Origin of the sequence: Rhizobium sp. UBA1881 (genome assembly GCF_002338015.1) — a bacterium.
Classification (GTDB): Bacteria; Pseudomonadota; Alphaproteobacteria; order Rhizobiales; family Rhizobiaceae; genus Rhizobium.
Window position 1 is genome coordinate 1 of sequence record NZ_DDHH01000168.1, and the last position, 56,889, is coordinate 56,889.

The following is a 56,889-nucleotide window of genomic DNA, read 5'->3' on the forward strand; positions in this document are numbered from 1 at the left end:
CGTATTTCTCGAGCGGCATGCGCTCGGACAGCATGCAGCGCCGTTTTCTCGAAGCGCACCGTCTCTGGTGGGCTGGCGATGGTGCGCCTGATGGCATGGTCGATCCCTCGCATCTCTTCGTCTGGTGCTGGGATGCGCGGCCGTTTCCGGCCTTCCCGCTGGCAACGGATATCTGGTCCGACGGCGGCAATTGGCGCACAGGCCACTGGCTGAATGGTCGGCTTGGCGCCGGCACCCTGGCCGATATCGTGGCGACGGTGCTGCGCGACCACGGCTTTGTTGATTTCGACGTCTCCGAGGTGAGCGGCGACCTGATCGGTTACGTCAAGGGAGAACTCGGCTCGGCCCGCGACCTGATCGAGCCGCTGCTGCAGGCGTTCCAGATCGATGCCTTCGAGGATGCCGGCCTCCTGCGCTTCCGCTCCCGCACACGCGCCAGCTTGCCTGCGATGCGGATCGAAACGCTCGTCGACAGCGAGAATGAACCGCTCTGGCAGGAGACCCGTGGCCATGACAGCGATTTCGCCGCCGAGGCGGTGTTGACCTTCTACAATCCCGATCTCGATTACGAGCAGGCAAGCGCCCGCTCGCACCGCGCCGGGCAGGCGACGAGCCGGCTGATCAAGCAGGATTTGCCGGCCGTGCTTGCCGAGGAAACGGCGCTTGATGCGGCCGAGGCGCTGCTGCGCGACGTCAGAATCGCCCGCCGCTCGCTGCGCTTCTCGCTGGCGCCGAGCCGGCTGGATGTGCAGCCTGGCGATGTCGTCTCGCTCAATGATGGTCCCGATGGCCGCTTCCTGGTCTCGCGCATCGAGGATGGTGATGCCCGCCGCATCGAGGCGCGGGCGTTTGCGCCATCCTCCGGCGGCGCTCCGCCTGCCTTGACCGACGGTCGCAATGGCGACGGCACCGCCTCGAACCTGTTCAAGCCGGTCGTCCATCTGATGGATCTGCCGCGCTTCGACGGCGAGGCGGCGGCGAGCTTCGCGCGCGGCGCGGTCTTCGCCAAGCCGTGGCGCACCGTCGGCCTGTCGTCATCGGCGACGACGGAGGGATATCGGGGCAGGGTGGTGCTCGACCGTCCGGCAACGATGGGGATGCTTGCCTCCGCATTGGCACCGGGTGTTACCGGCCGCTTTGACTGGTCCCAGGCGCTGATCGTCGATCTCGCTTATGGCGAACTGTCCTCGGCGACCGAGATAGCGGTGCTGAACGGCGCCAATCGGCTGGCCGTGCGCTCAGTGGGTGGCGTCTGGGAGATCCTGTCCTTCCTGCAGGCCGAAGAGATCGCGGCAGGCCGCTGGCTGCTCGGCGGTTTGCTGCGCGCGCTTGCGGGCACCGAGGATGCGATGGTCTCGGGCAGTCCCGAGGGGGCAGCGGTCGTGCTGCTTGACGACGCGGTCAAGCCGCTCGGGCTGCGTAGCGACGAGGCCGGCCTGTCGCTCAACTGGATCGCCGAGGCGGCCGGTTCGCTTGCGATGGCGGGGCCGTTCGTGTTTGCGGGCGGCTTGCGCGCAGAGACGCCGCTCGCCCCGGTTCACCTGCGCTGCCGGCGTACGGATGCCGGCGATGCGCTGATCTCCTGGACAAGGCGCGGACGCGACAATGCCGACAGCTTGACCGGCGCCGATATTCCGCTCGACGAACCCTTCGAACGTTACCGGGTCGAGGTGCTTGGCGGCGCCGACGTTGTGATCCGGGCCGTGGAGGTCCAGACGCCGGAATGGACCTATCCGCTCGCCGACGAGGTGCTCGATTTCGGCGAGCGGCAGACGAGCCTTGCGGTGACGATCCGTCAGCTTGGCGAGCGCGTGCCGCTGGGACTGCCTGCGCGGGCGATCTTTCAGATGTGACATTTCAACCGAAGGAGAAGGACGATGCCTGATTTGAAAAACTGGTACAGCTCGAAGACCATCTGGGGCGCGGTCGTTGCGATCCTCGCTTCGGCTTTGCACTTTACGGGTGTGGATATTGCATCCGGCGATCGCTCTGAGATCGTCGATGCGATCGTCAACATCGCCGGCGCGCTGGGTGGCTTGCTGGCGGTCTATGGCCGGGTGACGGCGAAGTCGGCGATCAAGCCCTGAGTCCGGGGGCGATAGCGGCACGGTGGCAGGGTTTCCCCCGCCAACCGTGCCTTTCCGGCCACAGCAGCGGCGTCGGGTGCCTTGCGGCGTGCTCTGAGGTACCCCCAAGCACCCGACATTACCTTGCATTCATTTGCCATTCAGGTCTCCTGAGTACATAGTCAGGTCAAGTTGGTATCCATTGAAAGCATAGCACATGGCCTCTCCTCTGAGCGTCGCAGCGTTGGCCGTTTGGCTGACGGTCCCGTCGCCCTCACCGGATAATACGCACAACCTTTTGGTGCGTGTAGCAGGCGATTGCAGTGAAGCCGCCCAGCAGGTTGTCGAGAAGACCGGGGGGCAACTGCTCTCCGTTCAGCCCTCCGGCGACAGCTGCATCATCACCGTGCTCGTCCAGGGCAACGGCCAGCGACCGCGTAAAGTAACCGTCAAGGTTCCGATGTAGGCAGAATCGCCCTATTTAGACATCGAAGACATAAAGCGGAGTAGAGCGGACCGATGCGCATCCTGGTAGTCGAAGACGACGTCAATCTGAATCGTCAGCTGAGCGAAACCCTGAAAGAGGCCGGCTACGTCGTCGATCAGGCGTTCGACGGCGAGGAGGGACACTTCCTCGGCGATACCGAACCCTATGACGCGATCATCCTCGATATCGGCCTGCCCGAACTCGACGGCGTCAGCGTTCTGGAAAAGTGGCGCGGCGCCGGTCGCGGCATGCCGGTGCTGATCCTGACCGCCCGCGACCGCTGGAGCGACAAGGTCGCCGGCATCGATGCGGGCGCCGACGATTACGTGACCAAGCCGTTCCACGTCGAAGAGGTTCTGGCCCGCATCCGCGCGCTCATCCGCCGCGCCGCCGGCCACTCTTCGTCCGAGATCGTCTGCGGCCCCGTTCGCCTCGACACGAAGACCTCCAAGGCGGTGGTCAACGGCGTGGCGTTGAAGCTGACCTCGCACGAATACCGGCTCTTGGCCTATCTCATGCATCACATGGGCGAGGTCGTGTCGCGCACCGAGCTGGTCGAGCACATGTACGACCAGGATTTCGACCGCGACAGCAACACGATCGAAGTCTTTGTCGGTCGCCTGCGCAAGAAGATGGGCGTCGATCTGATCGAAACGGTGCGCGGTCTCGGCTACCGCATCCAAGCGCCGACCAATGCGAATTAAGTCTCTTACCGCACGCGTCCTGCTTCTGACCACGATCTGGTCGACCGTGGCGCTTGTCGTAATCGGCCTGTTGATCTCGACGCTCTATCGCAAAAGCGCCGAGCGCGGCTTCCAGGATCTTCTGCGCGCGCAGCTCTATAACGTCATCAACTCGGTGGCGATCGGCGATCAGGGCGCGCTGTCGGGCAGCCCGCAGCTCGGCGACCTGCGCTTCGCCCAGCCGAAGACCGGCTGGTACTGGATGGTCGAGCCGCTTGGGACCTATACGGCCCCGCCGCTGGTCTCGCCCTCGCTCGGCGCCACGACCATCCCCGTTCCCTCCGTGCTGGAAGCGCCGTTCGACAAGAACTACGAGCGCTATTATCAGGTGACGGATACCTCGCAGAACCGCATCCAGGTCGCCGAGACCGAAGTGGTGCTCGACACCGATGGCCGCGCCGCGCGCTTTCGCGTCACCGGCAATGTCGATGTCGTCGAGGACGACGTCCGCAACTTCTCCCACAGCCTCTATCTCGCGCTTGCCGGCTTCGGCGTCGGCAGCCTGATCGTCAACGCGCTCGCCATTCTTTATGGCCTGAAGCCGCTCGACAAGGCGCGCGCCGCACTCGAGCGCATCCGCGCCGGCGAGAGCGAGCAGCTGAAGGGCGAGTTCCCGCGCGAAATCCTGCCGCTTGCCAACGAGGTCAACGCGCTGATCGACAGCAACCGCCGCATCGTCGAGCGCGCTCGCATGCAGGTCGGCAATCTCGCCCATTCGCTGAAGACGCCGATCGCCGTGCTGCTCAACGAGGCCCGCGTGCTGGAGCGCTCGCATGGCGAACTGGTCAAGAGCCAGGCCGAATCGATGCAGGGGCAGGTGCAATCCTATCTCAACCGCGCCCGCATTGCCGCCCAGCGCGAATCCGTGCTCGCGCGTACCGACGCCGAGCCGGCGCTGGAGCGGCTGGTACGCGTCATGCGCCGCCTGAACGTCGACAAGGAGTTCGACCTCCTCGTCAATCCGCCGCATCTGGCCGTGGCGCTGGAGCAGCAGGATCTGGAGGAGGTGGTCGGCAACCTGCTCGAAAACGCCTCGCGCTTTGCCGTGCACAAGGTCAGGCTGTCGGTCACCGAGGCCCCCGATGACGTCAAGGGCGGGGAGGGCAGCGCGCGCCGCCACTGGGTCGAGGTGATCGTCGAGGATGATGGCCCTGGCTTGGAGCCGGACCAGATCCGCGAGGCTTTGAAGCGCGGCCGCCGTCTCGACGAGAGCAAGCCCGGCACCGGCCTTGGCCTTTCGATCGTCACCGAGATCGCCAACGAGTATCAGGGCCGGCTGGAACTGTCGCGCGGCGAGTGGGGCGGGCTGAAGGCGCGCCTTATTCTTCCCGGTGTCACAAAGGATGTTGCGTGACGGGCGGCTTGATGCCAGAAAGACATTTGCATAGCATGCTTTACCTCGGCCTAAGGCGGGGTGGCTTGCACCTGTGACGCGTTTGACACCTGGTTCGGGTTCGACTGAATGATACCTAGCTCAAAAGGCATAATTGGTCTTTCTCTTGTGGCATGCATGGCTCTGACCGGCTGCCAGACGACGAAGAGCGGCGCCTCATCCGGCCTTTTCGGCGGCCGCAAGCCATCGGCTTCCGCCACCATCATCGAAGCCCTGCAGGGCGGCATCGTCGGCCGCACCGGCGTGACCTTGAGCGACAGCGACCGGCAGCGGGCGCTGGAAGCCGAGTACCGCGCGCTGGAAGGCGCAGCCGTCGGCCAGCCTGTCGTCTGGAGCGGCCGCAATGTCAGCGGCAAGGTCGTGGCCGCGGCTCCCTATCAGGTCGGCTCGCAGAATTGCCGCCAGTACACCCACACGCTCACCGTCGACGGCAAGGACACGCTGGCGCGCGGATCGGCCTGCCGTAACGAGAATGGCAGCTGGTCGCCATTGGGTTAGTCGATCCCGGTCGCTTCCTGTCTGCGACAGCTGCAAAATGCTTCAAATCATCGTCATCGTGGCTTTGCATATTGGAATGATCCCGCGCTTCGAGTAATTGGCGGTCATGACTTTCTGGATTCTCCTGGCCGTGATGACGGCATCCGTTGCCGCTCTTCTGCTTTATCCGCTTTTGCGGGGCTCGAAGGCGACCGGCGATAGCCGTGCCGGCGAAACCGCCGTGTACCGCGACCAGCTTGCCGAACTCGACCGCGACCGGGCCGGCGGCCTGATTTCCGCCGAGGAAGCAGAATACGCCCGCGCCGAAATCGGCCGCCGACTGCTTGCCGTATCGAGCGCCGAGACGTCTGCTGCTCCCAAGGCCGGACGCGGATACCGTCGCGCCGCCGAAGTCTTCGTGCTTATGCTGCTGCCGCTCACGGGGCTCTGTCTTTACATCATAATGGGCAGACCCGATCTGCCCTCGCAGCCTCTAGAGGCGCGCCTGGAGAATCCTGGCAACGACATGGCGATCCTTGTCGCCAAGGCCGAGCGGCATCTCGCCGAGAACCCGGATGACGGCAAGGGCTGGGACATCCTGGCGCCGATCTACTTCAACACCATGCGCATCGCCGACGCCGAGACCGCCTACCGCAACGCCATCCGCCTGCTCGGCGAAACGGCGGCCCGGCTCGACGGGCTGGCCGAAACGCTGATTGCCGCCTCGAGCGGCGTGATCACCGACGATGCGCGCGATGTGCTGACGCGGTCGCTGAAGCTGGAGCCGGAAAACCCGCGCGCCCGCTTCTACATCGCGCTCGGCCTCGAACAGGCGGGCAAGGCCGAAGAGGCTCGCGCCGGCTTCGAGGCGATCGCCAAGCAGTCCCCGCCCGATGCGCCATGGATGCCGCTGGTGAGCGAGCATATCGCAAAGAACGGCGGCACGCCGGCTGCGGGCAACGCTCCAACGGCAGCCGCAGCGCTCGGCGGACCGACGCAGGCTGATGTCGCGGCGGCCGATCAGATGAATAGCGGCGATCGTCAGCAGATGATCCGCGGCATGGTCGACAGCCTCGACGCGAAGCTCACCGAAAACCCCGACAATCTCGACGGATGGCTGCGGCTGGTCCGCTCCTATATGGTATTGAACGACAAGGACCGCGCGGCTGCGGCGCTGAAGCGCGGGCTGACGGCTTTCCCCGCTGATGGCGAGAAGGGCAAGCAGCTTGTGGCACTCGCCCATGAACTCGGTCTTCCCGCGGACGCAGCGGCGACACAAGGAACGATGCAATGACGCGCAAGCAGAAACGCCTTGCGGTAATCGGCGGCGGAATGAGCTTCATTGTCGCGGCCGTTCTGCTTGTGATGTTCGCCTTCAGCAATTCGGTCGCCTATTTCTACATGCCGGCCGATCTCGCCAGCAATCCGGTGCCGCCGGGAACCCGTATCCGCCTCGGCGGGCTGGTCGGCGAGGGCAGCGTCGTCAGGGGCGCTGGCTCAACGGTGCGTTTCGCGGTGACCGATGCCTCGGGCGATCTGGTTCACGTCCGCTTCACCGGCATCCTTCCCGATCTCTTCCGCGAAGGGCAGGGCGTGGTGAGCGAAGGCACCTTCGAGAGCGGCAGCGACGTCTTCACCGCCGATACCGTGCTTGCCAAGCATGACGAGAAATACATGCCCAAGGATGTCGCCGACAGGCTGAAGCAGCAAGGGCTCTGGAAAGACGAACAGGCGGCGAAATGATTATCGAAATCGGCCACTACGCTCTCATTCTGGCGCTCGCAACCGCGATCATCGTGTCTCTGGTGCCGCTGATCGGCGCCCGGCGCGTGGATCAGGCGATGATGGATGTCGGGCCGATCGGCTCTGTCGTCCTTTTCGCGCTGGTCGCCTTCTCCTTCGGCGTCTTGACCTATGCGCATGTCGTCTCCGATTTCTCGGTGAAGAATGTCTGGGAAAACTCGCACTCGCTGATGCCGCTGATCTACAAATACTCCGGCGTCTGGGGCAATCACGAGGGATCGATGATGCTCTGGCTCCTGATCCTGGCTCTCTTCAGCGCGCTGGTCGCCATCTTTGGCCGCAATCTTCCCGAGACGCTGAAGGCCAATGTGCTTTCGGTTCAGGCCTGGATCTCGGTGGCCTTCCTGCTCTTCATCCTGCTTACCTCCAATCCCTTCACGCGCCTTGATCCGGCGCCGGCCGAAGGCAAGGATCTGAACCCGATCCTGCAGGATATCGGCCTCGCCATCCATCCGCCGCTGCTCTACCTCGGCTATGTCGGCTTCTCCGTTTGCTTCTCCTTTGCCGTGGCGGCACTGATCGAAGGGCGCATCGACGCCGCATGGGCGCGCTGGGTGCGCCCCTGGGCGCTGGCCGCCTGGACTTTCCTCACGCTCGGCATCGCCATGGGCTCCTACTGGGCCTATTACGAACTCGGCTGGGGCGGCTGGTGGTTCTGGGATCCGGTCGAGAACGCCTCCTTCATGCCCTGGCTCGCCGGTACGGCGCTGCTGCACTCCGCGCTCGTCATGGAAAAGCGCGAGGCGCTGAAGATCTGGACCGTGCTGCTTGCCATCCTGACGTTCTCGCTGTCACTGATGGGCACCTTCCTGGTGCGCTCGGGCGTGCTGACCTCGGTTCACGCCTTCGCCAGCGACCCATCGCGCGGCGTCTTCATCCTCTGCATCCTGCTGCTCTTCATCGGCGGTGCGCTGTCGCTCTTCGCCTTCCGGGCGCCGAGACTGACGGCCGGCGGCCTGTTCGCGCCGATCTCGCGCGAAGGAGCGCTCGTCGTCAACAATCTGATCCTCACGGTCGCCTGCGGCACGGTGCTGACGGGCACGCTTTACCCGCTGGTTCTGGAAACCATCACCGGCGACAAGATCTCTGTCGGCCCGCCCTTCTTCAACATGACCTTCGGCCTGTTGATGGCACCGCTTCTGGTCATCGTGCCCTTCGGCCCGCTGCTCGCCTGGAAGCGCGGTGATCTGCTGGGCGCCCTGCAGCGGCTCTATGTGGTTGCCGCACTCGCCTTCGTCGCCGCCGTCCTGTTCTTCTATCTCCAGCATGGCGGCCCGGTCATGTCGGTTCTCGGGCTCGCGGCTGGCCTCTTCCTCGTCCTCGGCGCCGTGGCCGACCTCTGGTATCGCGCCGGCGTCGGCAAGCAGCCTCTTGGCATTGCGTGGCGCCGCCTCAAGGGCCTGCCGCGTTCGGCCTTCGGCACGGCGCTCGCCCATGCGGGCCTTGGCATTTCGGTGCTTGGCATCGTCGCCGTGTCCACCTTTCAGACCGAACACGTGCTGCAGATGAAGCAGGGCGAGGTGACTGATGCGGGCGGCTATACGCTGCGCTTCGACGGGATGCGCGAGGCAACCGGACCGAACTTCACCGAGGATCGCGGTCATTTCACCATCGCCAGGGGCGGCGTTGACGTGGCTGACGTCTGGTCGGCCAAACGCATCTACACCGCTGGCCAGATGCCGACAACGGAAGCCGGCATCCTGACCTTCGGCCCAAGCCAGCTCTACGTCTCGCTCGGCGATCCGACCGATGACGGCGGCATCGTCGTGCGCATCTGGTGGAAGCCCTATATTCTCTGCATCTGGGGCGGCGCTCTCGTCATGGCGTTTGGCGGCTTCGTCTCGCTCAGCGACCGGCGTCTGCGCGTCGGCGCGCCACGTCGCAAGGCAAAGCCGCTGCAGCCTGTCATGGAGCCGGCCGAATGATGCGTCGCTTCCTTCTGGCCCTCTTCCTGATCGCGTCCGCAGCACCAAGTTTCGCCGTCAACCCGGACGAGATGCTGAAAGATCCCGCTCTTGAGAGCAGGGCGCGCGCGATCTCGGCGGAATTGCGCTGCATGGTCTGCCAGAACCAGTCGATCGACGATTCCAACGCCGAACTGGCCAAGGACCTGCGTCTGCTGGTGCGAAAGCGCATTACCGATGGCGACAGCGACCAGCAGGTCATGAGCTACATCGTCTCCCGTTACGGCGAGTTCGTGCTGCTGAAGCCGCGTTTCGAGACAAAGACGCTGCTTCTGTGGGGGGCTCCGATCCTGCTCGCGTTGCTGGGCGGCCTGTCGCTCGTGGTCTTCGCCCGCCGCTATGCCGGCCAGCCGACCGGATCAACGCTGACGAGCGAAGAGCAGGCGCGTTTGAGCGAGCTACTGAAAAAGTAGGCTCCAGGCGGAAGAATTCGGACATTACGAATTTTTCATGCCTCGGACAGTTCGCAGTAAGGTGTGCCGTCCTATATCTTCATCCATCGACCGATCCGGTAACCGCCGGTCCCGTGGATTTAAATATAAGAAGGTGCGTCTATGCTGAAGACTATCAAAGCTCCGTCACTGTCGACCGTGCTCAAGGCCTCGACCGTTGCCGGTCTTGCCGCTGCCGTCCTGGCGACCGGTGTCCCCCTCGAAATCACGCGTTCCTATGCCGAAGCGGTCAAGGTCGAGGCACCATCCTTTCCGAGCTTTGCCAATGTCGTTGATGCCGTTTCGCCCGCCGTCGTTTCGGTTCGCGTCGAAAGCCGCGTCAAGCCGGCATCGGATGAGGATGGCAATGGCTTCTCCTTCGATTTCAACGGTCGTGGCTTCGATGATCTCCCCGACGCCCTGAAGCCGTTCTTCCGCCAGTTCGGCGAGCAGCAGGGCCGCCGTGGCCCTCCCGGCGCGCATCCTCCAGGCCCCGGCCAGCATGAGGGTCGTCTGCGCCCCGTCGCCCAGGGCTCCGGCTTCTTCATCTCCGAAGATGGCTATATCGTCACCAACAATCACGTCGTCTCCGATGGCGCGGCCTTCGTCGCCGTCATGAAGGACGGTACCGAGCTCGACGCCAAGCTGATCGGCAAGGACCCGCGCACTGACCTCGCCGTGCTGAAGGTCGACGGCAAGGGCAAGAAGTTCACCTACGTCAACTGGGCTGACGACAACAACGTCCGCGTCGGCGACTGGGTGGTTGCCGTCGGTAACCCGTTCGGCCTCGGCGGCACGGTGACGGCAGGTATCGTTTCTGCCCGCGGACGCGATATCGGCTCCGGCCCGTATGACGACTATCTCCAGGTTGACGCAGCCGTAAACCGCGGCAACTCCGGTGGTCCGACCTTCAACCTCAGTGGCCAGGTGGTCGGCATCAATACCGCCATCTTCTCGCCGTCGGGCGGCAGCGTCGGCATCGCATTCGCGATCCCCGCTTCAACAGCCAAGGACGTCGTCGCCGACCTGATGAAGGACGGCCAGGTGTCGCGCGGCTACCTCGGCGTGCAGATCCAGCCGGTCACCAAGGACATCGCCGACTCTCTCGGCCTGTCTGAGGCAAGCGGCGCGCTCGTCGTCAACGCTCAGGCCGGAACGCCGGGTGAAAAGGCCGGCCTCAAGGCTGGCGACGTCGTCACCGCCGTCAACGGCGAGACCGTCAAGGACGCCCGTGACCTCAGCCGCCGCATCGGCGCGATGACGCCGGGCAAGAAGGTAGAGCTGTCGGTATGGCGCTCGGGCAAGTCCCAGCCGGTGACGGTTGAGCTTGGCACGCTGCCGGCCGACCAGCAGCAGGCTTCGGCCGATGATGGCGATCAGGCACCGGAAGCACAGACCCCGGCATCCGAAAAGGCGCTCGCCGATCTCGGCCTGACGGTCGGTCCTGCCGATGACGGCAAGGGCCTGCAGATCACCGGCATCGACCCGAACTCCGACGCTGCCGACAAGGGCATCAAGGAAGGCGAGAAGATCACCTCGGTCAACAACCAGGAAGTCTCCACCGCCGACGACGTGGTCAAGGTGCTGAACCAGGCGAAGAAGGATGGCCGCACCCGCGCGCTGTTCCAGATCCAGTCCAAGGAAGGCAGCCGCTTCGTCGCCCTTCCGGTCGAAAACCAGGGCTAAACGCCCCGGGTTTCCGGATCGAAATCGAAGGGTCGCGCGCTCGCGCGGCTCTTCCTGTCAACCCATCGCAGGTGACGACAATGACCTTCCAGCAAGACGATCACGCTTTGAGCCTTGCCGAAACACAGCCGGCGGGTAATGTCGGCCGCATGAAGATTCTCATCATCGAAGACGATCTGGAAGCGGCGGCCTATCTCACGAAAGCCTTTCGTGAGGCGGGTATTGTCGCCGACCATGCAAGCGACGGCGAAAGCGGCCTCTTCATGGGGACCGAAAACACTTACGACGTGCTTGTGATCGACCGCATGCTGCCGCGCCGCGATGGCCTTTCGGTCATAGCCGAGCTGCGCCGCAAGGGCATCCACACCCCCGTTCTCATTCTCTCCGCCCTTGGCCAGGTCGACGACCGCGTGACCGGCCTGCGCGCCGGCGGCGACGACTATCTCCCCAAGCCCTACGCCTTCAGCGAGCTTCTGGCGCGCGTCGAGGTTCTCGGCCGCCGCAAGGGTACGCCCGACCAGGACGTCGTCTACCGCGTCGGCGATCTCGAGCTCGATCGGCTTGCCCACGAAGTGCGCCGCGGCGGCAAGGAAATTCCGCTGCAGCCGCGCGAATTCCGCCTGCTCGAATATCTGATGAAGAATGCCGGCCAGGTGGTCACACGCACCATGCTGCTCGAAAATGTCTGGGATTATCACTTCGATCCGCAGACCAACGTCATCGACGTGCACGTGTCGCGGCTGCGCTCCAAGATCGAGAAGGACTTCAGCCTGCCGCTGCTAAAGACCATTCGCGGCGCCGGCTACATGATCAAGGATGACGGATGAACCGCTTCTGGGTTCTCTTCAAGTCCACGGCAGTCCGCCTTTCGGCTCTCTACATCCTGCTCTTCGCCATCTGCGCCGCAACGCTCGTCTTCTACGTGACGGCGATGTCCGAGCGGCTGCTCACCAGCCAGATCCGAGAGGCAGTGCAGCAGGAGGTCGATCAGGTTCAGCGCGCCTATGACAATGGCGGCATGAACCTGCTGCTCAGGACCATGGAGCGCCGCGCCCGCCAGCCGGGCGCCAATCTCTACATCATCGCCGGTCCCTCGGGCGACATCCTCGCCGGCAACGTCGCTTCCGTCCAGCCGGGCGTGCTCGACGAGCAAGGCTGGACCAGTCTGCCGTTTCGCTATCAGCGCTATTCAGAGGGCGGGCAGGGCAAGCCGCACATGGCTGTCGCCAACATCAACGTGCTCGACAATGGCCTGCGCATCCTGATCGGCCGCGACCTTGGCGAGCCGGAGGCGTTCCGCGCGCTCGTCAGGCAGGCGCTGATGGTCGCGCTGGCGATCATGGGTCTCGGCGCCGTCATCATCTGGTTCGGCATTGGCCGCAACGCGCTGAAGCGCATCGACCGCATGTCGGCGGCGAGCAAGAAGATCATGGCCGGCGATCTCTCGCAGCGCCTGCCGGTCGGCGGCTCCGGCGACGAGTTCGATCGCCTTTCCGTGTCGCTGAACACCATGCTCGGCCGTATCGAGAAGCTGAACGAAGGGCTGCGCCAGGTCTCCGACAACATCGCCCACGACCTGAAGACGCCGCTGACACGCCTGCGCAACAAGGCTGCGGACGCGATCGATACGCCGGATGCCGATACGCGCCGCGTGGCGCTGGAAGGGATCATTTCAGAATCCGACCAGCTGATCCGCACCTTCAACGCGCTGCTGATGATCTCCCGCGTCGAGGCCGGCTCTGTGGCCGCCGAGATGTCGACGATCGATCTCTCTGCCATCGTCGCCGATAGCGCCGAACTCTACGAGCCGGTGGCCGACGAGGCGGGGCTTGCGATGACCACCGATATCGAGCCCGGTATCGAGGTGCAGGGCAACCGCGAACTGATCGGCCAGGCGATCTTCAACCTGATCGACAACGCCGTGAAGTATTCCGCGGGTGCGGAGGCGGGTGGCGAAGTTTCGCTGCGGCTGACACGCCGTCCCGATGCCATCTGCTTGCAGGTCGCCGATCATGGTCCCGGTATTCCCGCCGACAAGCGCGAGGACGTGCTCAAGCGCTTCGTGCGGCTGGACGAGAGCCGTTCGAAGCCCGGCACCGGCCTTGGCCTGTCGCTGGTCGAAGCGGTGATGGAATTGCACAGCGGCAAGCTGGAACTCAGCGATACCGACCCGGATGCGGCGACCAATCGTGGGCTCGCCGTCACGCTCGTCTTTCCCTTGAAGTAGGCGTTTCCCCGCTACCCCGAATTGTCTGTTGGCCATTTGCGTCTCAGACCCTAACTTAGCCTCAGGCGGCGAGCGGCTTTGATTCTGCTTCGACTTTCGCTGCCTGTTGCCAGGGAGGGCGCATGCTGACGAATTCGACGCACAGCCTGAGCGAGGTGGTCGACGGCCTGTTGAAGCCGTTGAGCAAGACCGAATTGAAGCTCGTGCTTGATGATCTGCAGAAGATCGGCGCCGACGAACCCGTCGTGGCCGATATACTGAAGGCCGAAGGCGCGCTTCGCGATTTCATCTCGGCTGCTCTCACGCTCTCGCCCTATCTGCGCGATATCGCCAACATCGATCCCGGCATCCTCACCATCGCCATCAGCGAGCCGCTCGAGCCGCGCCTGGAGGCGTTGATCGCGGAAGCGCGTGATGCCTGGATGCCGCGCGATGGCGCTTCACCGAGCGAGAGTGAGATCATGGGCCGTCTGCGGACGGTCAAGCGCCGTGTGGCCTTTCTGCTCGCGCTCGCCGATCTCGCCCGCGTCTTCGATGGCCGCACCACCACCGCATGGCTGAGCCGGCTTGCCGAGGCCACGGTTTCGGCCGCGATCGATCACCTGCTGCTCTCCTCGCACGAAGCCCGCAAGTTGCAGCTGAAGGATGTCGCGCGACCGAGCGAAGGATCGGGTCTCGTGGTGCTCGGCATGGGCAAGCTCGGCGCCTGCGAACTCAACTATTCCTCCGACATTGATCTGGTGGTCTTCTTCGATGAGCAGGCGGGCATCCTGTCCGATCCCGACGATGCGATCGATATCTTCCCGCGCCTGATGCGCAGGCTCGTGCGCATCATGCAGGAGCGCACCGGCGACGGCTATGTCTTCCGCACCGATCTTAGACTGCGCCCGGACCCCGGCGCCACGCCGCTGGCCGTCTCGATCGATGCCGCCATGGTCTATTACGAGGGCAGGGGGCAGAACTGGGAACGCGCGGCTTTCATCAAGGCCCGCCCGGTTGCGGGCGATATCGCGGCCGGCGACCGTTTCCTGCGCGACCTCACCCCTTTCGTCTTCCGCAAATATCTCGATTATGCGGCGATCTCCGACATTCACTCGATCAAGCGGCAGATCCACGCCCACAAGGGGCATGGCGCGATCGCGGTAAAGGGCCACAACGTCAAGCTCGGCCGTGGCGGCATCCGCGAGATCGAGTTCTTCGCCCAGACGCAGCAGTTGATCGCCGGCGGGCGCATGCCGGCGCTGCGCTCGCGCGCCACCGAGGAAACGCTCAACGAGCTCACCAAGGCCAAGTGGATCGACGAAGAGACCTGCGAGGAGCTGACGGAAGCCTACTGGTTCCTCCGCGACGTCGAGCACCGCATCCAGATGGTGCGCGACGAGCAGACCCACCTGCTGCCCGAGACAGAGGGCGAATTGAAGCGCATCGCCTATATGATGGGTTTCAGCGACACGCCGAGCTTTTCCGAGCGCCTTGTCGAGGTCTTCAGGACCGTCGAGCGCCGCTACGCCCGGCTGTTCGAACAGGAGACCAAGCTGTCGACGGAGACGGGCAACCTCGTCTTCACCGGCCAGAACGACGATCCTGACACGCTGGTGACGCTGCGCAAACTCGGCTTCGAACGTCCTTCCGACATTTCGCGGGTTATCCGCACCTGGCACTACGGGCGCTACAAGGCGACGCAGTCGGTCGAGGCCCGCGAACGGCTGACCGAACTGACGCCGGAGCTGTTGCGCGTGTTCGGCGAAAGCAAGCGCGCCGACGAGGCGATCCTCAGGTTCGACAGCTTCATCTCGGGCCTGCCCGCAGGTATCCAGCTGTTCTCGCTGCTCGGCAGCAATCCGGCGCTGCTCTCGCTGATCGTATACATCATGTCGGCGGCGCCGAAGCTTGCCGAGGTCATCGCCGCCAGGCCGCACGTCTTCGACGGCATGCTCGATCCGGGCCTGATGGCCGAGCTTCCGACGCGCGATTATCTGGCGGGACGCCTCAAGGGCTCGCTGCAGCAGGCGCGGTATTATGAAGAGGTGCTGGACCGGCTGCGCATCTTCGCCGCCGAACAGCGCTTCCTGATCGGCATTCGCCTGCTGACGGGCTCCATCAATGGCGCGATGGCCGGACGCGCGTTTACGCACCTTGCCGATCTGATTGTCGAGGCAGCGCTGAACGCCGTGCTCGCGGAGATCGAGGCGGCGCACGGCAAGTTCCCCGGCGGCCGCGTCGCCGTCGCTGGAATGGGCAAGCTCGGCAGCTTCGAGCTGACCGCAGGCTCCGACATCGATCTCATCTTGCTTTATGACTACGAAGATGCGGCCGAGGAATCCGACGGCGCCAAGCCGCTGGATGCGGTGCGCTATTTCACCCGCATCACCCAGCGGTTGATCGCCGCCTTGTCGGCGCCGACGGCCGAAGGCGTGCTCTACGAGGTCGACATGCGCCTGCGCCCTTCGGGCAACAAGGGACCCGTCGCCACGCGCATCAGCTCCTTTGCGAAATACCAGCGCGAGGAAGCCTGGACCTGGGAGCATATGGCGCTCAGCCGCGCGCGTCTGATCTGCGGCGATGCCAGCCTGATCGGTGACGTCGAGCGCGTGATCGAGGAGGTGCTGTCGACCCGGCGGGACGTGCGCAAGGTGGCCAAGGATGTGGCCGAGATGCGCGCGTTGATCGAACAGGAAAAGCCCCCGGCCAACATGTGGGACCTGAAGCTTATCCCCGGCGGTGTCGTCGATATCGAGTTCATCGCGCAATATCTGGCGCTGATCGCCCCCGCGAAGGATGTCGTCGTCAAGGTCAATGGCATCAGCACTGGCGAAGCGCTGAAGCAGCTGGGCGCGCCGCTGATGGCATCGGCCGATGTCGATAGCTGCAGCGAGGCGTTCGGGCTCTACACCGAGCTGTCTCAGCTCATCCGGCTCTGCATCGATGGTCCCTTCGATCCCAAGGATGCGCCGGCGGGTCTCATCGATCTCGTCTGCCGGGCCGGCGATTGCCCCGACATCAAGACGCTCGAGGGAGTGATGAAGCAGCTGTCGAAGACGGTGCGGAAGGTCTTTCAGGGGGTGGTGAAGGCGTAGCGCATGTCGCGCAAAAGTGTGTAGCGGTTTTGCGGCGCCGACATGCGAAGCATTATGCAGCACTGTCGGGGATCAGCAGCGAAATCACCGTGCCGATCGCCTCGCGTGAGCGGATCTTCATCCGGCCGCCATGCAGCGTTGTCAGCGAGCGCGAGATGGCGAGCCCGAGGCCGGAGCCGCCCTTGCTCTTGGCATACTGGTTCTGCACCTGTTCGAAGGGCTGGCCGATCTTGCTGAGCGCGGTCGTGGGAATGCCGATGCCGGTATCGGCGATGGTCAAAATGACGCCGACCGAGGTGCGACGGGTGCGCACCGCGATCCGGCCGCCTTCGTCGGTGAATTTCACGGCGTTGGAAAGGAGGTTGAGCAGGATCTGCTTCATCGCCCGGCGATCGGCGTTGAGCGTCATGCCATCGCAGATGCGCTGCTGGATCTCGATGCGCTTTTCGCTGGCCGGGATCGCGGTGAAGCGCAGGCTTTCCTCGATCAGCGGCGCGAGGTCGATCGTCTCGCATTGAAGCTTCATGTGGCCCGCTTCAATCTTCGACATGTCGAGAATGTCGTTGATGACGTTGAGCAGGTGACGGCCGCTGTGATGGATGTCGCGGGCATATTCGTCGTACTTCGCCGAGCCGAGCGGACCGAACATCTCGTCCTGCAGGATTTCGGAGAAGCCAAGGATGGCGTTGAGCGGCGTGCGCAGTTCGTGGGACATGTTGGCGAGGAATTCCGATTTCGCCTTGTTGGCGGCCTCGGCGCGTTCCTTTTCGGAGAGATAATTGGCGTTCGCGAGCGACAGCGCCGATTTCTGCCGTTCCAGCGTCTGGCGGGAAGAGGAGAGGTCGCCGATCGTCGCCATCAGGCGGCGTTCGGAATCGCGCAGGCGCTCCTGGTTGCGCTTCAGAAGCGTGATGTCTGTGCCGACGGAAACCATGCCGCCATCGCGGGTGCGCCGCTCGTTGATCTGCAGCCAGCGCTCGTCGGCGAGCTGCACTTCGCTGGTGCGCGAATAGCCGTTGCCATGGGCGTCTGCGATCCGGCGTTCGATGACGGGACGGGCGGCTGCGGCATTGACCGCGGCGCGCTCGGTGCCCGGCACCAGCACGCTGTCGGGAAGGCCGTAGGCCTGCTGGAAGTGCGTGTTGCACATCACCAGCCGGTCGTTCTTGTCCCACAGTACGAAGGCTTCCGACGTGCTCTCGATCGCGTCCGCCAGCCGCTGGTCGGCTTCGGCGTAGCGCTGCGCAAGGCGGTGCTGCTCGGTCACATCCATGGCGATGCCGATCATGTGGACTTGGCCGGCATTGGTGCGGATGACCTGCGCACGGGCGCGCATCCAGACGTAATGGCCGGCTGCGTGGCGCATGCGGAAGATCTGGTCGATCTGCTCGGCGTCGCCGCGGGCAACCGAGCGGGCGATCTCGTAGATACCGCTGTCGTCAGGGTGCATCAGCCGTGCCGCGTCGCCGAAGCACATGTTGCCGTCGCCACCTGGAAGACCGAGCATCTGGTACATCGAGCGCGACCAGAAGAATTCGCGGCGGTCGAAATCGAAATCCCACAGGCCGCAACGGCCGCGCGACAGAGCGGTTTCGACCCGTTGGTTGGACTCGACGAAGATCTCGTCGGCATGGCGGGCGCGCCGCACCTGCATGTAATAGGCGTAGAGGATGACCAGGAGGATAGAGGAGATGCCGGCGAACAGCGTGACGTTGAGCGTCAGCTCCTCGCGCCACAGCTGGCTGATGCGATCGAGCGAGGTTGCCGCGACCACATAGCCGCCGCTGTCGCCGATGAGCGTGATCTGGGCGTAGTGCGGCCGGCCGGCGATGGTGGTTTCGATGACGCCCGCGCGGTCGCCGAAGCGGCGGATCGCGGACACCTCGGAAAAGAAATCGCCGATACCGGCACCGACATAGGCCGCACCGGCGGCGGATGCCGCGAAGACCTTGCCGCTCGACTGTACGAGGAGGACGAAGGCGTCGTCGTCGAGCCGGTCCTGCGGCAGGAAGCGGGCGAGGCGGGCCTGACCTTCGGTGGCGTTACCGCTGTCGAAGATCGCGGCGGAATCGGCGAAGGCTGCTGCTGCGGTGGCGGCTGCGAGCGCCGTCGAGTGGCGGGCGGCGGCCTGCATGCGGTCGTGCTCGGAGAGCATTCCGAAGAAATGCGAGGCTGCTACGACGGTCAAAAATGCAACGATAAGGATAGGAATGGCGCGCTTCAACACGGCCTCGGCATGCGTGTAATTTCGGGTAGAGGATGGTCGCGAGGTCGCGGTAGCCTTGCCGGTGAAGCTTTCACGCCAGGCGCGGAAGCTCTCGAAATCGACACGCAGCCGTCCTTCGGCCACGGTTGCCCGCCGCACGTTCATCATTTTTGAGCCTTGTCCCTCGTGATTCGCTGCGCCGCTCGCCCGAACCTGACTCAATGAATCATTGGTGATTCGCCTTGTCCAGAGGAAAAGGTAAAAATCTGTTAACCGATTCTAAGTGCTGATTTTTCCAGCATGCGTGAGAGGCGGCCTCAATAGGCTCGGCCGCCTCGTGTCGCAAATCACCCCTTCAGGGTACGCTCGACGATGTCGCGAACGTCGGTGGAGAGAGCCGGTGCTTCGGCGATCTCGGTCAGCGCCTTGCGTGCATGTTCGGCTCTCGCCGGCTCAAGCGAGCGCCAGGAGCGCATCGAGGTGAGGATGCGCGCCGCCAACTGTGGGTTGCGTCCGTCGATATCGAGGATCTCGCGGGCGAGGAAGCGGTAGCCCTCTCCATCCGCACGTCCGAAGCCGGTGGGGTTGCCGAAGGCAAACGTGCCGACCAGCGCGCGCACGCGGTTGGGGTTGGTGCGCTTGAACTGCGGATTGTCCATCAGCTTCAGCACCCGATCGAGCGCCTTCGCGCCCGGAATGGTCGCCTGGACGGAGAACCACTTGTCGATGACGAGGGCATTTCCGGCAAAGCGGTCATGGAACGTGGACAGCGCTGCGGCCGCCTCGCTGCTATCCGGGAAGCGGTGCGCGAGGATCGTCAGCGCCTGCATCAGATCCGTCATGTTGTTGGCGACATCGAAGGCGGCCTTGGCGCGGTCAGGCGTATTCTCTGAATAGGACAGATAGGTGAGCGCGCTGTTGCGGAGCGCACGGCGACCGGCGCTCTTGGCGTCGGGGCTGAAATCGCCTGGCGTGGTCATGCTGTCGTAGAGTGCCGCGAAGACGCTCTTTCCGGCATCGGCCACCTGCTGCAGCACGGCGGAGCGGCCGGCGTGGATGGCGTCAGGATCGTTGTTGCCGCCGAGTTCGCGGGCGATGTCGGATTCGCTCGGGAGTGCCAGCGCCTGGGCGCGGAAGGCGGGTTCGAGCGTCTCGTCGGCGGCTGCCGCAAGCAGCGCCTCAACGAAGTCCTTCGAGGCGACGACCGGCTTGCCGTCACGCGCATCGCGGGCGGCTGCAAGCAGCGTCGGCAATGCGAGGTCCGTCAGCGCCTGCCAGCGCGCGAAGTGATCGGTCTCGAAGCGGGCGAGAAGCGCCAGATCCGTGGGCGACTGGTCGAAATGCAGGTTGATCGGGGCCGAGAAGCTGCGGTTGATCGATACGATCGGCCGCGAGCCGATGCCCTTGAAGGTGGCTTTCTGGCTGCGCTCGGTCAGATGCAGCACGTTGTCGCCGTACTCGGCGCCATCGACCGACGAGGGCTCGAGCGGCGTGCCGTCTTCGGCAAAGAGCGCGATGCTGAGCGGAATGTGCATCGGCTTCTTGTCGCTCTGGCCCGGCGTTGCCGGAACCATCTGCTCGAGCGACAGCGTGAAGCTCTTGGCGCTGGCGTCATAGCTGCCGGATGCGGTGACGAGCGGCGTGCCGGCCTGATGATACCAGAGCGAGAACTGCGTCAGGTCGCGTCCGCTGGCATCCTCGAAGCACTTGACGAAATCCTCGATCGTCACGGCCTGGCCGTCATGGCGATCGAAATAGAGATCCATGCCCTTCTTGAACAGGTCCTTGCCGAGCAGCGTCGCGATCATGCGCGTGACTTCGCTGCCCTTCTCGTAGACCGTCGTCGTGTAGAAGTTGTTGATTTCGCGATAGGTGGTCGGGCGCACGGGATGCGCCAGCGGACCGCCATCCTCGGGGAACTGCTCGGATTTCAGATGGCGCACTTCGGCGATGCGCTTGACCGGGCGCGAGCGCATGTCGGCCGAGAATTCGTGGTCGCGATAGACCGTCAGGCCTTCCTTGAGGCAGAGCTGGAACCAGTCGCGGCAGGTGATGCGGTTGCCGGTCCAGTTGTGGAAGTATTCGTGGGCGATGATCGCTTCGATGTTGGCGTAGTCCTGGTCGGTCGCGGTCTCCGGATCGGCCAGTACGTACTTGTCGTTGAAGACGTTGAGGCCCTTGTTTTCCATGGCGCCCATGTTGAAGTCGGACACTGCGACGATCATGAAGATGTCGAGATCGTATTCGCGGCCGAAGCGCTCCTCATCCCACTTCATCGAGCGCTTCAGCGCGTCCATGGCGTAGGCAGCGCGCGCTTCCTTGCCATGCTCGACGTAGATCTTCAGCGTGACCTCGCGTTCAGACATGGTCACGAACTTGTCCTCGACCACGCCGAGATCGCCGGCGACCAGCGCGAAGAGATAGCTCGGCTTCGGATGCGGATCGAACCAGGCGGCGAAGGCGCGGCCTTCGTCATAGCCGGCGCCGCCGAGGAAGTTGCCGTTGGACAGCATGACCGGGTTGGCGGCCTTGTCTCCGATGATGGTGATCGTGTAGGGCGCCAGAACATCCGGGCGATCGGGGAAATAGGTGATGCGGCGGAAGCCTTCGGCCTCGCACTGGGTGCAATAGACGCCGTTGGTGCGGTAAAGGCCCATCAGCTGGGTGTTGGCCTCGGGATTGATGATCGTCGTGATCGTCAGTTCGAAGGGCTTGGATTTCGGCAGGTTGCGGATCGTCAGGCTGTCTGGTGTCGCCGTATACTGGCTGGGCTTCATTTCCGCCTGGTCGAAGAGCAGGCCGGAGAGGGCGAGTTCATCACCGTCGAGGATGAGCGGCGCCTTCGGATCGGCGCCCTTGCGGCGGTGGAAGATCAGGCGGGCATCTACCTTGGTCGCGGTCGGGTCCAGTTCAAACGTCAGATCCACGCGCTCGAGTTCGAAATCGGTGGGGCGGTAATCTGCCAGATTTATGACCTGGCCGGTATCTGTGCGCATGATATTCCCTGAGACCTTTAGACAATGCTTCGCAAACAGAGTGGGCGCTCTGCCATAAAATTTGATTGGTACAATTACACTAAAGTCTGAATTAAAGCTAAAGCCCAAAGTGGGATGGACTGGTTTTAGGCCTGCGCGCGCTGGAGATACTTGAGGCGCATCCCGCGAGGCTACAATCCGCTTCGTATCAGGCAATGTCAGCGCAAAGTGGGATGGTCTCGGCAAACGGGCCCCCAAATTCGCGCATATGGCGTTTTCACCTGTTTTTTACCGGAAACCCTGTCAAAGTGATCGCGCATCGAATCCGATGCGGTTCCCCGACGTTCAATTGATGAATTCGCGAGTGTCTGACATGCGGCCGGTATTCGAAAATCCGATGCGAGGTATCGCGTGCAAAGTCGCCTCCGTCGTCTTCTTCCTGGCGATGCAGACCTTCATTAAGCTTGCTGGCGCCGGCATCCAGCCCGGCCAGGTCACCTTCTACAGGTCGTTCTTCGCCCTGTTCCCAATCATGGCGTTCCTTGCCTATCGCGGACAGTTGAAGGCGTCGTTCTACACGGCCAATCCCATCGGCCATCTCAAGCGCGGTACGCTCGGCATCATCTCGATGGGCCTGGGTTTTTATGGGTTGCTCCATCTGCCGTTGCCTGAGGCGATCGCGCTTGGTTATGCCATGCCGCTGATCGCGGTTGTCTTCGCGGCCCTGCTTCTCGGCGAGACGGTGCGTATTTATCGCTGGAGCGCGGTCTTCGTCGGCCTGATCGGCGTGGCGATCGTGTCCTGGCCGAAGCTCACGCTGTTTCGCGATGGCGGTGTCGAGACCGAACAGGCGATCGGCGCGGTCACGGTGTTGCTGGCGTCCGTCTTGGGCGGCCTGGCGATGATCCAGGTGAGAAAGCTGGTCGAGGAAGAAAAGACCTCGACGATCGTGCTTTACTTCTCGATCACAGCCTCGGTCTTTTCACTGTTCACCGTGCCCTTCGGCTGGGATCTGCTCGATCTCGCGCCGCAGCTCTACTTGATCGCTGCCGGCTTCTGCGGCGGCGTCGCACAGATTTTCCTGACGGAAAGCTACCGTCACGCGGATGTCTCGACGATCGCGCCGTTCGAGTACACGTCCATCGTGCTCGGCAGCGTGCTCGCCTACTTCGTGTTCGATGATATCCCGACCACGAGCATGCTGATCGGAACCGCCGTCATCGTTGCCGCGGGCATTTTCATTATCTACCGCGAGCATCAGCTGGAACTCGAGCGGGCGGCTGCGCGAAAAGCCAGCTCTCCATAGTTCCCGCTCACGAAATCGTGCGGCTAAGTGTCGCAAAATTCATGCATTTTTGCTGTTCCGCAACCCATCCTACAAAATTTGAGGGTGGCGTGTGACAGTCGCCTATGATTTGTAAAAATGAACAACTTTCATTTATTTATACATCCTGATGTTGAAAATAAGTGGCGGCTTTAGTTTGCTTGACTTGCGGTTACACGAGGTCGAGTGCCGTCCGGGAGACCAATGCCGTTTAGTGCCACAGACTTGATAGCCGACCCCAAGTTCATCTTGGGTATTCGATTTCACGCAAGCCGCATGCGCAACATGTTCGATGCCGGCCCAAGGCTTGCGCGCTTGCTCGCATCGCACCAGCGGTGGCTGCTCACGCAGGTCGCCTATGCACTCAGCATGGAACGCATCGATGGTGATCCAACGTCGGGGCTGACGGCGACGGCACTGACGACGGAGATCACGGCTTTCAAGGCTGCGAGCCGCAACACCATCCGCAGCTTTATCGATGAGCTCGCGACCTACAGGTTCATCACCTGTGTGCCCGGCGAGGAACGCAAGCGGCCGCGCCGCTACGACGTGGCCGACATCGCGCAGCAGGCGATGTTCAGCTGGGTCTGGTCCAACTTGCTGGCACTCGACGTCCTCGACGATGGCGACAGGGCGGAGCGGTTCCAGGCAAACCCTCAGTGGATACGGCTGATGCAGCCGCGGATCGCGCGCGATTGCCTGCGCGATGCAGCCTGGCGCGAGCCGCCGGAGCGGGTGGGCGTGTTCATGTGGAACGATGCCGGCGGGCTGATTGTCGATTATCTGATGTCGAGGATCGATCCCGATGAGCCGCATCCCGATCGCTTCTTCGTCGGTCCGCTCGACAGCAGGGCGCTGGCCGCCGACTTCATGATATCGCGCACGCATATGCAGCGCCTCTTCGCCAGAGCGGCGCAGGATGGCTGCATGGGGTGGGACGTCGATATGAAGAAGCCGTCGCTATGGATATCGCGCGCGTTCGTCGAGGAATATTGCCAGTGGCAGGCGATCAAGTTCGCCTATGTCGATCAGGCGTTTCACGCGGCAAGCGAGATGTCGGTGGAGAGGTAGGTGCCGTGACGGCTCTGGCGTGCGCCGATGGCGACGCGTCAGGATTCGCGATCGTAGGCTTCCGCCGCGCATACGGCCGCGCGGATGTGCTCGATGGCGTCGATCTTGCAAAGAAGTGAGATGAGACGGGTCGTCATGAGAATAAGCCGATAAGCGGCAGGGACGGCGAATGGCCGTGCCCTGCGATCAATACTGCTGAAAATCCGCGAAGATGGCAGCGGGGCGCACGATGCGACCGCTCGCGCCAGTGCCACGAGCGATCATCTGCTCGTTGGTGGCGAAGCCGGTGCGGCAGTAGCTCTGCGTGGTGCGGCCGTTGCTGTTTGCGCTTCTCAAGGTTTCAAATCTGCAGTGTGTAGGACGACGAGTGTTGCTCATTGCCTTGGTTCCTTAGTGATTCCTCCCAAGACACAACGCTAATATTGCAGCGCACAATAGATTTCACAAGGCATAGGAATACGCGGCAGACATGCGTTTTGCGCATGGGTCTCGTCGCAAATCTGTCAATGTTGGTTATTTAGGAGGCAGAATTGATTTCTGTCAGTTTCGCCTGAAAAGCCAATAAATCGTTCCAAGCCAAGCGCTTATTGACCGGCGCCGTCAACAGGTCCTGCGGATGCAGCGTCGCAATGGCTGGGACGACGCGGTCGCCTGCGGCAATTTCGCGCCACTGGCCGCGCAAGCCGTGAATGGTGTCGCCTTCGCCAAAAAACACCCGAGCTGCGAAGTTCCCGAGCAGGAGAATCACTTTCGGCTCGGCAAGCGCGATCTGCCGCTCGATGAAGGGGCGGCAGATATCCATCTCGGCGGGGGAGGCTACGCGGTTGCCCGGCGGGCGCCACGGAATGACCTGGGTCAACAGGATGCCGGCGCGGTCGAGCCCGATCGCGGCCAGCATCTTGTCCAGCAGCTGGCCGGGACGCCCTGCGAAAGGCTGCCCCTCGCGATCGTCCTCCGCGCCGGGCGCTGAGCCGATCAGCATGATGCCGCTCGCAGCATCTCCACTGGCGAAGATCGTCGAGCGTGCGCTGTGCTTGAGATTGCAGCCATTGAAGGCCTCGAGCGCGGTCTTCAGCTCCGCGAGCGAACGCGCGCTCTCGGCGGCGAACCGCGCCTGCTGGATCGCCTCGCCGTCAGGGATCGCCGGCTGAGGCCGTTGCGCCGAGCGCTCAGGCTGGGGCGCACCGCGTTGTGCGGAAGCCGCTGGTGCGCGGGATGTGGTCTCGCGCGCTTCCGCTTGTGGGGCAGGGGCGGCGCTGCGGCGCGCCGCTTTCATCGCCTCGAACTCGGCGAAGCGATCTACAGCCTCGTCCTCCAGCAGCCACTCGACACCGGCATCCGCATGGAAATGCAGAAGGGCTGCGAGTTCGCCTGGAGAGAGGTCGTTGACGGAGATCATGGGCGCGACATTACCGAAGCCTGGGCCTCAATGAAAGTGCGCAGCCGACACATCCCGGCCTATTGCACCGTCCATTGCGCGATATCGTCGCGTTCGCCGATCAGCGCCAGACCGTGCGCGATCGACAGCATCTCGCCGCCGGTCTCGATGCGATCGGTGTCGAAGCGCTCGGTGAAGATGCGACGCACCGCCGGAACGAAGGAAGTGCCGCCGGTGAGGAACACCTTGTCGATCGCGCCCGCTTCCGTATTGGTCTTTTCCAGCACATCGTCGAGCGCGCCTTCGATGCGCGCGAGATCGTCGGAAATCCAGCTCTCGAAATCGGCGCGAGCCACCATCCGCTTTCCGGCGCGGCCGAGCGGCGAGAAATTGAACTCGGCTTCCTCGGAGGCCGACAGCGCCATCTTCGTGGCCGAGACCGCCTGGTAGAGCGGATAGCCTTCGTCATGATCGACGAGGTCGATGAAGAGCTCCAGCTTCTCGGGTTCGAGCGCCGTGCGGACCAGCTTCTTCAGGTCCTCGTATTCGCGCGAGGTCTTGAAGATCGACAGCTGGTTCCAGCGGCTGAAGCTGGAGTAGTAGTTGGTCGGCACTTCAAGGATCTTGTCGAAGCTCTTGAAATGACTCCCCTTGCCAATTTCAGGCGCGACGACGTTTTCGATGATGCGCGCATCGAAGTGATCGCCGGCGATGCCGACACCGGAATGGCCGATCGGCGTCGCCTTCAGCTGGCCGGCGACGGTCTCGAAGCGGATCAGCGAATAGTCGGTCGTGCCGCCGCCGAAGTCGGCGACCAGCACCGTCGCGTCGCTTTTCAGGTTCTGCGCGAAGTAGAAGGCGGCTGCCACGGGTTCGTAGACATAGTGCACCTCCGGGAAGCCGAAGCGCGACAGCGCCTCGTTGTAGCGCTGCGTCGCCAGCACCGGATCGGGGCTCGCGCCGGCGAAATGCACCGGCCGGCCGGTGACGATGCGTGCCACGTCCGACGGCCAGTTGTTGCCCGCATAGTTGCTGAGGCGGCGGATGAAGACCTCCATCAGGTCTTCGAAGCTGTGGCGCTTGGCGTAGATCAGCGTGCCCTGGAAAAGGGCGCTGGCGGCGAATGTCTTGATCGACTGCAGGAAGCGACAGTCACCGGGATTGTCGATGAACTGGCGGATCGCCGCATGACCTGCCTCGACCTTCAGGGCCGAAGCGCCGAGCTTGCCGTCCTTCATGAAGGACAGCGCCGTGCGCATGCTGTCGCTTTCGCCCGCCGAGCTGGTGAAGCCCAAGGAATGCGTGGTCTTGCCGTCCGCGGTGGCAAGTACGGTGTTGGTCGTGCCAAAGTCCAAACCTAGCGCTTGAGCCATGCTCGCACCTCTCAATGTCGATCGTTGCTGGAGACTGGAGCAATTGCTCCGCCGGGGCGCCAAGGGACGCCCGAATTCAAGAGGGCGCGTGATGCCACAGCGGTCTGTCTTATTCAAGACGCGCAAACGCAAAATGAAACGGGCGCCGATGGGCGCCCGTCTCGATCATTCCGCTGCGATGGCCCGTGTGGGCTCCTCGTGTTGTTCTTCTGTCTTCTTCCGCCCAAGGCTGAGCAACCAGTCACTGAGCCGTCCCATCTCGACGAAGATGACCGGCGTGATGAACAGCGTCAGCGCCTGGCTGACGATGAGGCCGCCGACGACGGCGATGCCGAGCGGCTGGCGAAGCTCCGAGCTTGCGCCCGAGCCGAGCGCGATCGGGAGCGCGCCGAGCAGCGCGCAGAAGGTCGTCATCATGATCGGCCGGAAACGCCGTACGCAGGCTTCGTGGATGGCCTCGGACGAGGTCATGCCGGTGCCGGATCGCAGGTTCTCCAGCGCCACGTCGATCATCATGATCGCGTTCTTCTTGACGATGCCGATCAGCATCAGGAGGCCGATCAGCGCGATGATCGACAGGTCGAAGTTCATCACCCTCAGTGCCAGAAGAGCGCCGAGGGCGGCCGCCGGCAGGCCGGAGAGGATCGTCAGCGGGTGGATGAAGCTCTCGTAGAGGACGCCGAGAACGACATAGATCGTCAGCACCGCCGCCAAGATCAAAAGAGGCGTATTGCCCTGCGATTGCTCGAAGATCTGCGCCGTGCCGCCATAGGACGTGAAGACGTCCGAGGGCATGTCGATGTCCTTCTTGATCTGGTCGATCGCAGCTGTTGCATCGCCGAGCGCTTCGCCGGCAGGCAGGTTGAACGACACGGTGGTCGAGACGAGCTGGCCGGTCTGGTTGATCGTTACCGGACCAGTGGTGCGCTCCACTGTCGCGAAGTTCGACAGCGGAACGAGCGCGCCGCTCGACGACGCCACGCGGATGTCTTGCAGCTTCTGGTCATCCCAGGGCGCGTTGGTGTCATACTCGACCAGCACGTCGTAGCTGTCGCCGGTCGACTGGATCTGCGCCGCCGCATAGCCGCCGAAGGATTCTTGCAGCGTCGTGCGCAGCTGGTCGTCGGTGATGCCGAAGGCGGCGGCCTTTTCCGTATCGACCTTGATCTCGGCCTGCAGCGCGTTGTTCTGCGCGTCCGATGTCACGTCGGTAAAGCGCGGATCGCCGTGCATGGCCTGCTGGATCTTGTTGGCCCAGAGGTTTGTCTGGTCCGCGCTCAGCGCCTGCACCACCAGCTGATACTGGCTGGCCGTCTGCCGTCCACCGAAGCGAAGGCTCTGCTGCGGCGTGATGAAGGCCTGCAAGCCGGGTATCTTGCTGATGCTGGCGCGCAGTTCGCGCAGCGTCTGATCGAGCGGCGGCCGGTCCTTTTTGTCCTTCAGTTCGACGAACATCGTGCCGTTGTTGAGCGGGCTGCGGGCATTGCCGCCAACGATCGACATGACGTGATTGACCGCCGGGTTCTGCTTGACGAGCGCTGCCGCCTGGTTCTGCAAATCCTTCATCGCCGGATAGGAGATATCCTGGCGGGCGCGGGTCGAGATGTTGAGGCGGCCGATATCTTCCGTCGGGAAGAAGCTCGTCGGCAGCGTCATGAACAGGTAGACCGTCAATCCGACCGACGCGAGAAACAGTCCAAGGATGGCCGGACGGTGTGTCAGGCACCAGGCAACGGAGCGGTCGTAGCCGCGCAGCGTCCGCTCGAAGCCGGCATCGAACCAGCGAATGAAGAAGGGCGGCTGGCTATGGCCGCTGCCGAGCCGCGAGGCGAGCATCGGCGTGACCGTCAGCGACACGATGGCGGATGCCACGATGGCGATCGCCACCACCATGCCGAACTCGTTGAAGATACGCCCGACCACGCCGCCCATCAGAAGGATCGGAATGAAGACCGCGATCAGCGAGACGGACATGGAGATGATCGTATAGCTGACTTCGCCCGATCCCTTGATGGCCGCCTCGAGAACCGGCATCCCGTCCTCGACGTGCCTCAAGATGTTTTCGAGCATGACGATGGCATCGTCGACGACAAGGCCGACGGCAAGCGTCAGCCCGAGCAGCGAGATGTTGTCGACGCTGTAGCCCAGCACATACATCATGCCGAAGGTGGTGATCAGCGAAAGCGGCACGGCAAGGCCCGGTATGATCGTCGCCGTCAGGTGGCCGGTGAAGAGATAGATGACCAGAACGACGAGGCCGATCGTCAGGAACAGCGTGAATTTCACGTCCGAGATCGCATCGCGGATCGGCTTGGCCGAATCGTTCATCACCTGCGTCGTCACCGATCCCGGTATTTCGGCATGCAGCGCCGGCAGCTTCGCATTGATCGCATCGACCACGGCGACCGTGTTGGCATCCGGCTGACGCTGGATTGCCAGGATGATGCTCTGCTTGCCGTCGTACCAGCTGCCGGTGTTCTGGTTCTCGACGCTATCCTCAACGTCGGCGACATCGCCAAGATGGATGGGCGCGCCACCGGGGTTGGCAATGACGAGGGTGCGGAACTGCTCGGCATTTGTCCGCTGCGTATCGGCGGTGATCGTCATGCTCTGGCTGTTGTTCTGCAAGGTGCCGACGGGCACCTGGCTATTGGCAGCCTGGATCGCCTTGTTGACCGTATCGATCCCCAGGCCACGGTTCAGCAGCTTGTTCGGATCGACCTCGACGCGCACGGCATAGGTCTGCGCGCCGAAGACCGATACTTCGGCGACGCCGGGCAGGGTGGAGAGCGAGGGCGAGATGATGTTTTCCGCGACATCGTCGAGCTTGCTGCGCGGCATCGTATCGCTCTGCACCGCAAGCAGCATGACGGGCGCGTCTGCCGGGTTGGTCTTCCGATAGCTCGGCGGCGTCGTCATGTTGTCTGGCAGCTGCCGTGTGGCATGCGAGATCGCCGCCTGAACGTCGGCGGCAGCCGCATCGATGCTGCGGTTGAGATCGAACTGCAGCACGATGCTGGTATTGCCGAGCGAGTTGGTGGCGCTGATCTCGCTGATCCCGGGGATCGTCTCGAACTGCTTGATCAGCGGTGTCGCGACCGAGGTTGCCATGGTCTTCGGCGAGGCGCCGGTCAGCGACGCCGAGACGTTGATCGTCGGGAAATCGACCTGCGGCAGGGCTGCCACCGGCACGAGCTGGTAGCCGGCGATGCCGGCAAGCACGGCGCCGATGGCGAGAAGCGTGGTGGCGACGGGGCGCCGGATACAGAAATTTGGTATCATTCTTCCGTGCCCGCCACGATGGTTTCCGTTGACTTCGGCTGATCCGCCGAGGCGACGTTGATCGCCTTGCTATCGAACTCTTCCTTCACCGCCTGTTTGTCGACGAGCTGCGCCTGTCCCTCGATGACCACATGGTCGCCTTCCGAAAGGCCGGCCGAGATCGCCGTATAGCCGCCATTGGCGCGGGCGACGGTGACGGGCGCCAGCCGCACCTTTCCGTCATTGACGACGAAGGAGTAGAAGCCATCGGCGCCGGGGCTGACCGCCACCGTCGGCACGACGATTTGCTGTTCGTTGTTGTTGAAATGCACGACGATGTTGACGGATTGGCCCGGCCAAAGCGCGCCCGATGCATTCTCGAATTTCGCCTTGGCGAGGATGGTGCCGGATGCGGTGTCGACGGTGTTGTCGTAGAAGCTGATGTGCCCGGTGCGCGGCTTGCCCTTGCCCGATGGCGGCACGGTGGTCACGTCGACGGGGCCTGCGGCGAGTGCCAACTTCAGCTGCCGGAGGTCACGCTCCTGCAGGTGGAATTTCACATAGATCGGGTCGTATTTCGCAATCGTCACGATCGTCGCGCCTGCCGTCACAAAGGCGCCGGGGCTGACGGCGATGTCACCAAGGCGGCCGTCGAAGGGCGCCCGGATGTCGGTATGCTCAAGCAGTACCTGATCGGAGGCGAGCGTCGCCTTGTCCGCCTGCACAGTGGCGACGGCAGTGTCGCGCGCGGCCTTAGCCTGGTCGTAGGTCTGCTGCGTGCCGGCTTTCGACGTCAGGAGATCGGATGCGCGGGTGAGCGCCGTTTCGGCCTCCGCGACCGTTGCGGTATCGCGCACGATCATCGCATTGTCCTTGTCGACTGCGGCCTGCGCCGTGCGGTTGTCGAGCTTGGCGATGAGGTCGCCTTGCTTGACGGAGGAGCCATCGCTGGCGATGATCTCGGTCACCAGCCCCTGTTCCTGCGCGGCGATCGTCGTGTTGTCGTCGGCGTCCGCCCAACCGGATGCGGTCACATCGCGCGGCAGCACGGTCTTCACGGCGGCCACGGTTTTCACCAGCGTGGGCCCGCCGCCCTTGCGCCCCTTGCCTTTCTGGTCGCCGCCCTGCTGTGCTCCATCGCCCGCCGCCTGCTTGCCGCCGGAGGCGTCGGCCTGCGCGGTCGGTTTCGGTCCGAATTGCGAGAGATAGGGAATGCGATCCTTATAGTGCCACGCGCCGAAGCCGGCTGCGACAACAAGGCAGGTGGTGATCCAGAGTTTCTTCATGTTGATACCGGTCGGGGGCTGTTGAGTATGACTTATTCAACCACTTTTATTGCGGCACGAAAAAGACACAATCCCGACAGGGGCATCACTAAGTGGTTAGAATGGCTTAAATTTTCGTAATGTTCGCATATTCTAAACTGCGGGCGATCGCGTGAATGTGACGCAACCGCGGTCGGGCGCCAGCGGCTGACGCCCGATTGTCGTTTGCGATCAGAGGGATCGCGCCGCGCCGCCATCGCAGCGCACGAGGCTGCCGGTGATATAGCTCGCCTGCTGGCTGCACAGGAAGGCGGCGGTCGCCGCGAACTCCTCCACCTTCCCATATCGCCCGACCGGGATGGCCGCTTCCTTGACGACACGAATGTCTTCGATGCTTTTGCCGGTGCGCTTTGCGGCGGCGCCATCGAGATCGTCGAGCCGGCTCGTCAGGATGGAGCCGGGGAGCAGCAGGTTCGTGGTGATGCCGAAGCGGCCGATTTCGGTGGCCAGCGTCTTGCTCCAGCCGGCGAGCGCTGGGCGCAGCGTGTTGGAAAGCGCGAGATTGCCGATCGGCTCGATCACGCCCGAGGACGCCACCGTCAGGATGCGGCCCCATCCCTGTTCCTTCATGCCGGGGAGCAGCGTATTTGTGAGCGTGATGACCCGGAGCACCATCGAGAAGAAATAGGTCTCCAGCCGCTCGGCCGTCATGTCCTCGGTGGTGCCGGGCGTCGGGCCGCCGGTGTTATTGATCAGGATGTCCACGCCGCCGAGCTTGCTCTTGACTGCTGTTGTCACTGTCTCGACGAAGTTCTCTTCCGAAAGATCGGCCCAGATCCAGTCGGCCTTGCCCTTGCCCTCGGCATTGATCGCCTTGCAGTTCGCCTCCAGCGTTTCGCCGCTGCGTCCGCACAAAAGCACATTGGCGCCTTCGCGCGCCAGAGCGACCGCGATGCCGTGGCCAAGTCCGCGCGACGATGCCAGCACGAGCGCGCGCTTGCCCTTGATGCCCAGATCCATTTTTGAAGTCTCCTGTTGTTCGCTCCGTTTATAGGGCGCGGTAAGATCAAAAGGAAAGGCCGCGACATGGCCGAAACAGGTTCATTTATTGACGTTGACGTAAGCGTCATGTAGTTCTTTTGTGAAGAGGAATATCATTGCGCGAAATGGGGTATGGCTGTCGTTTCCCGGCTCGACAATCCAGCCATGTTTTGCCAAGAGATAGCCTACACACGGGGAATTATGGCCGCAAAGCCGGCCGAGCGGAGAATGACGGATGACCGAAGCGACTGAACTGCCTGAACGCGAAAGCATGGAATTCGACGTCGTGATCGTCGGCGGCGGCCCCGCCGGCCTTTCGGCTGCGATCCGTTTGAAGCAGGTCAATCCCGAACTCTCCGTCGTGGTGCTGGAGAAGGGCGCCGAAGTCGGCGCGCATATCCTGTCGGGTGCCGTCGTCGATCCTGTTGGTATCGACCGCCTGCTGCCCGATTGGCGCGAGGAGGCCGATCATCCCTTCAAGACCGAGGTCAAGGACGATCACTTCCTGCTGCTCGGTCCGGCCGGTTCCATCCGCCTGCCGAACTTCGCCATGCCGCCGCTGATGAGCAATCACGGCAACTACATCGTCTCGCTTGGAAATGTCTGTCGTTGGCTGGCGGGCCACGCGGAAGCCTTGGGCGTCGAGATCTATCCGGGCTTTGCCGCCACCGAAGTGCTCTACAACGACCAGGGCGCCGTCATCGGTGTCGCGACCGGCGACATGGGCGTCGAGAAGAACGGCGAGCCCGGCCCGAATTTCACTCGCGGCATGGAACTGCTCGGCAAATATACGCTGATCGGCGAAGGCGTGCGTGGCTCGCTCGCGAAACAGCTGATCGCCAAGTTCGATCTCCAGAAGGACCGCGAACCCCAAAAATTCGGCATCGGCATCAAGGAGCTCTGGCAGGTGAAGCCGGAGAACCATAAGCAAGGCCTCGTGCAGCATTCCTTCGGCTGGCCGCTCGGCATGAAGACCGGTGGCGGTTCGTTTCTGTATCACCTGGAAGATAACCTCGTCGCCGTCGGCTTCGTGGTGCACCTGAACTACAAGAACCCCTATCTCTTCCCCTTCGAGGAATTCCAGCGCTTCAAGACCCATCCGGCGATCCGCACCACCTTCGAGGGCGGCAAGCGGCTCTCCTACGGCGCCCGCGCCATCACCGAGGGCGGCTACCAGTCGGTGCCGAAGTTGACCTTCCCAGGCGGCGCCCTGATCGGCTGCTCCGCCGGCTTCGTCAACGTCCCCCGCATCAAGGGCAGCCACAACGCCGTGCTCTCGGGCATGCTGGCGGCCGACAGGATCGCCGACGCGATCGCATCAGGCCGCGCCAATGACGAGGTCATCGAGATCGAGAACGAATGGCGCGCAAGCGACATCGGCAAGGACCTGAAGAAGGTCCGCAACGTCAAGCCGCTGTGGTCGAGGTTCGGCACGGCCATCGGCGTCGCACTCGGCGGTCTCGACATGTGGACCAACCAGCTCCTCGGCTTCTCCTTCTTCGGCACGCTCGGCCACGGCAAGACCGACGCCGCATCCCTGGAACCGGCTGCCAAGCACAAGCCGATCGACTACCCCAAGCCCGACGGCGTACTCACCTTCGACCGCCTCTCCTCGGTGTTCCTGTCGAACACCAATCACGAGGAAAACGAGCCGGTGCATCTGAAGGTCAAGGACATGGCGCTGCAGAAGTCGTCGGAGCACGACATCTTCGCCGGTCCCTCGACGCGCTACTGTCCTGCCGGTGTTTACGAGTGGGTCGAGAAGGACGGGCAGGAGACCTACGTCATCAACGCCCAGAACTGCGTCCACTGCAAGACCTGCGACATCAAGGACCCCAACCAGAACATCAACTGGGTTCCGCCGCAGGGCGGCGAGGGGCCGGTCTATCCGAACATGTAAGGCATAAGCCATGAGCGCTACGCTTGAGATCAGGCAGGCGCGCTTGGGAGAACTGCCGCGCCTGACCGAGATAGAACTCGACGCCTTCGCGACATTGGCGGAGGCGTTGGGCATCTCCGACGCCGCGCATGCCTTGCCGCACGCTATCCTGCGAAAAGCGTTTGAAGCCGGCCTGCTGATCGTGGCCGCTGACAGCGACGATCACCCGGTCGGCTTCCTCGCGGCGGAAGAAATCCACGACACGCTTTATGTGATCGAGCTCGATGTCAGCAGGGACTGGCAACGAAAGGGCGTCGGCCGGCAACTGATGTCCCACGCGGTCGACATGGCAAGGACACGCCGGCTTTCCGCGCTGACGTTGACGACGGACCGCCATGTCTCGTTCAACGCACCTTTCTACCAATCCATGGGCTTTCAAACCGTAGACGGCCAGGACATGCCGCCATTTCTGCGGGCGAAGATCGATGATGAGATCAGCAACGGCATGGACCCGCAACGGCGCGTGGCCATGCTGCTAAAACTAGGGCAACTGGCTCACGGTTGAAAGCCGACGCTTAGTGCGGTCGCGATTCGAGCAAGACGTTTGTCGCGGGTAAAGAGACGCGAGCCTGCAGACAACATCACGGATGCCAGAAGATGCGCATCGACATAGCCAATACCGCTTCCCATCAAGGCGTGCCGACTAATGAGCACTAGCACTTCATCATTGTCGGCCACGCTGGCTTGAGGCAACTCGCTTAGCGCTTTTATCGTCGCGTCGTAACGCGGCATGAACCCAAGTGCGATTTCTCCGATAACAAACGGATGAACGAGTATCTGATTGCGTTTGAGCAGGAATTCGACCTGCCCGTCGTTCTTTCGCAGGTGATCGATCCAGAGTGATGTGTCGAGCAGGATCACTCCGGCAAATCCATGTCGACATTCCCACCCCAAGTGCCGTCTTCATTCCACCGACGGCGCGGGGGTGCTTTCAAATCTGGAGCGCTGCCACCGAGCATAATCAAGCGACGTGCTGCCTCTTGCTGGATCAGGCGAGTCAAAGCCTCTTTCAACAAGGCAGAACGTTCGGTGATCCCAGTCACCTCCTGCGCACGCTTGATCAAATCGTCGTCCAGCGTCACCGTCGTTCGCATTTAAGCCTCCGCATCAAATCGTGCATCTAATGATGCGCCCTCGCGCAACCGATGTCGAGACGCACGTCACAACCTCTTAACGAGTACGTTACCGCAGGCAGCCGCTTAGCAGTTCATTAACCATAATCTCCGTAACCTCGGTCTCATCAACCGAACGTTAAGGATCTGCTTCGATGTCGCTTTCCCGCCGTGGTTTCGTTCTGGGCGTCTCCGCGCTTCTCGCCGGCTGCGCTTCGAGCGGTCCCGATCATCGCGCCAACTACGCGGCCATTCCGGCCGAGAAGTTTCCGTTGCCGGCCATGCCGATCGACAAGATCGATCCGGAGCTTCGTCGCCAGCAGGTCAGCTACGCCTCGAGCTACAGCCCGGGCACCATCGTCGTCGACACGCCCGCCCGCCGCCTCTACTACATCCTCGGTGATAACCAGGCGATGCGCTATGGCGTCGGCGTCGGTCGGGAAGGGCTGGCCTTTGCAGGCGGTGCCTATGTCGGACGCAAGGCCGAATGGCCAAGCTGGACACCGACCGAAAACATGCAGCGCCGCGAAGAGCGCTACCGCAAGCTCGCCGGCGGCATGCCGGGTGGCCCGAACAACCCGCTCGGCGCCCGCGCCATCTATCTCTATCGCGGCGGTAACGACACGCATTTCCGCATTCACGGCACCAATCAGCCGCAGTCGATCGGCCTTGCCATGTCGAGCGGTTGCATTCGCATGCTCAACCACGACGTCATCGATCTCTACGAGCGCGTAGAGCCAGGCGCGCAGGTCGTCGTCATCCAGGCAACGGCCTGAACGACAATGAGAAACGGGGCCGAGCGGCCCCGTTTTCCTATTTACAGCAACGTGCCGCTGAGGATCAGCAGCGCCACCGAGAAGTAGATCACCAGCCCGGTCACGTCGACCAGCGTGGCAACGAAGGGTGCCGAGGCGCTGGCTGGATCGAGCCGCAGCTTCTGCAGCACGAAGGGCAGCATCGAGCCTGCGACCGAGCCGAACGTCACGATCCCGATCAGCGCCGCGAAGATCGTGAAGCCGACGAGAATCCAGTGCTCGCCATAGTCATAGAGCCCGATATTCTGCCACAGGATGATGCGGGCAAAGCCGACGGCGCCGAGGATCGAGCCTAGCACGATGCCGGTCGGCAGTTCGCGCAGCAGAACCCGCCACCAGTCGGACAGCTTCAGCTCGCCCAGCGCCAGCGCCCGGATGATGAGCGAGGTCGCCTGCGAACCGGAATTGCCGCCGGAGCTCATGATCAGCGGCACGAACAGCGTTAGTACGATCGCCTTTTCCAGTTCGCCTTCGAAATGCTGCATGGCGCTTGCCGTCAGCATTTCGCCGAGGAAGAGGGCGCAGAGCCAGCCCGCGCGCTTCTTCAGCATGCCGGCGAAGCTGATCGCCATGTAGGGCTTTCCAAGCGCCTCCATGCCGCCGAACTTCTGCGCGTCTTCGGTCTGGTCGGCGATCATCGTGTCGATGACGTCATCGACGGTGACGATGCCCAGCATATGGCCGTTCTCGCCAATAACAGGCAGCGCCAGCAGATTGTGCTTGCGGATCAGCCGTGCCACGTCTTCCTGCGTCATCAGTGGATCGGCCCGGACGATGCCGCCCTGTTGCGCGACGCTCAGCACCGACGCCTGCGGTTCGCCGTTGATGAGGCGGCGCAGCGTGACGACGCTCGTGAGCGCCTGTGTCTCCACATCGAGAACATAGATCGCATAGACGGTCTCGCGCGAACGCTCGACCTTGCGGACATGCTCCAGTGTCTTTTCGACCGTCCAGGTCGCCGGCACGCTGACGAATTCCGTCGTCATGATGCTGCCGGCCGTGCGCGGCGGATAGCCCATGAGGTGCTGCACGGCGAGACAGGTCGCGCGGTCGAGCTTGGAAAACAGGTGTGCCCGAGCGGCCTCGTCCATTTCCTGAAACAGGTCGGCGACGCGGTCGTTGGCGGTGGCGTTCAAAAGCCGCGCGGCCTGCTCGACCGGCATTTCGGTCAGCATCGCGGCGGCATGGTGCAGCTCGGGGCGTCCGAGTATGCGGACGGCCTTCTGCTGCGGCAGCGTGGCGAGGATGGCCGCTGCTTCTGGAATTTCGAGCGCGTTCAGACGCTCGACGCGTTCAGCCGTGGTGATGGCACCGAGGCTGTCGCTGGCAAAGAAACGGGCGGCATGGCCTGCCCGCAGAGGGAAGCGATTGATGTTCATATAGCTCGCCTTTCCGTCGATCCGCCGCAGCGTCCGACGGGCGAGCCCGATGGATATCGGTCAGCGCACGAAGGCCGCGTACGGCAAAGGCAATCGACTACTACTGTCGCTTGGCATCGTGAGATGGCTCCGTTGATATCCGCTCGGAACGGGCGTTCCGTGCGTGATGCTGTAGGTGGTCCCAAACGCTGAAAAAGTCAAGCGGGGGAGGCGGTTGCGGCGAGAAAGCCGCGCAGGCCGCGCGGCTTTCTTCGTGGGCGTGATGGATGAGTCGCTTCCTTATGCCGAAATGCTCATCATCAGGGTCGAGCCTGTCGCCATCAGAAGCCTGCGAGCACCAGTTTGCCCTTGGTCTTCCCGCTCTCAATCATCGCATGCGCCGTCTTCAGGTTTGCCGCATTGATCACGCCGAGTGTTTCGTTCAGCGTCGTGCGGATCGTGCCGCTATCGACCAGGTCCGCGATCTTGTTCAGAAGCTTGTGCTGCTCGATCATGTCGGCGGTGTTAAAGAGCGGACGCGTGAACATCAGCTCCCAGTGGATCGAAATCGCCTTGCGCTTGAAGGGCACGATGTCGAGCGTCTTGGGATCATCGATGAGCGCGAAGCGGCCCTGCGGCGCGATGGCCTCGACGATATCCTGCAGGTGGTCGCTGGTGTTCGTGGTCGAGAAGACGAAGCCCGGCGCACCGATGCCAAGCGCGGCCATCTGCGCAGCGATCGGCTTCGAATGGTCGATCACATGGTGGGCGCCGAGTTCCTTCACCCAGGCCTGCGTTTCCGGCCGCGAGGCCGTCGCGATGACGGTGAGATCGGTCAAGGCGCGGGCGATCTGGATGGCGATCGAGCCGACGCCACCGGCGCCGCCGATGATGAGAATGGCGTTCGCCGCACCCGGCACGGCGTCCTGCACCTTCAGGCGGTCGAAGAGCGCTTCATAGGCGGTGATCGACGTCAGCGGCAGGGCGGCGGCAGCCGCGAAATCGAGGCTTACGGGCTTGCGGCCGACGATGCGCTCATCGACCAGATGGAATTCAGCGTTGGAACCGGGGCGATTGATCGCGCCGGCGTAAAACACTTCGTCGCCGACCTTGAACAGCGTCACATCAGGCCCGATCGCCTTGACGATGCCGGCCGCGTCCCAACCGAGCACTTTGAACTCGCCGTCCGCGGGCGCCATGCCGATGCGGATCTTGGTGTCGACGGGATTGACCGAGACGGCCTTGATCTCGACCAGGAGATCGTGGCCGGTAGCCTCAGGCATCGGCAGGTCGACGTCGATCAGAGACGTTTCGGCGGAAATGGGCTGCGGTGTGGTGTAGGCGACGGCGCGCATGAAAGACTCCTGTGTTTGTTGCACGGATGCTAGATGCGTCTTACGTTGAGAGTGCGCAAGAATGCACAAATTCTGTACGTAGTACCCAAAAGGATACCGTCAAATGTCGTTGCCGAGAGACAAGCTGACCGAGAATTTCCCCGGATGCCCGGTCGAGGCGACATTGAGTTTTCTGGATGGCAAGTGGAAGGGCGTGATCCTCTTCCACCTGATGGAGGGCACGCTGCGCTTCAACGAGCTGCGCCGCAAGCTGCCATCGGTAACGCAGCGGATGCTGACCAAGCAGCTTCGGGAACTGGAAGAATGCGGTCTGGTGTCGCGCACCGTGTTTCCCGTCGTGCCGCCGCGCGTGGACTACGCGCTGACGCCGCTTGGCAAGACATTGAAACCTGTCATCGCGGCCTTGGCCGCATGGGGCGAGGAAAACATATCCTGCCGCCCCAGTGGTCGCCACCTCAGGGATGGCGGCCTGTGATCGCTCAGACGCGGCTGCGGCGGTCGAGGCGTAGCGAAGCTGCGAAGACGACGATGCCGAGCGCAGACAGGATCGCGCCGACATAACCCGTCGAAGCTGAGCCATAGCCCCAGGCGATGACGAGGCCGCCAAGCCATGCGCCGAGCGCGTTGGCGATGTTGAAGGCGGAGTGGTTGGAGGCGGCCGCCAGAGTCTGCGCGTCGGCGGCGACATCCATCAGGCGGGTCTGCAGCGCCGGACCGGCCGCAAAGCCGCAGCCGATCAGGAAGACGCAGAGGCCGAGCATGAACGGGCTGGAGGCGGTCAGCGAAAACAGCGTCAGCACAATGATGTTGAAGACCAGCGAGCCGCCGATCGTACCCATGATCGACTTGTCGGCGAGCCAGGAGCCGACGACGTTGCCGGCGTTCATGCCGACACCGAACAGCACCATCATCACGGCGACCATGCCTGGCTGCAGCATGGCGACGCCGGTCGTCGTGTCGGCGATATAGCTGAACATCGCAAACATGCCGCCGTAGCCGACAGCCGCGATGGCAAGGGTCAGAAGCACTTGTGGACGCTTGAAGGCGCCGAGTTCGCGCATGAAGCTCGCACCCTCGGACACTTCATCGCGCGGCACGTAGTACCAGATCAGCGCCATGGTCACGAGGCCGATCACGCCGACGGCGGTGAACGCGACGCGCCAGTCGAGCGACTGACCGAAGAAGGTGGCAACAGGGGTGCCGAGCAGCGTCGCGATCGTCAGGCCCAGCATGACGCGGCCAACGGCGCGGGCGCGCTTGTGCACCGGCACCATCGATGCGGCGACGATCGCCGCGACGCCGAAATAGGCGCCGTGCGGCAGGCCGGTGATGAAGCGCAGCACGGTGAAGCTCTCGAACGAGGGAGCCATGGCGCTCGTGATATTGCCGACGGCGAAAATGCCCATAAGCAGCAAGAGCAGCGAGCGGCGCGCCATCTTGGCGGCCAGCACGGCAATCACGGGAGCGCCGATGACAACGCCGAGCGCGTAGGCGCTGATGACATAGCCGGCCTGCGGGATGGTGACGGAAAACGTGCCGGCGACATTGGGAAGCAGGCCCATGATCGCGAATTCGCCGGTGCCGATCCCGAAGCCGCCACAGGCAAGCGCCAGCTGCACGAGCGCGACCGCCATGGGCGAGGGCGCCTCGGAGACGGAGATGTCGGCGATGGAATCGTTTACGGCGACCTGGCTCAAGCGCGAGCTCCTTCGGCATGCAATGGCTTGGAACAGTCGCGCAATGAAGTGTCACTGCCGGACGGACAAGCGGAAAATGAGGGAGATGGAGCGCCTGCTCCAACGCGGTATTAATTTACGATTTGTTGGGAGCCGTCATGTGCGTTTTATGCAGCGCAGCATCCCGCCAGGCGCATACGTGAGCGATCTACTTGTCCGGATCGCGCATTCTGGCGTCATTTAGCTTGCCATCTGCTTGAAATCGCACGCGAACGAACCATTTCTAGGCGGCGCGTCAGCCGATCAGCAACGGGAACTCGATGAAGCTTATAGGTTTTTTCAACCGCGATGGCGGCACTTTTCGCACGACCGACATGGAGGCGTACGAGAAGCATGCGGAACGGGTTTTCCGCGAAGCCGGCCATGATTTCGAGGCGATGGTCTTTCCAGGCAAGGAGATCGTTCCGGCCATGGAACGTGCCGCGCGGCGCGACGACATCGACGGCATCGTCGCCGGCGGCGGCGACGGCACCATCTCGGCCGCGTCCTCCATTGCCTGGAAGAATGGCGTCGCGCTCGGCGTGATCCCCGCCGGAACGATGAACCTGTTTGCGCGATCGCTGCGCATTCCACTCGATATCTGGCAGGCGCTCGATGTTCTGGCTTCGGGCGAGGTCGATCATGTCGATATCGCCAGCGCCAACGACCGCCCCTTCATCCATCAGTTCTCGGCCGGCCTGCATGCGCGCATGGTGCGCTATCGCAATTCCTACAGCTATCGGTCCCGGCTGGGAAAAATGCGCGCCAGCACCCGCGCGGCCTTCGGCGTCGTGCTCAATCCGCCGGAATTCGAGGTCGAGTTCGAGGCGATCGGCATCAAGGAGCGCCGCAAGGTCTCTGCCGTGTCCGTATCGAACAATCCATTCGGCGAGAATGCGCTGCTTTATGCAGATACGCTGACATCGGGTGAGCTCGGCTTCTACACCGCCAAGCCCTTGAAGCCATGGGGCGTGGCGCGGCTCGCCATCGATCTCCTGCGCGGAAAGGTGCGGGAGAATGCCGACGTGATGATCATGCACCCGGCCGAAGTGCATCTGCATTTCCCGAAGGTGCATTCCAAGGCCAACTGCGTCATGGACGGCGAACTCCTGCCGCTCGCCCGCGACGTTGCGCTGAAGCTGCATCCCGGCGAACTCAAGGTACTCGTCAGGCAGGGGCTCGCCGCGCAGGTCGACGAAACAGAACGGCGCGAACCGACGTCCTAGAGACGCGGCAGATAGGTACGATAGTCGAAGTCGGAAACGGTGCGGAGGTGGGTGATTGCTTCTTTCCGCTTCGTGTCGCCGTAGAGCCTCTGGTATGCCTCGCCGAAGACATCCGCGATGAACGGCGACGCCCTGAACGTCTCGACCGCCGTCAGGAAGTCATGCGTCAGCTTTGTGGTATTCTCGGGCATGTGCGACGGCGTCGTCTCCTCGCCGGGGTCGAGTTCATTGTCGAGCCCGAGCAGCATGCCGCCCAGGATGGCCGCGAGCAGCAGATAAGGATTGGCATCGGCACCCGCGACCCGGTGTTCGATGCGAGCCGCCGGGCCATTCTTGTCGGGAATGCGGATCGCCGTTCCGCGATGCCCGTAGCCCCAGGTGAGATCCACAGGCGCGAAGGAGCCCGGCTGGAAGCGGCGGTAGGAATTGGCGAAGGGCGCGAACACCAGTTGCGCATCGCGCATGCTCTGCAGCATCCCCGCACAGACCGATTTCAGCTTGGTTGCCTCGCCACCCTTGGCATCAAAGATATTGCGGCCCTCGCTGTCGATGATGCTCGCATGCACATGCAGGCCGGAGCCGGCGTGGTCCGAATAGGGCTTGGCCATGCAGGTGGATTTCAGCCCGTGCTTTCGCGCCGCCTGTTCCACGATACGCTTGAGGTAGATGCAGTCGTCGGCGGCGGCCAGTGCATCCGCGCGGTGCAAAAGGTTGATCTCGAACTGGCCGGGACCGAATTCCGCCGTCGTCGCATCCGCCGGCAGCGCTTGCGCCTTCGCGTAGGCGCGCACGGTTTGTAGATAGTCGTCGAGCGCATCGACGGCATTCATATCGTAGAGCTGGAAGCCGTTCGGATCGCCCAGGTAGGTCAGGCTTGCCGGCGGCATCGGCCGGCCGGTCTCGCGCCAGTCCGGCGCCACCACATAGAACTCGAGTTCCGTGGCGACAACAGGGGTGAGCCCGCGCTCGGCATAGCGGTTCAACACCGATTGCAGGATGGCGCGCGGGTCCATGAAGCTCGGTGTGCCGTCGAACTCATGCATGGTGGCGAGCACCTGGACGGAGCCCTCGGGTGCCCAAGGCATCGGCGTCAGGCTGCGCTTGTCGGGAATGCATTGTCCGTCGGGATCGCCAACGGAAAGCGACAGGCCCGTGATGTCGTCATTGTCGTCGCCCCAGATATCCAGCGACTGCGTGGAGGAGGGAAGGCGGACTTCGCCGGCCCACACCTTCTTCTGCGCTTCGAGCGGGATCTGCTTGCCGCGCAGGTCGCCATTCATGCCGACCAGCAGGATTTCGATGCGCGGATCGCCACCCGCAGCTTTGCCGTGCATGTTGTCGCTTGCCATGATCTTGAAAATCCCCTCGGACAAGGTCAAGGTCGTAGCTCATTGGGAAGAGGCTTTCAATATCCGAGGGTGTTTAGCAAATCATGTCTGATACTTACGCGCGCTCCAATCTCGCCGCCATCGATGCCGCTCATCATCTGCATCCGTTCTCCGATATGAAGAAGCTGAATGCGGATGGCACCCGCATCATTCAGCGCGGCGAAGGCGTGCACGTCTGGGACAATCACGGCCGCAAATATCTCGATGGTTTTGCCGGCCTCTGGTGCGTCAATGTCGGCTATGGTCGCAAGGAGATCACCGAGGCGGTGGCGCGGCAGATGAGCGAACTGCCCTATTACAACACCTTCTTCGGTACCACGACGACGCCGACGACCCTGCTTGCCGAGAAGGTCACGGCCCATGCCGGCCCGCGTTTCAATCACGTCTTCTTCACCGGCTCCGGATCCGAGGCCAACGACACATGGTTCCGCATGGCCCGCGTCTACTGGAGCGCCATCGGCCAGCCGTCGAAGAAGATCGTGATCTCCCGCAAGAACGGCTATCACGGCTCGACCGTCGCCGGCGCCAGCCTCGGCGGCATGAAATACATGCACGAGCAGGGCCACCTGCCGATCGAGGGTATCGTCCATATCGGCCAGCCCTATTGGTATGGCGAGGGTGGCGATCTCTCGCCTGCTGAGTTCGGCCTCAAGGTCGCGCGTGAGCTCGAAACGAAGATCGACGAACTCGGCGAGGGTAACGTCGCCGCTTTCGTGGCCGAACCGGTGCAGGGGGCGGGCGGCGTGATCATCCCGCCGGAAACCTACTGGCCCGAGATCGCCCGCATCTGCAAGGCGCGTAACATTCTGCTGGTTGCCGATGAGGTGATCTGCGGCTTCGGCCGTCTCGGCGAATGGTTCGGTCACCAATATTTCGGCGTCGAGCCGGATCTGGCGCCGATCGCCAAGGGCCTGTCGTCAGGTTATCTACCGATCGGCGGCGTGCTGGTCAGCGACCGCGTCGCCGATGTCCTCATCAACGAGGTCGGTGATTTCAACCACGGCTTCACTTACTCCGGCCACCCCGTCTGCGCCGCCGCCGCTTTGGAGAACCTCAGGATCATCGAGGAAGAAAAGCTGGTGGAGCGCGTTCGCGACGATATCGGCCCTTACTTCGCGAAGGTCTGGGGCGCGCTCGGCGATCACGACCTCGTCGGTGAGGTCCAGAGCATCGGCCTGATGGCAGCGCTGCAGCTTGCCGCCGAAAAGAAAACCCGCACCCGCTACGAAAAGCCCGATGCCGTCGGCACGCTCGTGCGCAATCACGCACTCGCCCACGGCCTCATTCTGCGCGCCACCGGCGACCGCATGCTGGCATCCCCGCCGCTCATCATCAGCCACGAGGAAGTGGACGAGATGGGACGCATCGCCAAGCTTGCGCTGGATGCGGCGTGGAAAGAGCTCAAGGCCTGAGGGCCCGCTTACTTCGGATAGATCCAGGCGTAGCTGAAACCAACCTGATCTTCAGGCCGTCCCCGATGATAGGGGACGGAGGTGCTCTTCACCTCGACGGCGCTATACTGTTCGCCGAGGTTCTGCGTGATCCATTCGGCGAGCAGGGGCGGCAAAGCCTCTCCGCTGTCCTTGGTGATCCACACAAGCAGGATCGGCCGGTCAGCTGTCCACTCGTAGGCGATCTTCATGTTGTCGAAGAACCGCGACATCAGCGGCACATTCGGCCACTGCAGATGCAGGTTTCCGGCCGGCAGCCAGCTGTCGGTCACGATGAGACCCGGCGTCTTGCTCTCCTCAGCAGCAATGTGTTTGGCAAAGCCGCTATAGGGCACGTTGTAGGCCTCGTACCGACCAAACAAGGTGGGCAGGTTCGGCCTGGCGAGCAACGCCGCCGGGATGACGATCATCAGAACCAGCGGCACGACGATGAAGCGGCGGAAGTGACTATCCGCGCGATGCCCGGCGGCCTGCATCTTCAAGCAGAAGAAGATCGGCATGAGGAACAGGAACGGCAACAGCCATCGATCGCGCAGCGAGGTCATGCCGATCGTGACGACCAGAACCAGCACAAGAAGCGCGATCGTGACGAACAGCGCTCCGAAGAACCGCGTCCATTCGGAGGATGCGCGAAGGCTATTCCAGAAGGAGCGGCCGAAGACGATCGCGTAGACGATGACCGTCGGCGCCATGATGACCAAGACAAGCCGCAGAAACTTGAATGGCCCCTGCACCAGCTTCGCGAACGCGGTGTCTGGCGCTTCCTGCTTCATGATCCCAAGCGTGCGCCCGGACGCGATGTCGAGATTGTGGAGCAGCCAAAGCCCGTGCGGTAGAAAGATCAGCACGGCGAGCGCGATCGACAGCAGGAAACGTCGGTCCATGATCCGCGCGCGTCCTTGCGGGTGCAGCCATACGGCTGGCATCGCGGCCACGACGACGAGCGTGAAATTGTATTTCGACAGCATCCCCAATCCAAGCGCCAGCCCCATGAAGGCGTAGGAGCCGCGCGACGGCGCCTTCAGCGTCTTGATCACGCCGTAGAGAAAGAGGTTGATCGTCAGAAGCTGAATGACCGTGTGGGTGAGGTCGCGCTGCGCTTCCCAGAAGAGCTGAGGGATGGTCAGCAGCGAAAGCGTCGCGATGACAGCGTAAAGCTTGTCCTCGAGCACCTCGCGGGCAAGCTTGTAGTAGGTCAGGTAGACGAGAAAGAGCACCAGGTTCTTGGTCGCGGACACTGTCGCCAGCGACAGGCCGAAGAACCAGACGACGATCGACTGCAGCCAGTTGTAAAGCGGCGGCTGCGAATCGTAGCCGAGCGTCAGCCACTGCGAGACGAACGCCTGCTGCGACTCGTCGAATCTCAGGCCGTGCGGCTGCAAGAGACGAACAATGAACTGGATGCAAAAATACCCGGCGATCAGCCAGACGACGGCATCCGGCTTGCGCGCCAGAAGATTACGCATTCTCATTCCCGTCGAAGATACGCTGGACGATATAGTTGGGCGAGACGTCGTCACGGTAGTAGGTGCGCGCGATCATTTCGGCCAGAATCCCGGTCGTGATCATCTGCACCGATGACAGAAGAAGGACGACACCGACCATGAGCATCGGTCGGGCTCCGATATCGTTGCCCATGATGAACTTGTCGAAGAAAAGATAGATCAGGATCAGCGCCGACAAGGCGCCGAGCCCGAGACCCAGCGAGCCGAAGAAATGGCCCGGACGCGCCTTGTAGCGCATGAAGAACATCACGGAGAGCAGATCGAGGATAACCCGGAAAGTGCGCGAGATGCCGTATTTCGATTGGCCGTGCGCGCGGGCATGATGAGTGACGACCATTTCGCCGATGCGCGAGCTCGGTACCACGCCGGCGACCCAGGCCGGAATGAAGCGGTGCATCTCGCCCATCAGCTTCACCTGCTTGATGACCGAGGTGCGGTAGATCTTCAGGCTGCAGCCATAGTCGTGCAGCTTGACGCCGGTGATGCGGCCGATGAGGTAGTTCGCGCACCACGAGGGGATCTTCCGCAGCAAAAGCCCGTCTTGGCGGTTCTTGCGCCAGCCGACAAGCAGGTCGAGTTCGCGGCGCTCGAGTTCGGCGACCATGTGCGGGATGTCGTTCGGATCGTTCTGGAGGTCGCCGTCCATGGTGGCGATCAGGCGGCCGGTGGCCGCGTCGATGCCGGCCTGCATGGCGGCGGTCTGGCCGAAATTGCGCTGCAGCGCCACGATGCGAAGCTGTAGGCCGTCGCGGCCGATATGCTTGCGAGCATTGACGAGCGTGGCGTCCGTGCTGCCATCGTCGACCAGGATGAGCTCCCAGCGGTTGGGGTAGCGGGTCATCGCCGAGCAGATGCGATCGACCAGCGGGCCAACGCTTTCTTCTTCGTTGAAGACGGGGACGACCAGCGATAGTTCGACGGGAGCAGCGGCGTTGATCGCGCCTGAAAGTGTTTCTGCCGTTGTCTGCAACACGTATTTCTCCTAAAACGCCGCCCAGTGGTGCCGCTCTTCTGTCGGCCGAAGGCAGGAAGCTAGTACATGAAGTCTCCGGTGGTTGCCAGCCGACAATCCTGGTTCGCACGCAATCGAATGCTGCTGTTCACAGTCATAATTGTCATAGTCTATGCCGTCTTCATCGAGTGGTTCTGGGGCTGGTCCACCATTCTACGGCAATGGGCCGAGGTAGGCGTTCCAACGATCGTCGCGGCCCTCGCTCTTCTTACCAGTACCTATTTCCTTCGCACCTGGCGCACCTATGATTATTTCCCGCTGGAAACGCGTGGCCGGTTCGCGGCGCTTTTCCGCGTCACGCAAGTCCATAATCTCTTGAACATCATGCTGCCGTTTCGAACCGGCGAAACCAGCTTCCCATTGCTGATGCGCACCGAATTCGGCATTCCCTTAGCGCGGGGAACAGCGGCGCTGCTCGTCATGCGTCTTCTCGATCTTCATGCGCTCTTCGCAGCAGCAGGGATCGGCTTCGCAATCGCCTCGTCGCACAAACTGATTGCGTGGCTTCTCTGGGCCGCATTCCTGCTGCTGCCGGTCATAGCGTTTGCGGCGCGCAAACCGCTCGTGCGCCTTGCCGCGAAGCTCCTGCCTGCGAAGCTGCAACACTTCGTCGCCGAAATCGAAAACGGTCTGCCCGCAAATGCTTCGGCCTTCGCCCGCGCTTGGGCGATGACCGTCATCAACTGGCTGGTCAAGGTGCTGGTGCTTGCCTGGGCGCTGCGGCTGATGGGGGTGGTGCCGGCCGCTGCAAGCTTCGGCGGCGCGCTTGGCGGTGAGCTGTCGTCGGTGCTGCCGATGCATGCCCCTGGCGGCGTCGGCACCTATCCGGCGGGCATCACGGCAGGGGTCGTTGCCTTCGGCGCGTCGAGCGATGTCGCGGATATTGCGGCACTCGCGCGGGCAAGCATCAATGCCCATCTGCTGATCATCGTTTCCGCACTCACGGGAACGGCAATCTCCTTGCCGTTCGGTCGTCGTCGTACCTCTTGAGGCAGGCGAGGTGGCCTATTGGAAGGCCGTTTCGAAGAAGCTTCTAAGCTTGCGCGAATGCAGCGTTTCCGGCGGCATGGCAGCAAGCTTCTGTACGGCGCGGATGCCGATCTGCAGATGCTGGTTGACCTGTGTGCGATAGAAGGCCGTGGCCATGCCCGGAAGCTTGAGTTCGCCATGCAGCGGCTTGTCGGAGACGCAAAGCAGCGTGCCGTAAGGAACGCGGAAGCGGAAGCCGTTGGCGGCAATGGTCGCCGATTCCATGTCGAGCGCGATGGCGCGGGCCTGAGACAGCCGCTTCACCGGCCCACGCTGGTCGCGCAGTTCCCAGTTGCGGTTGTCAATCGTACCCACGGTGCCGGTGCGCATGATGCGCTTGAGCTCGAAGCCTTCGTAGCCGGTGATCTCGGCCACGGCCGCCTCCAGCGCCACCTGCACTTCGGCGAGCGCCGGGATCGGCACCCAGACCGGCAGGTCGTCGTCGAGAACGTGATCTTCGCGCATATAGGCATGCGCCAGCACGTAGTCGCCCAATCGCTGGCTGTTGCGCAGGCCGGCGCAATGGCCGAGCATCAGCCAGGCATGCGGGCGCAGCACCGCCACGTGGTCGGTGATCGTCTTGGCGTTGGAGGGGCCGACGCCGATATTGATCATGGTGATCCCGGCATGGCCCTTCTTCTTCAGGTGATAGGCTGGCATCTGCGGCAGGCGCGATAGTGTCGCGTCCGTTTCCGGCCTGCTCGATCCGGCGTGGGTGACGATATTGCCGGGCTCGACGAAGCATGTGTAGCCATCGCCGCCCTCGGCCATCAGCTTGCGCGCCCAGGCGCAGAATTCGTCGATGTAGAACTGGTAGTTGGTGAACAGCACGAAGTTCTGGAAGTGCTGCGCGCCGGTCGCCGTATAGTGCGAGAGGCGGGCCAGCGAATAGTCGATACGCTGCGCCGTGAAGGCCGCAAGCGGCGAGGGCTCGCCCGGCGGCGGGATATATTCGCCGTTGGCAATCTCGTCATCGGTGGTGTTGAGGTCGGGCGTGTCGAAGAGATCGCGCATCGGCACATCGACGAAGGCAGACGCGGACGCCTCCACATGTGCCCCTTCGCCAAAGGCGAAATGCAGCGGGATCGGCGTGTTCGACTCGGAAACGACGACGGGCACATTGTGATTGCGCATCAGGTGCCCGAGCTGTTCCTTCAGATAATGCCGGAAGAGCGAGGGACGGGTGATCGTCGTCGTGTAGATGCCGGGCGCCGTGACGTGGCCATAGGAAAGGCGCGTGTCGATATGGCCGAAGCTTGTCGTCTCGATGCTCACCTGAGGATAAAACGCCCGGTAGCGCGAGGTGATCGGCGCGCCCTGCGCCAGTTCCTTGAAGTGCTCGATCAGGAAGCTCGTGTTGCGCTCGTAAAGCTCTGTCAGCGCTTCGACGGCCTTGATGGGATCGTCGAAACTTTGCGGCTTGAAGGGACTCGGAGACGAGACGTCGAGGGGGGCAGAAGGAGAGATTCGGTTGCTCATGAGGCATTATAGTACGTCGTTCTTAACAAGCAAACGACGCGTGCATGACCAGCATGACAAGACCTGAATGATCAGGATGACCGGCAGCCGGGGTCGGCGCTTGCCGGTCGCGATGGCGTCAGTTGACGCTGGTGCAGATCGGGTTGGTTCTGTCGACGCAGGTATAGTTGGCGCCGAAATGCGACTGCGCGCCGCCGCCGGCATTGCGGTTGACCGCCGCCGAGAACGAGACGGCGAAGATCGCTGCGAACAGCGTGATGATGGTGAAGCGTCTTGCCATGATAAGCACTTCCGTATCCTTGCCCATGTGCCATGTTCCGAATGTCATGTGTGCGCCGGGTGCTGCTTGCGACGCAGTGCACTTTAGAATGACACCGTTTTGCCATGGTCAGGCTGAACCGATGCTGAGATCGGAATTCATCCGCCGTTCATGAAACAAGCATGGGCGGGAAGGACGGAGGAGATGCGCCCGATGGGCCGGGCGGCACCGGATATTGTCTTACAGGCGTGTCCAGGTCTGCGACTTGCAGAGCACGGCCAGCACGCAGCCCTTCATCTTCAGCGAGTTGCCGGAAACCGTGCCCGAGCCGCTATAGGTCTTGTCGTTGCTGGGGTCGGTGATCTCGCCATTATAGGTGCCGTCCTTACCAGTCAGCGTGCCGATCTTGCGCCCGGCATATTTGCCCGTCTTCAGCGTGATGCAGTAGCTGCCGCCGCAGGATGCGATCACGGCGGTGTCGCCGGCCACCGTCTTCCAATTGCCTGCGATCGGCTCCTCGGCATGCGCAAGCGTTGCGGAAAGCGCCAATGCGCTCGCCAGAATGAGACTGCGGATCATCTTATTCCTCCCTGATGTCCTGAGGTTGCGGACGATAGCTTACGCGAACGTAAAGGTAAATATTCGTGGTTCCGGCATGCCTGAAAGTGCCTGTTCGCGAAGACGAATTGTCGTGTGTTTTCATTTGGGCGCTGATTTCGTGGTGAACGAAGGGTTGATTTTCAAATCTGAATTTTTCCTTAAGCAAATGCCGGAATCCTTAATGAGCAGGCGATCCGATGTTTAACAAAAACCCAATTTTACCAAGCGTTTGCACTTTGTTTGTCTCAAATTAATCATGCATTTTAGGCGTTTTTTGAAGGGCTTGCTGCATATTGAACCCATCAAACGAGCGGGGCAAACCCGCCGAACCGAAGAGACCGAACGCCGCGTTAGACGGCAAGGCTCCGAGGTAAAACAGGGTAAGTCGATAACAGGCTAAACAGGGATAAAACCGATGGCACGCTTTGAAATGCACAATGCTGAAACGGCCACCATGGGTGGCGAAAACAACGCCGATGTCTTCTGCGAAATGGGTCTGATGTACGCGACAGGTCGCGGATGCTCCGTTGACCTCGTCGCGGCCCACAAATGGCTGAACATCGCCGCCATCAAGGGCCACGATCGCGCCGCCGAACTGCGCGCCGATCTCGCGGCCACGATGGACAAGATGCAGCTTGTCGAGGCGCTGCGCGCGGCTCGCGAATGGATGACGGTTCACTAAGATACCGGCACCGAAAACAATTCAATAAAAACAATAACCTCGAAGAGGGGATGGCGAGGCGCCGTGCGGAGCCTACGCCGACATATCGAACCGCGACCGGCAGGAACAAGGCCGGCGCGGTTCTTGTCGTTCAATCAGCCGATCGACTTCAGAACCTGAGGAAGTGCTGCCTCGAACAGGTCCATATCGGCGGCCGGGCCAACGCTGACGCGAATGCAGCGGTTGAGCGGAGCGACTCCCGGCATGCGAATGAACACGCCATGCTGCATCAGCCCGTCGACGATCGCCCGCGCATAGGTGCCGTCGCGGCCTGCGTCGACGGCGACGAAGTTGGTGGCCGAAGGCAGCGCCTGCAGGCCGTTGGCATCGGCGATACCGGCAATCCGCTCGCGCGCGGCGTGGATCTTGGCAATCACCTCCGAGAGATAGGCCTGATCCTTGAGCGCGGCGATTGCGCCGGCGACAGCCATCCGGTTCATGCCGAAATGGTTGCGGATCTTATCGAAGGCGAGCGCAGTGCCCGGCGTCGAGATCGCATAGCCCACGCGCGCGCCGGCAAGGCCGTAGGCCTTCGAGAAGGTGCGCGTCCTGATCACGTTGGGCAGATCGATCAGCGATGCGATAGACGGCAGCGCGCTGGCAGGGCCGGTCTCGCTGTAGGCTTCGTCAAGGATCAGCAGCGTGGTCTCAGGGATCGCGCGGGCAAAAGCCACCACGCGGTCGGCATCCCACCAGCTGCCCATCGGATTATCAGGATTGGCGAAGTAGATGAGCGGCGGGTTTTCGCGCTTCACCGCATCCAGCAATCCGTCGAGATCTTCGCGATCGTTCACATAGGGAACGGTGACCAGCCGGCCGCCGAAGCCTGCCACATGGAAATTGAACGTCGGATAGCCGCCGAGCGACGTGACGACGGGTGCACCGGGTTCGATCACCATGCGCACGATCTGCCCGAGCAGCTCGTCGATACCGCCGCCGATGGCGATATTGGCCGCACTCGTGCCGAGATGGGCGGCAAGCGCTTCTTTCAGGTCATGGTTCTCGGGATCGCTGTATTTCCAGATATCAACACCCGCCTCGCGCATCGCCGTCAGCACTGATGGGGCGGGGCCGAAGCCATTTTCGTTGGCGCCGATGCGCGCCTTGACGGCGAGGCTGCGTTGACGCTCGATGGCCTCAGGGCCGACAAAGGGAACGGTGGAGGGCAGGGCGCTGACAAGCGGTGTGAAGCGCGAGAAGGCAGACATTGAAGGGCATTTCCCAAGGCTATGAAAATCGCGCCAACAATAGGCGCTGATGGTGCCATGGCAAGGACGATTATTCCCCTGGGAAGCCTATTTACATGCTGATCGTGCGGCTCGCGCTAATCGCTTCCATATTGCCGATCATGAAGTCGGCACGCACGACGCGGCGCAATACCTCGGGCTCGATCGTGTTGATGAAGCGCACATGCAGGCGCTCATTGCGCCGTGATACCTCGGCGCAGCCAATGCGGTAGGCCAGCCCTAGGATGTTGAGATAGTAGTGCTTGGGAAGACCGGTCGCCGAAGCGACGAGAAGCGTGGCACCGCCGCGCGAGATGTCGATGATCTCGGCGCTGCGCATCGAGACACCCGTCAGGCAGGGGCGCACCGCGACGATGCGGGCCGGACGCCGCACGTTGAACTGCTCCCACCGGGTCTCGTAAATCTCCGATTTCACCGTCGTGAGGTGCGTGTTGTTGAGCATCGACATCGCAGGCACACTCCTAAAATCAGGAAAATCCTAGTCTTTCCAATGGAGCGTCACATGAATGCTTTGCGCAATCGTCAACGAAGTCCCTACAATTTTAGTGAATGAGAATTTAACTGAAGGCTCGGACCGCAAAAAATCCGCCGGCGGCCGTCATTGCGGTGATAAAGCCGCCCCAGGCGAGATCGACGATGCTCATCAGCGGCGGCCAGTTCTTCAGCGTGGCGAGGTTCGTCACGTCATAGGTCCCGTAGGCGGCAAGCCCCAGGATCAGGCCGTAGATGACGGCGGTCCATAGCGACCCCGACGCGATCGCCGGAAGCACGGCGAGCACCACAACGGCGACGGCGAAGAAAAGATAGAAGATCGCGGCAATGCCGAAATTCGGCGACGGCAGCATCAGATCGCCCAGTTGATCGCGATAGAATGTCCGGGCGACGAAGCCGAGCCATATGGCATCCAACACGAGCAGCGTACCAAATGAACCGGCATAGGCGACGAGAGCTGTTTTCATGATCCTGTCCTGACGTTTGCCTCTCTGTACGCGCTCTACACGGATTGGATTGCCTATCGCGCGAATTCCACAAATCGTTGAACTCTTTACGACCCCGGGCGTTTGCCTCCTGTTCACGAGCACAAGTCTGTGCTCCCGAGTGCGAATTTCGCGCTCAAGATAGAAGATCAAGGAGACTGATATGGCTGACATCAGAGTGCCGCGAAATTCCTGGGTTGTGGTATGCGACGGAGGCAAGGCTCTGATTATGCAGAATGACGGCGACGTCAACGGCGTCGATCTCAAGGTCAGGGAAACTCTGGCGCAACCGAACGAGCCCGATCGGGAAATCGGCACCGACAAGCCTGGCCGGGCGCACAATGCGGATGGCCGTGGCAGCGCGGTCGAGGAACTTAGCTGGCACGATCAGGCCGAGGCGGAATTCCTGAAGCAGATCGCGTTCAAGCTGGATGACCTGATCATCGAGAAGGATGCGACCAACATCGTGCTGGTGGCGCCGCCCCGCGCGCTCGGAACGCTTCGTTCCAACCTCAGCGTCGAGGCACAGGCCATTATCTCGGCCGAAATTCCCAAGGATTACACGAACCTGCCGATCGACCAGATCGAGCGGCGCTTGGCGGCCTGACGAGATCAGGCGAAGCCGGAGCGGGCGCAAGCCCGCTCTTTTTCTATGGGTGGCTGGTCCTAGTTTTCGAAGCTCAGGCGCAACACGTGGTGCAGGAATTCCGGGTTGATCAGCATGTTGAAGCTGATCGTCGCAAGGTCGCCCTCGCGCTTAACGAGCGTCGCGCCGATCTCGTCCTGGATGCCGAGAATTTCCAGGAAGAAATGGTTCGGCATCTCGATCGACGCATTCACTTCGAGCGTTGCGCCCGCGAGTGTGATGCTGCGGATCAGGCAACGGAGTTGGGTAGCGGTGCTGAGGTGATGGCCGACGAAAATGATCTTGCCGGGGCGATCAAGCGCGAATTCCCGGTAAGCCTGCTCCGGTTCGGGATGTGCAGTATCGAGGTGCATCTGAAAGGCCATGGTCGCCTCCGCTGGTTGTCTGGTTTCAATCTAGGGCAAGTGTGCTGAATAGTTCTGAAAAAGATCTTTAAAACTAGATGCTTATGTAGATTGCGGCGCTCACAAGTCCCATTTTTAGGCAATATTCGTCAGTTTTGCCGGAAATTTGCGCAGGTTGACAGATGCGCGTCCCTGCCTCATACCGAAAACCGGTTCGAGACGCCTGCCGCTCGCGGATGAAAATCCATGGTGAAGATCTCCTGCAATGAACGGTCACAGCCCCTTGTGCATGCTGACTGGTGGCAATGCGAGCTCCCAACTGCTTCGAACAGCATGCCTTTTTGAAAGGCTGAACCATGAACTATCCTTCGATCGACGATCTGAAGGCCCAGGCAAAGCGATTACGTGGCGCCTTGGAATCCAGCGGCACACCGATCTCGCATAGCGCGGCTCTGGAGCTGATCGCCAGCCAGCATGGCGTCCGCGACTGGAACACACTATCGGCGCTGGCAAGCAGGCCCAATTCCGCGCCGCTTGCCGCACTCACAGTCGGCGCACGCGTCAGCGGCCGCTATCTCAACCAGCCGTTCACCGGCAAGATCCTGGCGCTTGGCGAGCAAGCCGGCGGCCTGCACAAGTTGACGCTTCATTTCGACGAGCCCGTCGACGTGGTCACCTTCGAGAGCTTCTCGGCCTTTCGCCAGAGGGTCAACGCGCAGGTCGACGAGAACGGCGTTTCCCCGCGCAAGACCTCGAACGGCCTGCCGCAGCTCGTGCTCGACATCTGAGACCGCGTGGCTGAAACGAAAAGGCCGCGCTGTCGAGGCGCGGCTTTTGTCGTCATGCTTCCGGTCTCAGGCCTTGAGCAGCCACTCATGCTCCGGCGCGTTGTAGAACTTCCAGACGCGCTTCGGGCCGGCCATGACGTTGAGATAGTAGAGATCGTAGCCGTGCGTGGCAGCGCAGGGGTGATACCCCCTAGGCACCAGCGTCACGTCGCCATCTTCGAGCACCATCGCCTCGTCGAGCGAGCGGTCGTCGGTATAAACGCGCTGGAAGCCAAAACCCTGCGGTGGGTTCAGGCGGTGGTAATAGGTTTCCTCGAGGAAGCTCTCGTTCGGCAGGTTGTCCTGGTCGTGCTTGTGCGGCGGGTAGGAGGACGTATGCCCGCCCGGCGTGATCACCTCGACGACGAGCAGCGAATAGGCCGATGCGTCATCCTCGGGCATGATGTTGTTGACGTAGCGCACATTGGTGCCCTTGCCGCGTGTCAGCGCCGGATGCGTGCCCGGCGGGATCGCCTTCGCCTCGTAGGCGCCACCGCCCGGCGCCGAGCAGACCGCCAGCTCCAGATCGGTCTCTGCCGTCACCGACCATGCCGATTCCATCGGGATATAAAGCGCATGCGGCGCCCCATCGAACGGGCTCATCCGTTCGCCGAGCGTCCCGAAATCCCTGGTGCCGGCGCTGGCCTTGCCCTTGCCGCTCACCCAGACGAGGCACACCTCGCGCTCGCCGGTCTCGCCCGACACTGTCTCGCCGGGTTTCAGTCGGTGCATGTCGAAGCCGACATAGGTCCAGCCGGCGCTCTCGGGCGTCACATGGGTGACGCGGCCGTGCGTGCCTGTTGGTTTGACTTTGAGGTTTGGCATTTGTTTCTCCTCGATATCTGTCAACGAATTCCCCTCCCCAACCCCTCCCCACAAGGGGGAGGGGCTAAGCCCAGCACTCTCGGTATTCTCACCGTTAGGTCTCATCCGTGAGAGCAAACTTCGTGGCGAGGCGCTGCCGCAAGTTAAAGCCCCGCCCCCTTGTGGGGAGGGGTTGGGGAGGGGTCTTTTATCCTCAAGCCCCCTTCGGAAACCCTTCCGTCTCCACCGTATAACCAGCAGCCGTCATCACCCGCATCAGTTCGGCGTGACCGATCTCCGCCATCTTCTGCGGCGGCGCCTTGCGCGGGTCCTGCTCGGCCTCGACGACGAACCAGCCCTCATAGCCGTAATCGGCGAAACGCTTCACGATCGCCCCGAAATCGAGAGACCCGTCGCCCGGCACCGTGAAGGCGCCGAGCGCTACGGCGTCGAGGAAGGACTGCTTGCTGCGCTCGAGACCGTCGACCACCGACTTGCGGATGTCCTTGACGTGGACGTGGTTGATGCGGGCGTGGTGGTTGTCGATGGCGCGCAGCACGTCGCCGCCGGCAAAGGCGAGGTGGCCGGCATCGAGCAGCAGCGGAATGCCTGAGCCCGAGTTACGCATGAAGGCGTCGAGTTCCGGCTCGGTCTCGACCACCGCCGCCATGTGATGGTGGTAGGAAAGCGACATGCCCTGTTCGGCGCACCATTCGCCGAACTGCGTGACGCGGCGCGCATAGGCCTTCATCTCGTCGTCGGAGAGCTTCGGCTTGGTGGCGAGCGGCTTGGAGCGGTCGCCCTGGATCGAGCGGCCGACCTCGCCATAGAC

51 protein-coding genes (1 of these 51 only partly in view) are annotated in these 56,889 nt (G+C 62.6%); 26 read left to right on the plus strand and 25 right to left on the minus strand.

What is annotated here, in order from left to right; genetic code table 11:
- From B3605_RS20465 to B3605_RS20530, 14 genes are all read left to right on the plus strand, one after another.
- The coding region (locus B3605_RS20465) for a phage tail protein (RefSeq protein WP_296435811.1) at positions 1-1,853 on the plus strand (1,853 nt) is incomplete at its 5' end.
- Positions 1,854-1,877: 24 nt separating this feature from the next.
- Positions 1,878-2,087 (plus strand): hypothetical protein, encoded by a 210-nt coding sequence (locus B3605_RS20470; protein WP_112943717.1) that lies wholly within the window; start codon positions 1,878-1,880, stop codon positions 2,085-2,087.
- 196 nt (positions 2,088-2,283) lie between these two features.
- The gene (locus tag B3605_RS20475; protein WP_047513615.1) at positions 2,284-2,532 is read left to right on the plus strand and encodes a hypothetical protein; all 249 of its coding nucleotides are present in this window, start codon (positions 2,284-2,286) and stop codon (positions 2,530-2,532) included.
- Between the two features lie 53 nt (positions 2,533-2,585).
- A complete protein-coding gene (locus B3605_RS20480; protein ID WP_018898875.1) occupies positions 2,586-3,257 on the plus strand; it encodes a response regulator transcription factor in 672 nt (223 codons plus the stop codon).
- Complete coding sequence (locus tag B3605_RS20485; protein ID WP_047513612.1) at positions 3,247-4,650, plus strand: ATP-binding protein; 1,404 nt, start codon at positions 3,247-3,249, stop codon at positions 4,648-4,650. The genes B3605_RS20480 and B3605_RS20485 overlap by 11 nt, the downstream gene beginning before the upstream one ends.
- 108 nt (positions 4,651-4,758) lie before the next feature.
- A complete protein-coding gene (locus B3605_RS20490) occupies positions 4,759-5,187 on the plus strand; it encodes a hypothetical protein (RefSeq protein ID WP_112943716.1) in 429 nt (142 codons plus the stop codon).
- Between the two features lie 106 nt (positions 5,188-5,293).
- On the plus strand, positions 5,294-6,460 hold the full coding sequence (gene ccmI / locus B3605_RS20495) for a c-type cytochrome biogenesis protein CcmI (protein WP_112943715.1): 1,167 nt from the start codon (positions 5,294-5,296) through the stop codon (positions 6,458-6,460).
- Positions 6,457-6,909, plus strand: coding sequence for a cytochrome c maturation protein CcmE (ccmE, locus tag B3605_RS20500; protein ID WP_296435820.1), 453 nt, complete (start codon positions 6,457-6,459; stop codon positions 6,907-6,909). Before ccmI ends, ccmE begins: the two co-directional genes overlap by 4 nt.
- A complete protein-coding gene (locus B3605_RS20505) occupies positions 6,906-8,894 on the plus strand; it encodes a heme lyase CcmF/NrfE family subunit (protein ID WP_112943714.1) in 1,989 nt (662 codons plus the stop codon). Before ccmE ends, B3605_RS20505 begins: the two co-directional genes overlap by 4 nt.
- Entirely contained in the window at positions 8,891-9,346 is a 456-nt protein-coding gene (locus B3605_RS20510) for a cytochrome c-type biogenesis protein (protein ID WP_112943713.1), read from the plus strand. Before B3605_RS20505 ends, B3605_RS20510 begins: the two co-directional genes overlap by 4 nt.
- 141 nt (positions 9,347-9,487) lie before the next feature.
- On the plus strand, positions 9,488-11,050 hold the full coding sequence (locus B3605_RS20515) for a Do family serine endopeptidase (protein ID WP_296435822.1): 1,563 nt from the start codon (positions 9,488-9,490) through the stop codon (positions 11,048-11,050).
- 149 nt (positions 11,051-11,199) lie between these two features.
- Entirely contained in the window at positions 11,200-11,877 is a 678-nt protein-coding gene (locus tag B3605_RS20520; RefSeq protein ID WP_156144896.1) for a response regulator transcription factor, read from the plus strand.
- Positions 11,874-13,277: a sensor histidine kinase gene (locus B3605_RS20525; RefSeq protein WP_112943711.1), complete on the plus strand. Its 1,404-nt coding sequence runs from the start codon at positions 11,874-11,876 to the stop codon at positions 13,275-13,277. The genes B3605_RS20520 and B3605_RS20525 overlap by 4 nt, the downstream gene beginning before the upstream one ends.
- Positions 13,278-13,399: 122 nt before the next feature.
- On the plus strand, positions 13,400-16,354 hold the full coding sequence (locus B3605_RS20530) for a bifunctional [glutamine synthetase] adenylyltransferase/[glutamine synthetase]-adenylyl-L-tyrosine phosphorylase (protein ID WP_112943710.1): 2,955 nt from the start codon (positions 13,400-13,402) through the stop codon (positions 16,352-16,354).
- Positions 16,355-16,406: 52 nt separating this feature from the next.
- Here B3605_RS20530 and B3605_RS20535 read toward each other — a convergent pair whose 3' ends face one another.
- Together B3605_RS20535 and pepN are read right to left on the minus strand one after the other, a co-directional pair.
- Complete coding sequence (locus B3605_RS20535; protein WP_112943709.1) at positions 16,407-18,728, minus strand: PAS domain-containing sensor histidine kinase; 2,322 nt, start codon at positions 18,726-18,728, stop codon at positions 16,407-16,409.
- A 179-nt stretch (positions 18,729-18,907) separates the two neighbouring features.
- The gene (pepN, locus tag B3605_RS20540) at positions 18,908-21,556 is read right to left on the minus strand and encodes an aminopeptidase N (protein WP_112943708.1); all 2,649 of its coding nucleotides are present in this window, start codon (positions 21,554-21,556) and stop codon (positions 18,908-18,910) included.
- 352 nt (positions 21,557-21,908) lie between these two features.
- Here pepN and B3605_RS20545 point away from each other — a divergent pair, with 352 nt between their 5' ends.
- Together B3605_RS20545 and B3605_RS20550 are read left to right on the plus strand one after the other, a co-directional pair.
- Positions 21,909-22,841 (plus strand): DMT family transporter, encoded by a 933-nt coding sequence (locus B3605_RS20545; protein ID WP_183794687.1) that lies wholly within the window; start codon positions 21,909-21,911, stop codon positions 22,839-22,841.
- A 222-nt stretch (positions 22,842-23,063) separates the two neighbouring features.
- Entirely contained in the window at positions 23,064-23,930 is an 867-nt protein-coding gene (locus B3605_RS20550; protein WP_112943707.1) for a hypothetical protein, read from the plus strand.
- A gap of 186 nt (positions 23,931-24,116) precedes the next feature.
- Here B3605_RS20550 and B3605_RS20555 read toward each other — a convergent pair whose 3' ends face one another.
- From B3605_RS20555 to B3605_RS20580, 6 genes are all read right to left on the minus strand, one after another.
- Positions 24,117-24,266: a hypothetical protein gene (locus tag B3605_RS20555; RefSeq protein WP_296435826.1), complete on the minus strand. Its 150-nt coding sequence runs from the start codon at positions 24,264-24,266 to the stop codon at positions 24,117-24,119.
- A gap of 181 nt (positions 24,267-24,447) precedes the next feature.
- Complete coding sequence (locus B3605_RS20560) at positions 24,448-25,329, minus strand: uracil-DNA glycosylase (protein WP_112943705.1); 882 nt, start codon at positions 25,327-25,329, stop codon at positions 24,448-24,450.
- Between the two features lie 59 nt (positions 25,330-25,388).
- On the minus strand, positions 25,389-26,681 hold the full coding sequence (locus B3605_RS20565) for an Hsp70 family protein (RefSeq protein WP_112943704.1): 1,293 nt from the start codon (positions 26,679-26,681) through the stop codon (positions 25,389-25,391).
- 165 nt (positions 26,682-26,846) lie between these two features.
- Positions 26,847-29,963 carry an efflux RND transporter permease subunit gene (locus B3605_RS20570; protein WP_112943703.1) on the minus strand — a complete coding sequence of 1,039 codons (3,117 nt, stop codon included), beginning with the start codon at positions 29,961-29,963 and terminating at the stop codon, positions 26,847-26,849.
- On the minus strand, positions 29,960-31,228 hold the full coding sequence (locus tag B3605_RS20575) for an efflux RND transporter periplasmic adaptor subunit (protein ID WP_112943702.1): 1,269 nt from the start codon (positions 31,226-31,228) through the stop codon (positions 29,960-29,962). Before B3605_RS20575 ends, B3605_RS20570 begins: the two co-directional genes overlap by 4 nt.
- Positions 31,229-31,438: 210 nt before the next feature.
- The gene (locus B3605_RS20580; protein ID WP_112943701.1) at positions 31,439-32,227 is read right to left on the minus strand and encodes an SDR family oxidoreductase; all 789 of its coding nucleotides are present in this window, start codon (positions 32,225-32,227) and stop codon (positions 31,439-31,441) included.
- Between the two features lie 256 nt (positions 32,228-32,483).
- Between B3605_RS20580 and B3605_RS20585 the strand changes: the two genes are divergently transcribed.
- Both B3605_RS20585 and B3605_RS20590 read left to right on the plus strand, forming a co-directional pair.
- On the plus strand, positions 32,484-34,148 hold the full coding sequence (locus B3605_RS20585) for an electron transfer flavoprotein-ubiquinone oxidoreductase (protein WP_296435830.1): 1,665 nt from the start codon (positions 32,484-32,486) through the stop codon (positions 34,146-34,148).
- A gap of 43 nt (positions 34,149-34,191) precedes the next feature.
- Complete coding sequence (locus B3605_RS20590) at positions 34,192-34,692, plus strand: GNAT family N-acetyltransferase (RefSeq protein WP_112943743.1); 501 nt, start codon at positions 34,192-34,194, stop codon at positions 34,690-34,692.
- Here B3605_RS20590 and B3605_RS20595 read toward each other — a convergent pair.
- The gene (locus B3605_RS20595) at positions 34,683-35,048 is read right to left on the minus strand and encodes a type II toxin-antitoxin system VapC family toxin (protein WP_112973526.1); all 366 of its coding nucleotides are present in this window, start codon (positions 35,046-35,048) and stop codon (positions 34,683-34,685) included. The two genes, B3605_RS20590 and B3605_RS20595, sit on opposite strands and share 10 nt — an antisense overlap.
- Complete coding sequence (locus B3605_RS20600; RefSeq protein ID WP_112943698.1) at positions 35,045-35,281, minus strand: type II toxin-antitoxin system VapB family antitoxin; 237 nt, start codon at positions 35,279-35,281, stop codon at positions 35,045-35,047. Before B3605_RS20600 ends, B3605_RS20595 begins: the two co-directional genes overlap by 4 nt.
- 173 nt (positions 35,282-35,454) lie before the next feature.
- On the opposite strand from B3605_RS20600, the gene B3605_RS20605 reads away from it, so the two are divergent.
- The gene (locus B3605_RS20605; protein ID WP_111561050.1) at positions 35,455-36,075 is read left to right on the plus strand and encodes a L,D-transpeptidase; all 621 of its coding nucleotides are present in this window, start codon (positions 35,455-35,457) and stop codon (positions 36,073-36,075) included.
- Positions 36,076-36,116: 41 nt separating this feature from the next.
- On the opposite strand, the gene mgtE is transcribed toward B3605_RS20605, so the two are convergent.
- Together mgtE and B3605_RS20615 are read right to left on the minus strand one after the other, a co-directional pair.
- Positions 36,117-37,493 (minus strand): magnesium transporter, encoded by a 1,377-nt coding sequence (gene mgtE / locus B3605_RS20610; protein ID WP_112973527.1) that lies wholly within the window; start codon positions 37,491-37,493, stop codon positions 36,117-36,119.
- Positions 37,494-37,813: 320 nt separating this feature from the next.
- Positions 37,814-38,827, minus strand: coding sequence for a zinc-binding alcohol dehydrogenase family protein (locus B3605_RS20615; RefSeq protein WP_112943696.1), 1,014 nt, complete (start codon positions 38,825-38,827; stop codon positions 37,814-37,816).
- 103 nt (positions 38,828-38,930) lie between these two features.
- On the opposite strand from B3605_RS20615, the gene B3605_RS20620 reads away from it, so the two are divergent.
- Positions 38,931-39,302 (plus strand): winged helix-turn-helix transcriptional regulator, encoded by a 372-nt coding sequence (locus B3605_RS20620; RefSeq protein ID WP_112943695.1) that lies wholly within the window; start codon positions 38,931-38,933, stop codon positions 39,300-39,302.
- Positions 39,303-39,306: 4 nt separating this feature from the next.
- Here the strand turns inward: B3605_RS20620 and B3605_RS20625 are convergent, their stop codons facing one another.
- Entirely contained in the window at positions 39,307-40,524 is a 1,218-nt protein-coding gene (locus tag B3605_RS20625; protein WP_112943694.1) for an MFS transporter, read from the minus strand.
- 299 nt (positions 40,525-40,823) lie between these two features.
- Here B3605_RS20625 and B3605_RS20630 point away from each other — a divergent pair, with 299 nt between their 5' ends.
- Positions 40,824-41,768: a diacylglycerol/lipid kinase family protein gene (locus B3605_RS20630; protein ID WP_112943693.1), complete on the plus strand. Its 945-nt coding sequence runs from the start codon at positions 40,824-40,826 to the stop codon at positions 41,766-41,768.
- On the opposite strand, the gene B3605_RS20635 is transcribed toward B3605_RS20630, so the two are convergent.
- On the minus strand, positions 41,765-43,117 hold the full coding sequence (locus tag B3605_RS20635; RefSeq protein ID WP_112943742.1) for a glutamine synthetase family protein: 1,353 nt from the start codon (positions 43,115-43,117) through the stop codon (positions 41,765-41,767). The two genes, B3605_RS20630 and B3605_RS20635, sit on opposite strands and share 4 nt — an antisense overlap.
- Before the next feature lie 83 nt (positions 43,118-43,200).
- Between B3605_RS20635 and B3605_RS20640 the strand changes: the two genes are divergently transcribed.
- Positions 43,201-44,568 carry an aspartate aminotransferase family protein gene (locus B3605_RS20640; protein WP_112973529.1) on the plus strand — a complete coding sequence of 456 codons (1,368 nt, stop codon included), beginning with the start codon at positions 43,201-43,203 and terminating at the stop codon, positions 44,566-44,568.
- Between the two features lie 8 nt (positions 44,569-44,576).
- On the opposite strand, the gene B3605_RS20645 is transcribed toward B3605_RS20640, so the two are convergent.
- Positions 44,577-46,073: a glycosyltransferase family 39 protein gene (locus B3605_RS20645; protein ID WP_112943691.1), complete on the minus strand. Its 1,497-nt coding sequence runs from the start codon at positions 46,071-46,073 to the stop codon at positions 44,577-44,579.
- Complete coding sequence (locus tag B3605_RS20650) at positions 46,066-47,082, minus strand: glycosyltransferase family 2 protein (RefSeq protein WP_112943690.1); 1,017 nt, start codon at positions 47,080-47,082, stop codon at positions 46,066-46,068. Before B3605_RS20650 ends, B3605_RS20645 begins: the two co-directional genes overlap by 8 nt.
- Positions 47,083-47,151: 69 nt before the next feature.
- Between B3605_RS20650 and B3605_RS20655 the strand changes: the two genes are divergently transcribed.
- Positions 47,152-48,114, plus strand: a complete 963-nt coding sequence (locus B3605_RS20655; protein WP_112943689.1) for a lysylphosphatidylglycerol synthase transmembrane domain-containing protein — start codon at positions 47,152-47,154, stop codon at positions 48,112-48,114.
- A gap of 15 nt (positions 48,115-48,129) precedes the next feature.
- On the opposite strand, the gene amn is transcribed toward B3605_RS20655, so the two are convergent.
- The 3 genes from amn to B3605_RS20670 all read right to left on the minus strand — a co-directional run bounded on the left by amn (position 48,130) and on the right by B3605_RS20670 (position 50,470).
- Positions 48,130-49,632, minus strand: coding sequence for an AMP nucleosidase (amn, locus tag B3605_RS20660; RefSeq protein ID WP_112943688.1), 1,503 nt, complete (start codon positions 49,630-49,632; stop codon positions 48,130-48,132).
- A gap of 118 nt (positions 49,633-49,750) precedes the next feature.
- A complete protein-coding gene (locus tag B3605_RS20665; RefSeq protein ID WP_247750131.1) occupies positions 49,751-49,960 on the minus strand; it encodes a hypothetical protein in 210 nt (69 codons plus the stop codon).
- A gap of 171 nt (positions 49,961-50,131) precedes the next feature.
- Positions 50,132-50,470, minus strand: coding sequence for a DUF2147 domain-containing protein (locus B3605_RS20670; RefSeq protein ID WP_047513524.1), 339 nt, complete (start codon positions 50,468-50,470; stop codon positions 50,132-50,134).
- Between the two features lie 436 nt (positions 50,471-50,906).
- On the opposite strand from B3605_RS20670, the gene B3605_RS20675 reads away from it, so the two are divergent.
- Entirely contained in the window at positions 50,907-51,173 is a 267-nt protein-coding gene (locus tag B3605_RS20675; protein ID WP_018898836.1) for a sel1 repeat family protein, read from the plus strand.
- A gap of 134 nt (positions 51,174-51,307) precedes the next feature.
- Here B3605_RS20675 and B3605_RS20680 read toward each other — a convergent pair whose 3' ends face one another.
- The 3 genes from B3605_RS20680 to B3605_RS20690 form a co-directional block, all read right to left on the minus strand.
- Positions 51,308-52,420 (minus strand): pyridoxal phosphate-dependent aminotransferase, encoded by a 1,113-nt coding sequence (locus B3605_RS20680; protein WP_112943687.1) that lies wholly within the window; start codon positions 52,418-52,420, stop codon positions 51,308-51,310.
- Positions 52,421-52,511: 91 nt separating this feature from the next.
- Complete coding sequence (locus tag B3605_RS20685; protein WP_018898834.1) at positions 52,512-52,907, minus strand: hypothetical protein; 396 nt, start codon at positions 52,905-52,907, stop codon at positions 52,512-52,514.
- Between the two features lie 109 nt (positions 52,908-53,016).
- Positions 53,017-53,418: a DUF2177 family protein gene (locus B3605_RS20690; protein ID WP_112943686.1), complete on the minus strand. Its 402-nt coding sequence runs from the start codon at positions 53,416-53,418 to the stop codon at positions 53,017-53,019.
- A 181-nt stretch (positions 53,419-53,599) separates the two neighbouring features.
- Between B3605_RS20690 and B3605_RS20695 the strand changes: the two genes are divergently transcribed.
- On the plus strand, positions 53,600-54,043 hold the full coding sequence (locus B3605_RS20695; RefSeq protein WP_112943685.1) for a host attachment protein: 444 nt from the start codon (positions 53,600-53,602) through the stop codon (positions 54,041-54,043).
- A 59-nt stretch (positions 54,044-54,102) separates the two neighbouring features.
- On the opposite strand, the gene B3605_RS20700 is transcribed toward B3605_RS20695, so the two are convergent.
- Positions 54,103-54,435 (minus strand): hypothetical protein, encoded by a 333-nt coding sequence (locus tag B3605_RS20700; protein WP_026283067.1) that lies wholly within the window; start codon positions 54,433-54,435, stop codon positions 54,103-54,105.
- A gap of 347 nt (positions 54,436-54,782) precedes the next feature.
- On the opposite strand from B3605_RS20700, the gene B3605_RS20705 reads away from it, so the two are divergent.
- A complete protein-coding gene (locus B3605_RS20705) occupies positions 54,783-55,214 on the plus strand; it encodes a glyoxalase superfamily protein (RefSeq protein WP_112943684.1) in 432 nt (143 codons plus the stop codon).
- A 66-nt stretch (positions 55,215-55,280) separates the two neighbouring features.
- Here the strand turns inward: B3605_RS20705 and iolB are convergent, their stop codons facing one another.
- Together iolB and iolE are read right to left on the minus strand one after the other, a co-directional pair.
- The gene (gene iolB, locus B3605_RS20710) at positions 55,281-56,078 is read right to left on the minus strand and encodes a 5-deoxy-glucuronate isomerase (protein ID WP_112943683.1); all 798 of its coding nucleotides are present in this window, start codon (positions 56,076-56,078) and stop codon (positions 55,281-55,283) included.
- 193 nt (positions 56,079-56,271) lie between these two features.
- A protein-coding gene (gene iolE, locus B3605_RS20715; RefSeq protein WP_112941379.1) for a myo-inosose-2 dehydratase crosses the window boundary here: on the minus strand, positions 56,272-56,889 show its 3' portion. Its footprint extends 303 nt past the window's final position; 618 of the gene's 921 nt are visible here — the last part of the coding sequence; its start codon lies beyond the right edge, outside the window — the gene reads right to left on this strand; the stop codon is at positions 56,272-56,274.

Excerpts from the sequence above, each read along its gene's own strand:
- B3605_RS20470 (WP_112943717.1), top strand. The coding sequence starts at position 1,878 with ATGCCTGATTTGAAAAACTGGTACAGCTCGAAGACCATCTGGGGCGCG.
- B3605_RS20475 (WP_047513615.1), top strand. The coding sequence starts at position 2,284 with ATGGCCTCTCCTCTGAGCGTCGCAGCGTTGGCCGTTTGGCTGACGGTC.
- B3605_RS20480 (WP_018898875.1), top strand. The coding sequence starts at position 2,586 with ATGCGCATCCTGGTAGTCGAAGACGACGTCAATCTGAATCGTCAGCTG.
- B3605_RS20485 (WP_047513612.1), top strand. The coding sequence starts at position 3,247 with ATGCGAATTAAGTCTCTTACCGCACGCGTCCTGCTTCTGACCACGATC.
- B3605_RS20490 (WP_112943716.1), top strand. The coding sequence starts at position 4,759 with ATGATACCTAGCTCAAAAGGCATAATTGGTCTTTCTCTTGTGGCATGC.
- ccmI (WP_112943715.1), top strand. The coding sequence starts at position 5,294 with ATGACTTTCTGGATTCTCCTGGCCGTGATGACGGCATCCGTTGCCGCT.
- ccmE (WP_296435820.1), top strand. The coding sequence starts at position 6,457 with ATGACGCGCAAGCAGAAACGCCTTGCGGTAATCGGCGGCGGAATGAGC.
- B3605_RS20505 (WP_112943714.1), top strand. The coding sequence starts at position 6,906 with ATGATTATCGAAATCGGCCACTACGCTCTCATTCTGGCGCTCGCAACC.
- B3605_RS20510 (WP_112943713.1), top strand. The coding sequence starts at position 8,891 with ATGATGCGTCGCTTCCTTCTGGCCCTCTTCCTGATCGCGTCCGCAGCA.
- B3605_RS20515 (WP_296435822.1), top strand. The coding sequence starts at position 9,488 with ATGCTGAAGACTATCAAAGCTCCGTCACTGTCGACCGTGCTCAAGGCC.
- B3605_RS20520 (WP_156144896.1), top strand. The coding sequence starts at position 11,200 with ATGAAGATTCTCATCATCGAAGACGATCTGGAAGCGGCGGCCTATCTC.
- B3605_RS20525 (WP_112943711.1), top strand. The coding sequence starts at position 11,874 with ATGAACCGCTTCTGGGTTCTCTTCAAGTCCACGGCAGTCCGCCTTTCG.
- B3605_RS20530 (WP_112943710.1), top strand. The coding sequence starts at position 13,400 with ATGCTGACGAATTCGACGCACAGCCTGAGCGAGGTGGTCGACGGCCTG.
- B3605_RS20535 (WP_112943709.1), bottom strand. The coding sequence starts at position 18,728 with ATGATGAACGTGCGGCGGGCAACCGTGGCCGAAGGACGGCTGCGTGTC.
- pepN (WP_112943708.1), bottom strand. The coding sequence starts at position 21,556 with ATGCGCACAGATACCGGCCAGGTCATAAATCTGGCAGATTACCGCCCC.
- B3605_RS20545 (WP_183794687.1), top strand. The coding sequence starts at position 21,909 with ATGCGGCCGGTATTCGAAAATCCGATGCGAGGTATCGCGTGCAAAGTC.
- B3605_RS20550 (WP_112943707.1), top strand. The coding sequence starts at position 23,064 with ATGCCGTTTAGTGCCACAGACTTGATAGCCGACCCCAAGTTCATCTTG.
- B3605_RS20560 (WP_112943705.1), bottom strand. The coding sequence starts at position 25,329 with ATGATCTCCGTCAACGACCTCTCTCCAGGCGAACTCGCAGCCCTTCTG.
- B3605_RS20565 (WP_112943704.1), bottom strand. The coding sequence starts at position 26,681 with ATGGCTCAAGCGCTAGGTTTGGACTTTGGCACGACCAACACCGTACTT.
- B3605_RS20570 (WP_112943703.1), bottom strand. The coding sequence starts at position 29,963 with ATGATACCAAATTTCTGTATCCGGCGCCCCGTCGCCACCACGCTTCTC.
- B3605_RS20575 (WP_112943702.1), bottom strand. The coding sequence starts at position 31,228 with ATGAAGAAACTCTGGATCACCACCTGCCTTGTTGTCGCAGCCGGCTTC.
- B3605_RS20580 (WP_112943701.1), bottom strand. The coding sequence starts at position 32,227 with ATGGATCTGGGCATCAAGGGCAAGCGCGCGCTCGTGCTGGCATCGTCG.
- B3605_RS20585 (WP_296435830.1), top strand. The coding sequence starts at position 32,484 with ATGACCGAAGCGACTGAACTGCCTGAACGCGAAAGCATGGAATTCGAC.
- B3605_RS20600 (WP_112943698.1), bottom strand. The coding sequence starts at position 35,281 with ATGCGAACGACGGTGACGCTGGACGACGATTTGATCAAGCGTGCGCAG.
- B3605_RS20605 (WP_111561050.1), top strand. The coding sequence starts at position 35,455 with ATGTCGCTTTCCCGCCGTGGTTTCGTTCTGGGCGTCTCCGCGCTTCTC.
- mgtE (WP_112973527.1), bottom strand. The coding sequence starts at position 37,493 with ATGAACATCAATCGCTTCCCTCTGCGGGCAGGCCATGCCGCCCGTTTC.
- B3605_RS20615 (WP_112943696.1), bottom strand. The coding sequence starts at position 38,827 with ATGCGCGCCGTCGCCTACACCACACCGCAGCCCATTTCCGCCGAAACG.
- B3605_RS20620 (WP_112943695.1), top strand. The coding sequence starts at position 38,931 with ATGTCGTTGCCGAGAGACAAGCTGACCGAGAATTTCCCCGGATGCCCG.
- B3605_RS20630 (WP_112943693.1), top strand. The coding sequence starts at position 40,824 with ATGAAGCTTATAGGTTTTTTCAACCGCGATGGCGGCACTTTTCGCACG.
- B3605_RS20635 (WP_112943742.1), bottom strand. The coding sequence starts at position 43,117 with ATGGCAAGCGACAACATGCACGGCAAAGCTGCGGGTGGCGATCCGCGC.
- B3605_RS20640 (WP_112973529.1), top strand. The coding sequence starts at position 43,201 with ATGTCTGATACTTACGCGCGCTCCAATCTCGCCGCCATCGATGCCGCT.
- B3605_RS20645 (WP_112943691.1), bottom strand. The coding sequence starts at position 46,073 with ATGCGTAATCTTCTGGCGCGCAAGCCGGATGCCGTCGTCTGGCTGATC.
- B3605_RS20655 (WP_112943689.1), top strand. The coding sequence starts at position 47,152 with ATGAAGTCTCCGGTGGTTGCCAGCCGACAATCCTGGTTCGCACGCAAT.
- amn (WP_112943688.1), bottom strand. The coding sequence starts at position 49,632 with ATGAGCAACCGAATCTCTCCTTCTGCCCCCCTCGACGTCTCGTCTCCG.
- B3605_RS20665 (WP_247750131.1), bottom strand. The coding sequence starts at position 49,960 with ATGACATTCGGAACATGGCACATGGGCAAGGATACGGAAGTGCTTATC.
- B3605_RS20670 (WP_047513524.1), bottom strand. The coding sequence starts at position 50,470 with ATGATCCGCAGTCTCATTCTGGCGAGCGCATTGGCGCTTTCCGCAACG.
- B3605_RS20675 (WP_018898836.1), top strand. The coding sequence starts at position 50,907 with ATGGCACGCTTTGAAATGCACAATGCTGAAACGGCCACCATGGGTGGC.
- B3605_RS20680 (WP_112943687.1), bottom strand. The coding sequence starts at position 52,420 with ATGTCTGCCTTCTCGCGCTTCACACCGCTTGTCAGCGCCCTGCCCTCC.
- B3605_RS20685 (WP_018898834.1), bottom strand. The coding sequence starts at position 52,907 with ATGTCGATGCTCAACAACACGCACCTCACGACGGTGAAATCGGAGATT.
- B3605_RS20690 (WP_112943686.1), bottom strand. The coding sequence starts at position 53,418 with ATGAAAACAGCTCTCGTCGCCTATGCCGGTTCATTTGGTACGCTGCTC.
- B3605_RS20695 (WP_112943685.1), top strand. The coding sequence starts at position 53,600 with ATGGCTGACATCAGAGTGCCGCGAAATTCCTGGGTTGTGGTATGCGAC.
- B3605_RS20700 (WP_026283067.1), bottom strand. The coding sequence starts at position 54,435 with ATGCACCTCGATACTGCACATCCCGAACCGGAGCAGGCTTACCGGGAA.
- B3605_RS20705 (WP_112943684.1), top strand. The coding sequence starts at position 54,783 with ATGAACTATCCTTCGATCGACGATCTGAAGGCCCAGGCAAAGCGATTA.
- iolB (WP_112943683.1), bottom strand. The coding sequence starts at position 56,078 with ATGCCAAACCTCAAAGTCAAACCAACAGGCACGCACGGCCGCGTCACC.